At 61.4% G+C, this 55,579-nt stretch carries 57 protein-coding genes, 2 tRNA genes and 1 pseudogene (2 of these 60 only partly in view); 9 read left to right on the top strand and 51 right to left on the bottom strand.

Annotated features, from left to right (window positions below):
• The 7 genes from AIOL_RS13180 to AIOL_RS13150 all read right to left on the bottom strand — a co-directional run.
• Window positions 1–479 carry the 5' portion of an AEC family transporter gene (locus AIOL_RS13180; protein WP_049643406.1) on the bottom strand. Its footprint begins 451 nt before the window's first position, so the window shows 479 of its 930 coding nt (coding positions 1–479); it begins with the start codon at window positions 477–479; its stop codon lies beyond the left edge, outside the window.
• Window positions 480–486: 7 nt separating this feature from the next.
• Window positions 487–1,284, bottom strand: a complete 798-nt coding sequence (locus AIOL_RS13175; protein ID WP_049643405.1) for an MBL fold metallo-hydrolase — start codon at window positions 1,282–1,284, stop codon at window positions 487–489.
• Window positions 1,284–2,087 (bottom strand): TatD family hydrolase, encoded by an 804-nt coding sequence (locus tag AIOL_RS13170; protein WP_049643404.1) that lies wholly within the window; start codon window positions 2,085–2,087, stop codon window positions 1,284–1,286. Before AIOL_RS13170 ends, AIOL_RS13175 begins: the two co-directional genes overlap by 1 nt.
• A gap of 13 nt (window positions 2,088–2,100) precedes the next feature.
• Window positions 2,101–3,222 (bottom strand): DNA polymerase III subunit delta', encoded by a 1,122-nt coding sequence (locus AIOL_RS13165; RefSeq protein WP_049643403.1) that lies wholly within the window; start codon window positions 3,220–3,222, stop codon window positions 2,101–2,103.
• Entirely contained in the window at window positions 3,219–3,839 is a 621-nt protein-coding gene (tmk, locus tag AIOL_RS13160; RefSeq protein ID WP_049643402.1) for a dTMP kinase, read from the bottom strand. The genes AIOL_RS13165 and tmk overlap by 4 nt, the downstream gene beginning before the upstream one ends.
• Before the next feature lie 484 nt (window positions 3,840–4,323).
• On the bottom strand, window positions 4,324–5,481 hold the full coding sequence (locus tag AIOL_RS13155; RefSeq protein ID WP_049643401.1) for a D-alanyl-D-alanine carboxypeptidase family protein: 1,158 nt from the start codon (window positions 5,479–5,481) through the stop codon (window positions 4,324–4,326).
• A 75-nt stretch (window positions 5,482–5,556) separates the two neighbouring features.
• Complete coding sequence (locus AIOL_RS13150) at window positions 5,557–6,423, bottom strand: SPOR domain-containing protein (RefSeq protein WP_235439014.1); 867 nt, start codon at window positions 6,421–6,423, stop codon at window positions 5,557–5,559.
• A 403-nt stretch (window positions 6,424–6,826) separates the two neighbouring features.
• Here AIOL_RS13150 and AIOL_RS13145 point away from each other — a divergent pair.
• Both AIOL_RS13145 and AIOL_RS24460 read left to right on the top strand, forming a co-directional pair.
• Window positions 6,827–6,914 (top strand) — tRNA-Ser (locus AIOL_RS13145).
• A gap of 251 nt (window positions 6,915–7,165) precedes the next feature.
• Window positions 7,166–7,813, top strand: a complete 648-nt coding sequence (locus AIOL_RS24460) for a peroxiredoxin-like family protein (protein ID WP_082152577.1) — start codon at window positions 7,166–7,168, stop codon at window positions 7,811–7,813.
• 443 nt (window positions 7,814–8,256) lie between these two features.
• On the opposite strand, the gene AIOL_RS13140 is transcribed toward AIOL_RS24460, so the two are convergent.
• From AIOL_RS13140 to AIOL_RS24455, 3 genes are read right to left on the bottom strand one after another with little or no spacing between them, the layout of a single operon-like run.
• Window positions 8,257–9,408, bottom strand: a complete 1,152-nt coding sequence (locus AIOL_RS13140) for a DGQHR domain-containing protein (protein WP_049643399.1) — start codon at window positions 9,406–9,408, stop codon at window positions 8,257–8,259.
• On the bottom strand, window positions 9,408–9,941 hold the full coding sequence (locus AIOL_RS13135) for a hypothetical protein (RefSeq protein WP_049643398.1): 534 nt from the start codon (window positions 9,939–9,941) through the stop codon (window positions 9,408–9,410). The genes AIOL_RS13140 and AIOL_RS13135 overlap by 1 nt, the downstream gene beginning before the upstream one ends.
• Window positions 9,941–10,747: a DNA adenine methylase gene (locus AIOL_RS24455; RefSeq protein ID WP_082152575.1), complete on the bottom strand. Its 807-nt coding sequence runs from the start codon at window positions 10,745–10,747 to the stop codon at window positions 9,941–9,943. Before AIOL_RS24455 ends, AIOL_RS13135 begins: the two co-directional genes overlap by 1 nt.
• Window positions 10,748–10,947: 200 nt before the next feature.
• On the opposite strand from AIOL_RS24455, the gene AIOL_RS13125 reads away from it, so the two are divergent.
• Entirely contained in the window at window positions 10,948–11,385 is a 438-nt protein-coding gene (locus AIOL_RS13125) for a hypothetical protein (RefSeq protein ID WP_049643396.1), read from the top strand.
• 17 nt (window positions 11,386–11,402) lie between these two features.
• On the opposite strand, the gene AIOL_RS13120 is transcribed toward AIOL_RS13125, so the two are convergent.
• From AIOL_RS13120 to AIOL_RS13090, 6 genes are all read right to left on the bottom strand, one after another.
• Window positions 11,403–11,777: a hypothetical protein gene (locus AIOL_RS13120; protein WP_152912523.1), complete on the bottom strand. Its 375-nt coding sequence runs from the start codon at window positions 11,775–11,777 to the stop codon at window positions 11,403–11,405.
• A 17-nt stretch (window positions 11,778–11,794) separates the two neighbouring features.
• Window positions 11,795–12,847 (bottom strand): hypothetical protein, encoded by a 1,053-nt coding sequence (locus AIOL_RS13115; RefSeq protein ID WP_152912522.1) that lies wholly within the window; start codon window positions 12,845–12,847, stop codon window positions 11,795–11,797.
• 66 nt (window positions 12,848–12,913) lie between these two features.
• Window positions 12,914–13,717: a hypothetical protein gene (locus AIOL_RS13105; protein ID WP_152912521.1), complete on the bottom strand. Its 804-nt coding sequence runs from the start codon at window positions 13,715–13,717 to the stop codon at window positions 12,914–12,916.
• A 366-nt stretch (window positions 13,718–14,083) separates the two neighbouring features.
• Window positions 14,084–16,102, bottom strand: coding sequence for a site-specific integrase (locus AIOL_RS13100; RefSeq protein ID WP_160314482.1), 2,019 nt, complete (start codon window positions 16,100–16,102; stop codon window positions 14,084–14,086).
• Between the two features lie 119 nt (window positions 16,103–16,221).
• A tRNA-Asn gene (locus tag AIOL_RS13095) sits at window positions 16,222–16,296 on the bottom strand.
• A 62-nt stretch (window positions 16,297–16,358) separates the two neighbouring features.
• A complete protein-coding gene (locus AIOL_RS13090) occupies window positions 16,359–17,264 on the bottom strand; it encodes an MBL fold metallo-hydrolase (RefSeq protein ID WP_049643390.1) in 906 nt (301 codons plus the stop codon).
• A 40-nt stretch (window positions 17,265–17,304) separates the two neighbouring features.
• On the opposite strand from AIOL_RS13090, the gene AIOL_RS13085 reads away from it, so the two are divergent.
• Entirely contained in the window at window positions 17,305–18,624 is a 1,320-nt protein-coding gene (locus AIOL_RS13085) for an ATP-binding protein (RefSeq protein ID WP_049643389.1), read from the top strand.
• Between the two features lie 184 nt (window positions 18,625–18,808).
• On the opposite strand, the gene AIOL_RS13080 is transcribed toward AIOL_RS13085, so the two are convergent.
• From AIOL_RS13080 to AIOL_RS13055, 6 genes are all read right to left on the bottom strand, one after another.
• On the bottom strand, window positions 18,809–19,651 hold the full coding sequence (locus AIOL_RS13080; protein ID WP_049643388.1) for an ATP-binding cassette domain-containing protein: 843 nt from the start codon (window positions 19,649–19,651) through the stop codon (window positions 18,809–18,811).
• Window positions 19,648–20,640, bottom strand: coding sequence for an ABC transporter ATP-binding protein (locus AIOL_RS13075; protein WP_049643387.1), 993 nt, complete (start codon window positions 20,638–20,640; stop codon window positions 19,648–19,650). Before AIOL_RS13075 ends, AIOL_RS13080 begins: the two co-directional genes overlap by 4 nt.
• On the bottom strand, window positions 20,637–21,785 hold the full coding sequence (locus AIOL_RS13070) for an ABC transporter permease (RefSeq protein WP_049643386.1): 1,149 nt from the start codon (window positions 21,783–21,785) through the stop codon (window positions 20,637–20,639). Before AIOL_RS13070 ends, AIOL_RS13075 begins: the two co-directional genes overlap by 4 nt.
• Entirely contained in the window at window positions 21,782–22,795 is a 1,014-nt protein-coding gene (locus tag AIOL_RS13065) for an ABC transporter permease (protein WP_049643385.1), read from the bottom strand. Before AIOL_RS13065 ends, AIOL_RS13070 begins: the two co-directional genes overlap by 4 nt.
• Window positions 22,796–23,199: 404 nt before the next feature.
• Window positions 23,200–25,239, bottom strand: a complete 2,040-nt coding sequence (locus AIOL_RS13060; RefSeq protein WP_049643384.1) for an ABC transporter substrate-binding protein — start codon at window positions 25,237–25,239, stop codon at window positions 23,200–23,202.
• 198 nt (window positions 25,240–25,437) lie between these two features.
• The gene (locus tag AIOL_RS13055; RefSeq protein ID WP_152912520.1) at window positions 25,438–25,785 is read right to left on the bottom strand and encodes a hypothetical protein; all 348 of its coding nucleotides are present in this window, start codon (window positions 25,783–25,785) and stop codon (window positions 25,438–25,440) included.
• A gap of 344 nt (window positions 25,786–26,129) precedes the next feature.
• Here AIOL_RS13055 and AIOL_RS25930 point away from each other — a divergent pair.
• Window positions 26,130–26,240, top strand: a pseudogene (locus tag AIOL_RS25930) (IS6 family transposase); the annotation flags it as partial.
• A gap of 112 nt (window positions 26,241–26,352) precedes the next feature.
• Here AIOL_RS25930 and AIOL_RS13050 read toward each other — a convergent pair.
• The 7 genes from AIOL_RS13050 to AIOL_RS13020 are packed head-to-tail and all read right to left on the bottom strand — an operon-like array spanning window position 26,353 to window position 33,187.
• Window positions 26,353–27,039: an arylmalonate decarboxylase gene (locus tag AIOL_RS13050; RefSeq protein WP_200898754.1), complete on the bottom strand. Its 687-nt coding sequence runs from the start codon at window positions 27,037–27,039 to the stop codon at window positions 26,353–26,355.
• A gap of 38 nt (window positions 27,040–27,077) precedes the next feature.
• Window positions 27,078–27,776, bottom strand: coding sequence for a GntR family transcriptional regulator (locus AIOL_RS13045; protein ID WP_049643381.1), 699 nt, complete (start codon window positions 27,774–27,776; stop codon window positions 27,078–27,080).
• Between the two features lie 5 nt (window positions 27,777–27,781).
• The gene (locus AIOL_RS13040) at window positions 27,782–28,663 is read right to left on the bottom strand and encodes an NAD(P)-dependent oxidoreductase (RefSeq protein ID WP_053101267.1); all 882 of its coding nucleotides are present in this window, start codon (window positions 28,661–28,663) and stop codon (window positions 27,782–27,784) included.
• Entirely contained in the window at window positions 28,656–30,386 is a 1,731-nt protein-coding gene (gene ilvD / locus AIOL_RS13035; RefSeq protein WP_049643379.1) for a dihydroxy-acid dehydratase, read from the bottom strand. The genes AIOL_RS13040 and ilvD overlap by 8 nt, the downstream gene beginning before the upstream one ends.
• 57 nt (window positions 30,387–30,443) lie before the next feature.
• Window positions 30,444–31,736, bottom strand: coding sequence for a TRAP transporter large permease (locus tag AIOL_RS13030; RefSeq protein ID WP_049643378.1), 1,293 nt, complete (start codon window positions 31,734–31,736; stop codon window positions 30,444–30,446).
• On the bottom strand, window positions 31,733–32,275 hold the full coding sequence (locus AIOL_RS13025; protein ID WP_082152574.1) for a TRAP transporter small permease: 543 nt from the start codon (window positions 32,273–32,275) through the stop codon (window positions 31,733–31,735). The genes AIOL_RS13030 and AIOL_RS13025 overlap by 4 nt, the downstream gene beginning before the upstream one ends.
• 6 nt (window positions 32,276–32,281) lie before the next feature.
• Entirely contained in the window at window positions 32,282–33,187 is a 906-nt protein-coding gene (locus tag AIOL_RS13020; RefSeq protein ID WP_049643376.1) for a TRAP transporter substrate-binding protein, read from the bottom strand.
• 415 nt (window positions 33,188–33,602) lie between these two features.
• Here AIOL_RS13020 and AIOL_RS13015 point away from each other — a divergent pair, with 415 nt between their 5' ends.
• Window positions 33,603–34,349: a hydroxypyruvate isomerase family protein gene (locus AIOL_RS13015; protein WP_160314481.1), complete on the top strand. Its 747-nt coding sequence runs from the start codon at window positions 33,603–33,605 to the stop codon at window positions 34,347–34,349.
• An 85-nt stretch (window positions 34,350–34,434) separates the two neighbouring features.
• Window positions 34,435–35,064, top strand: coding sequence for an aspartate/glutamate racemase family protein (locus AIOL_RS13010; RefSeq protein ID WP_235439012.1), 630 nt, complete (start codon window positions 34,435–34,437; stop codon window positions 35,062–35,064).
• 7 nt (window positions 35,065–35,071) lie between these two features.
• On the opposite strand, the gene hydA is transcribed toward AIOL_RS13010, so the two are convergent.
• From hydA to AIOL_RS12970, 8 genes are read right to left on the bottom strand one after another with little or no spacing between them, the layout of a single operon-like run.
• Window positions 35,072–36,469, bottom strand: a complete 1,398-nt coding sequence (hydA, locus tag AIOL_RS13005) for a dihydropyrimidinase (RefSeq protein WP_049643374.1) — start codon at window positions 36,467–36,469, stop codon at window positions 35,072–35,074.
• Window positions 36,466–37,209, bottom strand: a complete 744-nt coding sequence (locus AIOL_RS13000) for an aspartate/glutamate racemase family protein (protein ID WP_049643373.1) — start codon at window positions 37,207–37,209, stop codon at window positions 36,466–36,468. The genes hydA and AIOL_RS13000 overlap by 4 nt, the downstream gene beginning before the upstream one ends.
• A gap of 1 nt (window position 37,210) precedes the next feature.
• Complete coding sequence (locus AIOL_RS12995; protein ID WP_049643372.1) at window positions 37,211–38,548, bottom strand: amidase; 1,338 nt, start codon at window positions 38,546–38,548, stop codon at window positions 37,211–37,213.
• Entirely contained in the window at window positions 38,545–39,426 is an 882-nt protein-coding gene (locus AIOL_RS12990) for a polysaccharide deacetylase family protein (protein WP_049643371.1), read from the bottom strand. The genes AIOL_RS12995 and AIOL_RS12990 overlap by 4 nt, the downstream gene beginning before the upstream one ends.
• Window positions 39,423–40,223, bottom strand: coding sequence for an ABC transporter permease (locus AIOL_RS12985; RefSeq protein WP_049643370.1), 801 nt, complete (start codon window positions 40,221–40,223; stop codon window positions 39,423–39,425). The genes AIOL_RS12990 and AIOL_RS12985 overlap by 4 nt, the downstream gene beginning before the upstream one ends.
• Entirely contained in the window at window positions 40,220–41,050 is an 831-nt protein-coding gene (locus AIOL_RS12980) for an ABC transporter permease (protein WP_049643369.1), read from the bottom strand. Before AIOL_RS12980 ends, AIOL_RS12985 begins: the two co-directional genes overlap by 4 nt.
• Window positions 41,047–42,132, bottom strand: coding sequence for an ABC transporter ATP-binding protein (locus tag AIOL_RS12975; protein WP_200898753.1), 1,086 nt, complete (start codon window positions 42,130–42,132; stop codon window positions 41,047–41,049). Before AIOL_RS12975 ends, AIOL_RS12980 begins: the two co-directional genes overlap by 4 nt.
• A 3-nt stretch (window positions 42,133–42,135) precedes the next feature.
• A complete protein-coding gene (locus AIOL_RS12970; protein WP_235439010.1) occupies window positions 42,136–43,116 on the bottom strand; it encodes an extracellular solute-binding protein in 981 nt (326 codons plus the stop codon).
• On the opposite strand from AIOL_RS12970, the gene AIOL_RS25925 reads away from it, so the two are divergent.
• Window positions 43,100–43,342 (top strand): hypothetical protein, encoded by a 243-nt coding sequence (locus AIOL_RS25925; protein ID WP_235439008.1) that lies wholly within the window; start codon window positions 43,100–43,102, stop codon window positions 43,340–43,342. The genes AIOL_RS12970 and AIOL_RS25925 overlap by 17 nt on opposite strands.
• Here AIOL_RS25925 and AIOL_RS12965 read toward each other — a convergent pair.
• From AIOL_RS12965 to AIOL_RS12955, 3 genes are all read right to left on the bottom strand, one after another.
• On the bottom strand, window positions 43,339–44,019 hold the full coding sequence (locus tag AIOL_RS12965; protein ID WP_049643367.1) for a GntR family transcriptional regulator: 681 nt from the start codon (window positions 44,017–44,019) through the stop codon (window positions 43,339–43,341). The genes AIOL_RS25925 and AIOL_RS12965 overlap by 4 nt on opposite strands.
• A 308-nt stretch (window positions 44,020–44,327) precedes the next feature.
• Complete coding sequence (locus tag AIOL_RS12960) at window positions 44,328–45,476, bottom strand: Gfo/Idh/MocA family protein (RefSeq protein WP_049643366.1); 1,149 nt, start codon at window positions 45,474–45,476, stop codon at window positions 44,328–44,330.
• 89 nt (window positions 45,477–45,565) lie between these two features.
• Window positions 45,566–46,621, bottom strand: a complete 1,056-nt coding sequence (locus AIOL_RS12955) for a sugar phosphate isomerase/epimerase family protein (RefSeq protein ID WP_049643365.1) — start codon at window positions 46,619–46,621, stop codon at window positions 45,566–45,568.
• Window positions 46,622–46,872: 251 nt separating this feature from the next.
• Between AIOL_RS12955 and AIOL_RS12950 the strand changes: the two genes are divergently transcribed.
• Window positions 46,873–47,295, top strand: a complete 423-nt coding sequence (locus AIOL_RS12950) for a hypothetical protein (protein WP_049643364.1) — start codon at window positions 46,873–46,875, stop codon at window positions 47,293–47,295.
• Between the two features lie 253 nt (window positions 47,296–47,548).
• Here AIOL_RS12950 and AIOL_RS12945 read toward each other — a convergent pair whose 3' ends face one another.
• From AIOL_RS12945 to AIOL_RS12895, 11 genes are all read right to left on the bottom strand, one after another.
• On the bottom strand, window positions 47,549–48,310 hold the full coding sequence (locus AIOL_RS12945; RefSeq protein ID WP_049643363.1) for a LamB/YcsF family protein: 762 nt from the start codon (window positions 48,308–48,310) through the stop codon (window positions 47,549–47,551).
• Window positions 48,307–49,314 (bottom strand): 5-oxoprolinase subunit C family protein, encoded by a 1,008-nt coding sequence (locus tag AIOL_RS12940; RefSeq protein ID WP_049643362.1) that lies wholly within the window; start codon window positions 49,312–49,314, stop codon window positions 48,307–48,309. Before AIOL_RS12940 ends, AIOL_RS12945 begins: the two co-directional genes overlap by 4 nt.
• Window positions 49,311–50,057, bottom strand: coding sequence for a 5-oxoprolinase subunit B family protein (locus AIOL_RS12935; RefSeq protein ID WP_049643361.1), 747 nt, complete (start codon window positions 50,055–50,057; stop codon window positions 49,311–49,313). The genes AIOL_RS12940 and AIOL_RS12935 overlap by 4 nt, the downstream gene beginning before the upstream one ends.
• Window positions 50,044–50,955, bottom strand: a complete 912-nt coding sequence (locus AIOL_RS12930) for a hypothetical protein (RefSeq protein ID WP_326973112.1) — start codon at window positions 50,953–50,955, stop codon at window positions 50,044–50,046. The genes AIOL_RS12935 and AIOL_RS12930 overlap by 14 nt, the downstream gene beginning before the upstream one ends.
• Before the next feature lie 25 nt (window positions 50,956–50,980).
• Window positions 50,981–51,358, bottom strand: a complete 378-nt coding sequence (locus AIOL_RS12925; RefSeq protein WP_049643359.1) for a cupin domain-containing protein — start codon at window positions 51,356–51,358, stop codon at window positions 50,981–50,983.
• 76 nt (window positions 51,359–51,434) lie between these two features.
• Window positions 51,435–52,466, bottom strand: a complete 1,032-nt coding sequence (locus AIOL_RS12920) for an endonuclease/exonuclease/phosphatase family protein (RefSeq protein ID WP_049643358.1) — start codon at window positions 52,464–52,466, stop codon at window positions 51,435–51,437.
• A gap of 67 nt (window positions 52,467–52,533) precedes the next feature.
• Window positions 52,534–53,211 (bottom strand): molecular chaperone DjiA, encoded by a 678-nt coding sequence (locus AIOL_RS12915; protein WP_049643357.1) that lies wholly within the window; start codon window positions 53,209–53,211, stop codon window positions 52,534–52,536.
• A gap of 211 nt (window positions 53,212–53,422) precedes the next feature.
• Window positions 53,423–54,121 (bottom strand): 50S ribosomal protein L1, encoded by a 699-nt coding sequence (rplA, locus tag AIOL_RS12910; RefSeq protein ID WP_049643356.1) that lies wholly within the window; start codon window positions 54,119–54,121, stop codon window positions 53,423–53,425.
• Window position 54,122: 1 nt separating this feature from the next.
• Window positions 54,123–54,548: a 50S ribosomal protein L11 gene (rplK, locus tag AIOL_RS12905; RefSeq protein ID WP_049643355.1), complete on the bottom strand. Its 426-nt coding sequence runs from the start codon at window positions 54,546–54,548 to the stop codon at window positions 54,123–54,125.
• Window positions 54,549–54,725: 177 nt separating this feature from the next.
• Window positions 54,726–55,277 carry a sulfotransferase family protein gene (locus AIOL_RS12900; protein WP_049643354.1) on the bottom strand — a complete coding sequence of 184 codons (552 nt, stop codon included), beginning with the start codon at window positions 55,275–55,277 and terminating at the stop codon, window positions 54,726–54,728.
• Window positions 55,274–55,579, bottom strand: partial view of a sulfotransferase gene (locus AIOL_RS12895; RefSeq protein ID WP_049643353.1) — the final stretch only. Its footprint extends 579 nt past the window's final position; 306 of the gene's 885 nt are visible here — the last part of the coding sequence; the start codon falls outside the window, past its right edge; it ends in the stop codon at window positions 55,274–55,276. Before AIOL_RS12895 ends, AIOL_RS12900 begins: the two co-directional genes overlap by 4 nt.

The following is a 55,579-nucleotide window of genomic DNA, read 5'->3' as shown; positions in this document are numbered from 1 at the left end:
GCCGCCTGCCGCGCGCCCGCGCCGCGCGCGCGCACCAGCTCCATCACCACGAAGCCCAGGATGTAGCAATAGGGCGCGTGGATCGCCACGATGGCATAGTTCGGCCCCAGCGCGTCCGCCCCATAGGCGCGCTCTGTGATCGCCAGGCCCATCAGCACTGAATTCGAGAAAAGCGTCGCGAACCCAATGGCTACGCAATCCTCCCATGGGCGCCCAAAGAGGAAGCGCGCGCCCAGAAGGCCCGCCAAGAACCCCGTGGTGGAACCTGCGTAGAAGCTAAAGATAAGCCCCGTGCTGAAGGTCTGCCCAAGGTCAAGCCGCGCGATGGCCACAAACAGAAGGCAGGGAATGGCGAAGTTTTGCGCGAACTTCATCAGGCCGCTGATGTGCTCGTCGCTCAGCCAGCTGCGCCAGACCGAAACGTAGCCAAAGCCCACCACCAGGAAGACGGGAAGGATGACGCTCAGGAGTGCGGCCATGGGCGCCCTAGACCGTGTAGCGGATCACCATGCCGTCATAGGCGGGGGTGATGTGCTCGGGTGTCTCGGCGGCCAGGGTCGCGTAGTCCAGATCGATATGCATATTCGTCAGCACGGCGCGGCGCGGGGCCGCGCGCTCGATCCAGGCCAGGGTGTTCTCCAGATGCGAATGCGTCGGGTGCGGGGTGCGGCGCAGCGCGTCCACCACCCAGCAATCCAGGTCCCTCAGGGCGTCCCAGGCGGGGGCGTACATCTCGGCCGCATCCGGCAGATAGGCCAGATCGCCGACCCGGAACCCTAGGCTGTCGATGGCGCCGTGCCCGACCTCGAAGGGCGTCAAGGTGATGGGCCCGCCGGGCCCGTCGATGGTCACGTCCCCGTCGATGGTCTTCAGATCGAGAATGGGCGGGTAGGGCGAGCCCTCGGGCTGCACAAACGCATAGCCGAACCGGCTGAGCAGCGCGTCCTGCGTTGGCCCATCGGCCCAGACCCGCACCCTCTGGCGCATGTTGAAGACGATCATGCGCAGGTCGTCGATCCCATGCACGTGGTCGGCGTGGGAATGCGTATAGACCACCCCGTCGAGCCGCCCGACCTCTGCATCCAGCAGCTGCGCGCGCAGGTCCGGAGAGGTGTCGATCAGCACCGCGGTCACGCCGTCCTCAGTCTCGCGCTCCACCAGCATCGAGCAGCGCCGCCGCGTGTTCTTGGGGTTGCTGGGATCGCAGTCGCCCCAATGCCCGCCCAGACGCGGCACGCCCCCAGAGGAGCCGCAGCCCAGGATGGTAAAGCGCAGCTCCGCCATCAGGCGGCCTGCCTATGCGCGGCGGCCTTGGTAAAGAGCGCGTCGAAATTGGCCTGGGTCTGGGCGGCAAACGCGGGATACTCCATCCCGAAGAGCTCGGCGCCGACCTTGGCGGTGTGCACGGTGTAGGACGGCTCGTTGCGCTTGCCGCGATAGGGCGGTGGCGCCAGATAGGGCGAGTCGGTCTCCACCAGGATGCGGTCCACCGGCGCGTCGGCGAAGATGCTGCGCAGCTCGGTGGATTTCGGGAAGGCGGCGATTCCTGGCATCGAGAGATAAAAGCCCAAGCCCAGCATCGCCTCGGCCAGGGCGCGGCCGGAAGAGAAGCAATGCATCACGCAACCATAGGCGCCGGCGCGGTGCTCCTCGGTCAGGATGCGGGTCATGTCCTCATCCGCATCGCGGGAGTGGATGATCAGCGGCAGCCCGGTCTGGCGTGCGGCCTCGATATGGATGCGTAGGCTCTCTTGCTGGATGGCCTTGCTGTCGGCGGTGTAGTGATAGTCCAGCCCGGTCTCGCCGATGCCCACGAATTTCGGATGCGCGGCCAGGGCGGTCAGGTCGTCCAGCGTGGCCAGGGGCTCCTCGGCGGCGCTCATCGGGTGGGTGCCCGCGGCGTAGAAGACCGGCGCGTATTGCTCGGCCAGGGCGCGGACCTGCGGCTCCAGCCGCAGCTTGGTGCAGATCGTCACCATCCGCGTCACCCCGGCCTCTAGGGCGCGGGCCACCACGGCGTCGCGGTCCTCGTCGAAGGAGTCGAAGTCCAAATGGCAATGGCTGTCAGTGATCTCGGGTTCGGGCATCCGCAGGGCTCGCTTAGGCGGCCATGTCTGCCGCGGTCTCGTGGAACTTAATGACGATATCAAGGATCAGCGCGGCGGGGTCAAGATTGACCGCAACAGCGTGGCGGGCGCGGGCGCTAATCTCTTGCTGTAGGCTGGCCCAGCGGCGGGCATGGGCGGGGCTTGGGCAGAGCTGTGCAAAAAGGGCAGCCTCGCCGGGCGCGGCCTCTGGGGCAGGGGGCCCGGTGACGCCCGCGCAGGCCAGGCGGGCCATGAAGTGGTCGAGCAATTCCAAGAGCAGGGCGAGTTTCTCGGCGTTCTGCCGCCCAACCATCGCGTTGGACAGCGTCAGCGCCGCCTGGCGGTCGCGGGGCTGCGAGAAGACCTCGACCAAGCTCTTATAAAGCGCCAGCCCGTCCTGGTTCAAAAGCCGCAGCGCCGCGCCGGGTGAGCCGCCCGAAAGCGCGGCGAGCGCCTCTGGGTCGTCGGTCTCCGGGGCGTCGGAATTCGTCAGGACCGTGGCGATGTCTTGCGGTGACAGGGGTTCGCAGCGCAGAACCCGGCAGCGGCTGCGGATCGTGGGCAAGAGCCGCGCGGGCTGGTGGCAGACCAGCAGCAGCACGGTGTCAGCGGGCGGCTCCTCCAGCAACTTCAGAAGCGCGTTTGCCGCGTTCACGTTCATCTCGTCGGCGGCGTCCACGATCACAACGCGGCGCCCGCCATCGGTGGCCGAGAGCGAGAAGAACGCCTTGAGCTTGCGCACCTCGTCCACGGTGATCTCGGCGCGCAGGCGCTCGGTCTTGTCGTCCCAGGGGCGGCGCAGAAGGGCCTGCCGCGGTTCTGACAGGGCCAGGACGCGGGCATTGACCGGATGATCCGGGGCGATATCAAGCGTCTCGGGGGGCTCGGGCGCTCCAAAGAGCCCGCCATCGTCAATCGGTGTCGCCAGCAGGAACCGCGCCAGGCGCCAGGCCAGCGTTGCCTTGCCCGCGCCGCGGGGGCCGGTGATCAGCCAGGCGTGGTGCAGGCGCTGCCCGTTATAGGCGGCAAGAAAGTCGCGCTCGGCGGCCTCCTGACCGATCAGGTGCTGCGCCTCGCGCGGATGCGGCGCGCCGGGGGCGCAGTCGGGCTGGGGGATATCCTCGGGGTCGATCATGCCAAGGCCTCGCGCAGGCAGGCCATCACGTCCCGCGCCACGCTCTCCATATCGCGCGCGCCGTCGATCAAGCGGAACCGCGGGGCGAATTCCTCGGCAAGCGCAAGGAAGCCCGCGCGCATCTGCGCCTGCAGCTCGACGCCGAAATCCTCAAAGCGTTCTTCGTGGCCGTTGCGCCCTTTGGCGCGGGTCAGGCCGGTTGCGGGGTCCATGTCGATCAGCACGGTCAGGTCCGGCTCGCGCCCGATCATAAGCGCGTGCAGCGCGTCCACCTTGGCGCGCAGGTTCCCGCGCGAGAGCCCCTGATACATGCGGGTGCTGTCGGCGAAGCGGTCACAGATGACGATCTTGCCCGCGGCCAAGGCCGGCTCGATGAGGCGCTCCAGATGGTCGCGCCGCGCGGCGGTGAAGAGCAGGATCTCGGTCTCGGCGGACCAGCGGTCGGGGTCGCCCTCAAGCAACAGACGCCGGATCTCGTCGGCGCCCTTGGAGCCACCCGGCTCGCGGGTAAGCACGACATCACGGCCCTCGGCCCGCAACGCGTCGGCCAAAAGACGCGCCTGCGTCGACTTGCCCGAGCCGTCAATGCCCTCGAAGGTGATGAAATGTCCGGCCATCTGTGTTGCAGTCGCTCCAATGGGACATGGAATTGGCTTAGTAGGAAATCATGCGTGGGGTGTCGAGCATTTACAGTATGTCGGTATCTCTGCGTGATCAGCGCGCCGGCCAGGTCTCACAGTTGAATTCGAAGCCCCGTGCGTTTGGTCAGTTTTGGTCTGGAGCGGACGCTGAGCACAGCATACAACGCTCTAGCGGCGCTTGCCGACACCAGACGCATGGCTACTCAAGCAGTGCAACCGCCCGAGCTTGCCTCGGGCAGCGGCCGACCTCCCCCAGGAGGCCGCTTTTGCCACGTCGCATACCAAAGAAGCGATTGCGTTTATCAGAACCGGGCGACCTTCGGAGATGATGCGCAGGCGACCTCCAGGTCGGCCGCTGCCCATGTTGCGCTCGGTTCAAGGTGGAGGCCCTGGATCAAGTCCGGGGCGGCAGATCTTCAACGCCAGCTCCAGGCCCTTTTCGGCCAAGTGCCGAAGCATGTCACAGCAGCTCGGCTGCCGTTCCAGCGATGCGCGCAAAAAGCAGCCGTGCGGCGGTGCGCACCCGCGGCATGAAACCGCCACGGGCCACGTCCCGGTCGGCGATCAGATCAACCCGCGCCTCAGGCATATCCGGCACGCGCACGATCAGCTCTCCGATGACCTGCCCCTTGGTGATTGGCGCCTCAAGCGGGGTGCGATAGGTCATCTCGCCGGGGATCTCGCCCTGCACCAGCGCGGGGATCAGCATCCGCACCTCGTCAGAGATCAGCACGCCGACCTTCTCTGCCTCGCCCAGCCAAACAGGGATCTCGGCCACGCGTTCGTCCTTTTCCACGATGGTGCGCTCGACGAATTGGCGGAAGGCCCAGTTGACCACGCGCTCGGATTCCTGCGCGCGGGCCTGCTGGCTGTCGAGCCCGCTCAGCACAAAGATCACCCGGCGGTTGGCCTGCAGGGCCGAGCCTACCAGGCCATAGCCCGCCTCGGACGTGTGGCCGGTTTTAAGCCCGTCCGCGCCGATCCCAAGCTTCAACAGAGGGTTGCGATTAAAGCGGTTCTGCGGCGCCCGCCCGTCCCATTCGAACTCGGTCATGGCGAAGTAGCCGTAATATTCCGGGAACTCCTGGATTAACCGGGTCGCGAGCGTGCCGAGGTCGCGCATCGACATGCGCTGGTTTGGGTGCGGCCAGCCGCTTGAATTTGCGAAGGTGGAGTTGTTCATGCCAAGCGCTTTGGCGCGTTGGTTCATGAGCTGGGCAAAGGCCTCTTCCGTGCCGGCAAGCCCCTCGGCCACGGCGACGCAGGCGTCGTTGCCCGACAGCACGATGATGCCCTTGATCAGCTCTTCCACGGTGGGCCGGTCCTGCTCGGTCAGGAACATGGTCGAGCCGCCCATGTTCCGGGCCTTGGTCGACACCGTGAAGCGCGTGTCCAGCGAGACGCGCCCGTCGCGCAGCGCCTCAAAGAGCATGTTCAGCGTCATCAGCTTGGACATCGAGGCCGGGGGCAGGGGCTGGTCGATGTCCTTGGCCATCAGCACGGTTTCGGTGTTCACGTCATAGACATAGGCCGCGCGCGCGGATGTGTCGAAGGCCCAGCCGGGCAGCGTGGTCAGAAACGATAGGACAAGTGCGGCGAGCAGAGGGGCAGAGCGCATGGCGTGACAGCGGGTCCTTTTGTGTTTTGGTTGGCGCGCACCGGCGGGGGCCGTTGATGCGCGCCCAGGCTAGACCTAATTAGTCACAAAATAGGCGTCGGAATAGCCCAAGTCCTTCACTTTTTTCAGCATTGCCGCGCGTTCGGCAGAATTCGGCGCAGGGCCGATCGTCACGCGGTAGTAGGTCTTGCCCTTGCTTTTATGGGTCTTGATCGTGGGCAGGATCCCGGCGTTGCGCAGGGCGGCGCCGGTGTTTGTCGCGTTCTGCTCTTCGCTGAAGAGGCCGATCTGGATGATGGGCTCTCTGAGCTTGGAGGCCGCGGGTGCAGGCTTTGGCGTGGGCGTTGGGGCCAGCGATGCCGTTTGCACGGGCTTCACGGCGGGCTTCGCGGCGGCGACTGAGGCCTCAACCTCGTCGAGCGCGGCGCTGGCCGCGGCGATAGGATCAAGCGATGCGGTCTGGATCGCCTCCGGCGGCGGTAGGGCCTCGGGCCCGGTTGCCACGGGCGCGGCAGGACCGTCGTTCACAGGCACCTCTTGGCGCCGCAACGCGGTGACGTTTAGGGCGTCGGGCGCGCCCGCCAGCATGCCCAGCGCCGAAGCGGCGTCAGAGCTGACCTGGATGCGTGGGCCGGGATTGTCGCGCTCGCGCTTGAACAGCGCACCGATCACGAACTTGCCGTTCTCTTCATTGCGGATGATCACCCGCTCGGGTGCCTTCACGTCCGGGTGTGCGACCCAAACGCCGCCCAGCGACGGGCGCCCGTCCCACAGGCCCTGATCGCTGGCCTGGAAGGCCTCGGGGGCTTCGACGTCGCGTTCGATCAGCTTCACCGAGGACGCGTTTGGCGTCTCTAGGCTGTTGACCTCCGCTCCGGCGGAGCCTTTGTCTTTGGTGAAAGCGAAGCCGCCGCCCTTTTCGCAGGCTGCTAAGATGCTCACACTACACAGTATAAGGGCTATGCGCCCTGTCCGCGTTCTTGCCATGCCGTGCCCCCTAATGCCCGATCATTGCCAGGCTTTTATTGCTCGATGCCGCGCGCGGGCTGCACGCGACCACTGCCAAGATAGCCCAGATGTTCGATTTTGGAAAGAGTCCAATGGGCGGTGGGCGCTTTTCAGCGCTTGTTGTGACATTGCCGCGCGTGCCGGCCCGCAAGCAGCGCGCGCGGATCCCGGCGCGGGCATGGCCGCGCTAGCCCTGCTGGATGGCTCGCTGTGTGAGGCCCGCGCGATCGGTGATCTTATGCACCGCCGCGCCGCAAAAATGCGGCATCGTGGCCGCCTGTCTTAGTGCGAGCGCGTCTTGCGCTCAGTCGGCAATCGGGCCTATGTGTCCCGCAACGGAGAAGTGGCAGAGTGGTCGAATGCGGCGGTCTTGAAAACCGTTGAGGTGAAAGCCTCCGGGGGTTCGAATCCCTCCTTCTCCGCCACCCAAACCTCTGAGGAAGTATGAGATTTCCCAATTTGGGACATATTTTTCAGTACTTTACTCGCATTGAAAACAAACTGTCCTCCGGTTGGGTTCTAATTAATCCGGTTCGCCTATTTGGCAATAGAGGAAGAAGCGGACAGAGCCGTCATCGCGACGCCCTCAAACCTCACACTTTCTTCTTTCTCAAGCCCTGTTAGAGTGTTGCGAAACACCAAAGCCACAATATTTCATGAAAGGCTTGACTTGGAAATGGCTGAAAACACATCAATTAATCAAGAACTGGCCGAAGTAGAGAAAGAAATTATTGGCCGACGTGGCGAGGAAATTCGTGTGCTGTTCGATGCTCAGATTTCGAAGGCTATATCGCATTTGGCAACGGTGACTCCTCTTCAAGCGGGCGATATGGCTCCTGATTTTTCGCTCCTAGCTTCTACAGATCAGACGATTTCTCTGAAAGAGACCCTACTTCATGGCCCGGTCATCTTGACGTTTTATCGTGGTAGTTGGTGCAACTTTTGCGATGTAACCCTCAAAGTTTGGCAGAGCTACGTGCCTGAAATCACTGCCAAAGGAGCGACGCTTTACGCGATTTCGCCCGAGTCATCCGAAAACGGTCGCAAATTTAGGAAGGCCACGGGGCTAAGCTATGAGCTTCTTTGCGATGCTGACAATTCTGTTGGTGATGCATATGGCCTCACTTTTTCGTTGCCAAAAAATGTTCGCGAAAAACTTGTCGAATTAAGAACAGACGTCGGTAGCCGAAATAGCAATGGGAAATGGGACGTGCCAGTCACGGCGACCTTTTTGATTGGGCAAGATCAGCGCATCTTGCTCGCTGATTGCGGGCCTGACTACCGTCAAAGGCAAGACCCCAAGCTTGTGCTGGCATTATTGTAAAACATGGCGCCCAAATAACCGCTGACGGAAGCGGCGCAATGCCCGATCTGGGCTCACTTTAGGCATTCGCTGCATTTCTTATCTATGTCGGCCTGCGCCACTTTGCGTTGGTTTAGCTGTCACGCAACTTGTCGCCTGATCATCGCTGAACATAGAAGTCCTCCTCAAAATATCGTGATTTCTGAGCCTATTCTGAGACTAAAAACGATCAAGGCCTTAGCGATTTCCCGCTAAGGCCTTGTTTTTGTTGGCTCCGGCGGTAGGGCGCGCAATGCACGATCAACACCACTGAAAAAAACGATTTTTCGCTCCGAGTATCTCCACCGACTCCGGATGTGTAAGAGTCTGTGCCATGGGATGTGGCTTAAGGTCAAGCATGACACACAGCCTCATTGTCACCATTGATAGGCTGAAACTGCGTCGGTGGAGCAGGAACTGTGCGATCAGGAAATCAAGGGATCCTGAACTTCGCTGTTCTCCTCCAATGACTGTCTAAGAACTTTAAGCAAAGTCGCTTCGCCGGAGGTCCCTGGCTTAAACGTATCGGTGTTAAAGTCGGCATCTTTAAGCGCAACTTTTTCAAAGTATGCTGAAAACGCCGATTTCGTGGGAACGGCTGAATAGTCGCCTCCGCTGGTGAGCGGATACACGATTTTTAGAAACCGCATGAGCGCCTTTAAGCCGTTAGTCTTCGGAAGAACATTACCTTTTCGGTCAAGATCTTCCCACGAGTCGGGCCATTTTACTTTCACTGCCGTAAAATAGTTGAGAAGGATTTGTGTAATTTTATCATCCTGCTTCTCAAGGAACATCTGACGGAAAGGGAACCTTTCAAGTTCGTCCTCGGTAGGTGGCGAAATTCGCAGACGATGAAAAAAGGAATTACGATCAGTCATTGGATCCTTTGATGTGAGGTCCAAGATTGATTCAACCATAGCGGCCTGAGTAATGGTCTCGTTCTTTCGGCCGGGAGTGGCACTCCCGAGGCGTTTAACTCGGTGGAAAAACGGGCTGTATTCCAAACCATCAAGAGCTACGGCGATATGATGAGCTACTTTCTGAGGGCTACGCAAGTTCTCATATGCAAGCAAGTCATATGCAAGGCTTCTGTTGACCTTTGTCTGGGCCAAATTAACGGTGGCGAAAATGTTTGCCTGTGTGGCAATATCGACGCCGACAAAAATAGACACATTGACCTCAAAGGTCTCGCCTTTGAAGGCCGACAATCCGTCTACTCTATGCTGTCCGTCGATTATTTTTGCTACGTCATCAATTGGTGTATCGTCAGTTCCAACTAACGTAAGCTCTCTTTTCTCCTCGTCATAGACGGCGTTTTCTTCTTTTACTGAGAGGATCACCGCTGTTGGGAATGTGGCATCAAAAGAGTTCACGTATTCCTTCAGCTCTTTAGAACGCTGGAGTGTTAGCCTTCTCTGGATCCCGATGTAGTCGTCCATTTCGTTTTCGTGCAAACGACGGACGTCTGCATATGAAACCTTGACGAGATCATTAGCTTGCATCGCGCCAACAAGAAACTCGCCAATAGGCTGCTTCATTTTTATGGCTGGAAACGAGATTGTATTTTTCTGGGTCATCATTTCGGCCTATGCACTCTCTTCATGAGGTCGTCTGCGCCGGAATCTCCGGATATCCTCGAGATGGCTTTCTGCTGATACAAAGAGAAGAGCCATATCGCAGCTGCAAAAGCCAATAGCCCAATAATGTAGTTATTCGTGAACGTTCCTGTTGAGATATTGCCATCCAAGTCCCGAAAAAACACGGGGGCTGCAAAGAAAATCAAAATGACTGGGGAAAAAGCGACAACGGCCATTGTGTAGGGTTTGTATCGTGCGTATCGGAAGCGGACGAAAAAGTAGGCAGTTGATGAAGCCAACAAGCCAGCAACGTATCCAAGCACATCACCAACCTGATAGCTTTCAAATACTGTTTCAACAATGGACGTTCCTTCGGAGCCAATCTTCTTGTAAATCAGGCTCAAAACCAGAGGGACGTGCACAATTAGAAGAACGATTATTGCTTCCACTAAGACCATAAAGCAGTCGGTTATGAACTGTAGAGTTCGGGCAGGGATAATTTCCGGTATATAGGTGGAAAGTTTTTTGATCATTAGAACACCACCAAAATCTCTTCAACGCAGCCTCGTTTTGCAGAGCTTGCAGCCAAGACGCTGGAACGCCGAACCGTTTTAACTGATCGGGCATCTTGATAAAGTTCTCGTAGGCTTGAATGTGCTGCATTCGAAATGATCACGGTCGCCCCCCGAGAGGCAGCCGCCGCGGCACAGTCTTTCAAACGGACTTGATCATCCCAGCTGAAGATTTTTTCGTTATATTTCAAAAATCCATTGTAATTATGTTTTACGGTATAAGGGGGGTCCAAGTAAACCAAATCCCCAGCTCCGGCTTTGGATATGGTTTCCTCGAAGTCGCAAGTATTCAATTGGATGTTCTTCAATACGTCTGAAATCTTGGCGAATTTATCTGTCGGAAGGACTACGGAGGTTTTCGTTCCAATCGGAACGTTAAATTGTCCCTTTAGGTTAACCCGATAGAGGCCATTGAAACATGTTCTGTTCAGGTAGATAAATTGTGCTGCTCGTTCTGTAGGGTCGCCAAAGCTGGCAGAACGAACTTCGTAATAGTATTCGTTTGAATGGTTCTTGTGGTGGTCTCGCAATAGCTCTTCAATTCTTGCGTAATTTTTTTGAATGCTCTTGTAGCACTCGATCAATCGTGCATTTGCATCTGATAAAATCGCATTTGACGGTTGAATCGAAAAGAAAACCGAGCCGCTCCCCAGAAATGGCTCAATGTATCGTTCGAAAGATATGTCGAACAGGGTGTCTTGTTGCTCAACAAGCCACCGCTTGCCGCCCGCCCATTTCAAGAATGGAACAACGTTCTTCTTGCCCATAGTATGCTCGTCCCGCCGGAAAATTCGACTCAATCAAAGATCGTTGCAGTATGCATGGGCATGAAGGAGAAGTTCAAGGGGTTTGGTCAGCAAAGTATCGGCGGGAATAGTTGCGCCGCCGCTATCAGATTGGCTTTGAAAATAATGGTTTACCCCCATGTTCCGTTAGTCAAACCCGTTAGACTAACGGAGAACCCCATATGACCGCGCAAATCGTCAATATCGACCCAGAAATCCAAGCCGCAATCCACTCAGGCGAACTGGCCAAAATTGAAATCACCGAAGCCCGCATGAAGCTGAAAGACGGTGTTTTCACGCTCAACGCCAAGGACCTACTGGCCCCAAAGCCAGAACCCGCAGAGGGCAAAAACAAGCCCAAATCAGGCGCAGAACGGCAGCGCGCACTGGCAGTGCGTCGGAAGGAGGCCGGACTTGTCAAGGATTGGGTTCACAAAAGCGTTCTTTCGATGGCGAAAGAATTCGGCGAACCCGAAGAGTTTGCGGCGGAAATTGCAAGGCTGCGTGCCCGCGTGGAAGAGGCTGAGGCAATGGCCACTTCGGAAAAACAACGTGCCGATGCCGCCATGGCCGAGGTGCAACGGCTAAAATCCCGGCGCTGGTGGCGGTTTTGGCGCTGACACACCCGCGCCTTGGGCTATTCGCCCAGGGCGTAGCCTCCGGCCTTCCTAGTCCGTTGCGGCATCGAGCCGAGGGTGTCTTCCTTATCTACCTTCGGACGCTTGCGCAGCCTGATCCCGCGCCGCGAGGCAGCTTCGATCAGCGCGACTTCAATATCGGTGAGAAGGTCAAAGAACTCGACGGATGACATCCCCGTTCCTTGCAATGTAACTAGATCCGCGGGGGTGTATCTGCGACCATCGACGATCACCGGCAGGTCCCACGGATCTTGATAAAAGAACGGCCTCAGCTGAAGCGAATAGTACGCGAGTTTATCGCGCATTTTGATGAAATGCAAAAACTGCGGAGGCACCGCCAATTTGCTGTAGTCGCGCTCTTCCAGATCTTTCATGAATTTTTGTTGTGGTGTCATCTCACATCCTGCGTTTCGAAACTTTCATCCAGAATTCTATTCAGCTTACGGGAAACGCCCTGGCCACTCGTGATCCTGACATTGCGCACGGTTTTGGCATCTCGCTTGACCCGTATCTCTTGCTTGTCAAGCGTAGCCGCACGGCGCGCAGAGGACTGTTCAAAGGCTAATTTCTGTTCTGACAATGTTTTCTTCTCCGCAAGCAGTTCCGCCTCTCTATGCTCCAAGGACCGTGCCTGCGCCTTATTCTGAGCCGCCTGTTGCTTGTTTCGCTCCCGGGCAGTGCGATCTGCTTCCGAAAGCTGCCGGGCATTGTCGTGTAGGCGTTCGCGGTCTTTTCTCAGGCCGTATTCTTCAGGTTCCACCCTGTCTTTCGCAGTGAACTTCTTGCGTTCCGGCGGCATTACGTCGGATAGCTGCATTTCATCACGCAGATATTCAAAGAAGGCGTCTTGTAGAGCTGATCCCTGCGCTCGTGTATCGTCGCGAGGAATGCGCTTTCCTGTCTTGCGGTCGATGATCGCCTTGCCCGTTTTCTTGTCCGTCTTAACATATCTTGCGCGGGCCTGTTCTTTGGAGAACTTCGAAACGCTGGCTTTCTTGAAGACCCGTCCGTCTTTGTAGCGGTAGTCGTATTTCGGAAGCAGGAAGACGTCGACGGTATGCCGCCCCGTTTCATCACGGTCGAGGCGTGCAGCGAAAACTGCGTCGCCCCCGTGGAAATCATCAAGAAAGCGCACCGCATGGTTGAGCATTTGCAGCTGCTGTTCTTTGTCTGTGCCGTCTATCAAGTTGGACGGAAACTGGACAAACGTGTGAATGCAGGCCGTTCTGCCTGACTGCTTGACGCCCTCCATATGCTGGGCGCGTGCTGCTGCCAGATCAAGTGTGCCATAGACAAGAGCCTCTTCATCCCTGACGCGGCGTTTCTGACTACTCTCATCTTCGCGCTTGCCGTGTTTTTCGGCGCGGGCCAGATCGGAGGGTTTCAACGCCTCCTGCCTGACGGCGCCGACTTTACCAGCATTATCATTTTGAACGTATCGCATAACGAGAAAGTAGGGCCGCATTTATCCAAAATGAAATTTCGGATAACCCGCTAACCCTTTTTCTTTTCAGAAAAAGGCGGGCCCTCCGGGGGTTATCGCTGCGCTATCATCAACCGGGGCTTTCCGTGTGGGTGTCACGGTCCAGATCCGGGTAGCAACTGAACGCTTCGTGAAGCGCCCTTCAGGCCAATGCGTTTCTTTGTGCCGCATCCGGATCACGACATCGGTGTAGCCGGGCAGTGCGCCTTCCTGAACAAACAAGACAGCGAAGGAAAGCCCGGTTGCGTCAGCCCAACTTTGTAAAAGAGGGCGCAACTGCCGTTCAATTTGGCTGGGGGCCAGATTTGGCAGCACGCAACCCGGTTGAGCTTTATATCCCTTACTGGGACCGATCAAACGAAACTCCGACATTCGCTTTTTGCGATGCAGCGGAATCTGCGCAAGCAGGGAGCCACCAAATTTGCCCTGACACAGAGCGATCTCGCTTGCGTCGATCAGCCCGTAGACCTCCATGTCTGCCATTACGTCAAAGAAATTCGCCGAAAACCGCCAAGTAAGATAACGACCATTTGGCGCAATTTCGAGATGGTCGAAGATCCCGGGAATGGTGACCAGCTCGGCAACGGGTTTTCGAAGAAAGCGGCTTGATCGTGTTTTGGATGGGAAACCCAGCTCGCGGAGTTCTGCAACTAAGACAAAGTGGTCCTGTGATCCTTCGTCTCCCTCGAACATAGGCCAGCCTTCTTCGGTTTGATCTTGCAGGAAGATCAATGCGAGGAAGAGCTTTGCTGTGACGGCAGAGAACCCGGCCATTTTGATGAACTCAGCCACATAGGCAGAGATGCGAAATTTGGTGTGATTGTAGTGCATTTTCATGTTCCTTTCTTGGTAGGCGGAACATGGGAACGTGGCCTTTGGGGCAAAAAGATTCCGGTTAAGATTTTCTGCGCGTATGCAGGTGTGGTCGCCGTCCCTGCGAAAACACCTGCAAAAGTGATGTCGAAAGTCGCCAGATCCCATGCAAAACCTGCATGCGTGACAATTTTGAACCCTTAAGAGACTGATTGCGCGCATAAATACCCACGCGGAAATAGCGAAACATAGAAATCCAGAAATCACGAAATGACAGTGCCTTGATGTGATTAAGGGCAAACAGGTTGCCCCGTCTGCCCAAACTCACCACCTGTTTCCAAGTGGCTACCGCTCAAATTTCCTGTGCAAAGGAAGGTTCGCAGATCACACCACACGCAAGCGTTTTCTCGTTGCCTCCAAGTCAGACACTTTCGCCTTCTTGCCATCGGCAAAGGGGCTTTGGATCATCGAAACGTCGATGTCTACGCGCTGCACAATCTCGTGCAGATATTCAAGATCATGGCCATCGCCTCCGTAGTGCTTGAGGTTCACCGTCTCCATCTCGTGACCCATGAGAATATGGCGCAACTCACTGTCGGTGCGGGCCTTGATCTGTTCGACATTGAACTGTGTGCGGAAGCTGTGGAAGTCGATGCGCTTTTCATAGACATCGTTGGCCTTGCGGAAGCGTGTGAAATCCTTGGTGAAGTTCTCAGACAGGGTTTTACGATTTTTCCCACGCGTCAGGTGCGGAAATAGTCGATCCTCACCTTCGCGCCGCCGCATAGCCACCAGATCAAGGAAACCAAGGGCAATCAGACTGTTATGGAGAGGCACACGACGCGTTGCGGCTTTGGATTTCAAACGCTGCCATGGTGCGCCTACCTTGATATCGAAATAGACAACACCGTTTTCAGTCCGGATATCATCAAGGCTCAGCTGTAGCACCTCTTCTTCACGTAGACCGTGGAGAACCGCAATGATCACCGCCCAGAACATGGGATCGCCAATGTCGGCAATCTGACCTTGGAATAGCGGGGTTCGGAACAGCTTTGGCAACTCATCTCCCCAGATCTTGCGGCTGTTGTCTTCTTGCAGAATTTCGAGACGTTCCAACTCGCTCTTGGACCACATCACATTTTCCATGAAGCTCTCTGAGAGGTAGCCAAGGGCCTCCATATATCGCACCACACGCTGGGCGTCTTGCATATGGCGATAGACCGTGTTCACACGAAGTCGCGCAATACTTTCCTGATGCTCAGCGGCTTCGATATTGGCCTGACTTGCACCAGCTTTTTTCAATTGCGCATGAACGCGTGCCTTGTTTTTCTGCTCGTCAAGATCTGTCGCCTCAACGATTTCACGGATCGTTCGCATCTCCTTGGAGGATTTGCCGTGGTTCGCTGGAACCCTCTGGATAATCGAAAACGCCTCAATGAAATCCGCTTTCGTCAAATCACATAGCTGTTTGTCGCCAATGACGTCGATCATCAGCTTGGCGTTGGCTTTCAGATTGGAAAACGAGTTCCGCTCCCAAGACTCGCCTTTGGCTTTGACTGCAAGCTCTTCTGGTCGCTTGCCCTCTTTGCCCGCCAAACGCGCCTCACTGTATTTTTCATATGCTTCCGACAGCTTGATAGACGCCTTCTTCGTCGGCTTCGGGGGCGAAGGTTGGATCGGTTCAGACGTAGCCAGTGGCGCGCTGGCAGGTGCAGAAGTGGTTACGGTCGCAGGCTCTGCTACCACTTGAGTAACCGGTGCTGCGTGCATCGCGGTGGTCGCAGGTTCCACACAATAAACAGGCATTGAGGGGGCAGTGTCCTCTTTAATAGCCGCCTCAAAGAAGTGACTGGACGCAGTGAATACACCCTGATCGCGCTTTGACCGCTCAACACTGAGATCCAGCAAAACGCGGATCGCCTCATAAGCAATAACCATCCAATTTTCCTCATTGCCATTGATGTTTACACCGAGACGCGCTGCGGCAGCTTGAACAGGCGCACGCGCCACTTCACGGTTGCGCAACAGCAGCGCTTCACGCAGGGTGTCTTGCAAGGCCAGCTCTCGTTGAGCGGCCATCTGCGCCTCTTCACGGGTGCGTTCAGGTGCAATGGCGCGTGCGTAATCCGAGGCTGCGATTTCAAATCGCACCAGCTCGGTCAAAACCCGCTCCATCAGACCTGTTTCCATGTTCGCAACGCCTCTCGAGTAGTCGAAAGCAAGGGAGCTGAGCCACGTCAAACGGCGGGCCAGCACCTCGGCCTCACGAACCACATCGGTCTTCAAGGAAAATACGAAAAACCGGTTTGAGGCGTTTTTTGAAAAAAACTCTGGGACGCGCCGCCGCCAGTAAAATGACGACGGCCTGCGTTCCAGATGCAGGCATGGTGTTGGTCTTCTCAATGCTCCGACTCCCGCATGGGGTTTGTGTCATCGGATGTGTCAGAGAATGTGCCCAGAACGCGAAAAGCGCCCCGAGTTGGAGCGCTTTTTCGTTTATTTCCAAAACCTTATGTGGATTTTGGCTCCGGCGGTAGGGATCGAACCTACGACCAATTGATTAACAGTCAACTGCTCTACCGCTGAGCTACGCCGGATCACCGGCGCCGTCTATAGCCCCCGTTAATTTGCGCGTCCAGAGCGAAATTGCGGTCTGGCATCAGTTTCTTACAAATTCTGCGTCCGCGGAGAGGGTCGGGCGCGCGGAGACCAGATCTCGCTGGCATAAGTCTATCACATGCGCGAAGACGTTGCGTTCGGCGGCGCTCAGGAGGGCGGGGGGAGCATCGGTGTAGATCTCTCGGGTCATCGCGGGCACCCGGGCGGGGGCGCGCGAAAGTGCCTCCAGAATCGCCGCCTCGCGGGCCAGCCGGTGGTCGATGAGCCAGCGCACCCGCGCCTGCGGGTCTGGGATCGGCGCGCCGTGGCCGGGGTAGAACACGCGGTCCGTACGCGCCTCGAGCAGGCGGGCGGACCGCATGAAATCCGTAAGGTCACCATCCGGCGGCGAGATCATTGTGCTGGCCCAGCCCATGACGTGATCGCCCGAGAAAACAACGTCTTGTGTGGCAAAGCACATGTGATTCCCGAGGTGCCCAGGCGTCCAGATGGCCTGAAGGGTCAGGCCGGAGACCGTGATCTCTGCCCCATCAACGAGGGTCTCATGCGGCCGGAACGCGTGGTCCACGCCCTCGCCGCCACCGGCCAGGCCGCGCGCGGCCAGGCGGGTCATCACCTCTGAGCGCCCTGCCAGGCTGTCGCCAAACGCGTATATGGGGGCGCCGGTGGCCGCTGAGAGCTCTGAGGCGAGGGGGGAATGGTCGAGATGGCTATGGGTCACCAGGATATGGCTGACCCGCTCGCCGGGCTCTAGCGCTGCCTGGATCGCCGCTAAGTGCTTGGCATCCTTGGGGCCCGGGTCGATGACCGCGACCTCGCCTTCGCCCAATATATAGGTGTTGGTGCCATGGAAGGTCATCGGCGAGGGGTTCGGCGCCAGGACGCGGCGCAGGCCTGGCTCAAGATGCGCGACAAGGCCGGGGGTCGGATCATATGCCGCGTCCATGGAATCGCCTTTCCTGAGCTTCCGCGCTATGGCTTAGACCATGACGCGTCACGGAATAAAGGCCTACCTGCCACGCACGCTTTATGGGCGCGCCGCGCTGATCCTGCTGCTGCCGGTGGTGCTCTTGCAGCTGGTGGTCTCGATCGTTTTTATCCAGCGGCATTACTCGGGCGTGACCGAGCAGATGAGCCGCAACGTGGCGCTGGAGCTGCGCTATTTGGTTGAAATCATTGAGAGCGCGCCGCGATCGGATATTGTCTTGGATTGGGTGCACCCGGTGGCGGAGCCGCTGGCCTTTGAGGTTGCACGCATGCCGATGCCACCGGGCGAAGACGTGATCACGTTCTACGATCTCTCGGGGCTTTCCATGGCCGAGACGCTGCGGGCCGAGTTGCCGCAGGTGCTGCGTTTTGACCTCAGCAAAAACCGGCAGGTCTGGGTCTGGCTTGAGACGTCACATGGCACCCTGTCGGCGATGTTCGACCGGCGCCGGGTCTCTGCGAGCAACCCGCACCAACTGCTTGTTCTTATGGTGTTTGCCGGCGTGTTCCTTACCGTGATCGCCTTTGTGTTCCTACGCAACCAGCTGCGGCCGATCCGGCGGCTGTCGCGCGCGGCGGAGGCCTTTGGCAAGGGGCAGACGCGCCACTACCGCCCGTCTGGCGCCACCGAGGTGCGCGCGGCGGGCCAGGCCTTTCTGAACATGCGCGCGCGCATCGAGCGGCAGATCGAGCAGCGCAACCTGATGTTCTCGGGCATTAGCCACGACCTGCGCACGCCGCTGACGCGGCTGAAGCTTGCGCTGTCGATGCAGGAGGAGAGCGACGAGACGCGCGCCATGCTGCGCGACGTGCGCGACATGGAGCGGCTGGTGGAGGAGTTCCTGGCCTTCGCGCGGGGCGATTCCCTGGGCGATCCCGAGAGCGTCGATGCCGCCGCGCTTATGGTTGATATCGTTGATAAATTCCTGATGTCTGGCGGGCAGGTAGAGATCGGGGCCATGCCGGACCGCCCGGTGCAGGCGATGCTGCGCCGGCTGGCGGTAGCCCGCGCGGTGGAGAACTTGATCGGCAACGCGCTGAAATACGGCGCCCGCGCGCGGGTGTCATTGCAGGCGAGTGATACCGAGCTTCGGATCTGTGTCGAAGATGATGGGCCGGGGATCCCCGAGGCGCAGCGGGAAGAGGCGCTCAAGCCTTTTGTGCGCCTGGATGCGGCGCGCAACCAGGACCGCGGCGGCGGGGTCGGGCTGGGGCTGGCGATTGCGCATGACATCGCGCATCGGCATGGCGGATCGGTGGAGCTGGCAGAGAGCGAGACCCTGGGCGGATTGCGCGCGGAGCTGGTGCTGGCGCGGTAAGTCTTACCGAAATCTAAACGCGCAGGGCGCGTGGGCGCGCGAATCGGCCCGTGAGGCCTTGATTAATTGGAGAATCCGGCGTCGGACATTTGTCGGCAAAACGTCGGACTTCTGTCGGGCATCTGCGTCCCGCGCGCCATGGTTAACAGAGCGCGCGGTGCTTTCGCGGCGCGCCGCGCGTCCGCTAGGCGGTTGGGTCGTAGACCACCGCCCGATGCCGGTCATCGGGGTCCAGCGACGGGATCGCCGAGAGCAAGGACCTGGTATAGGCGTGCTGCGGGTTGGCAAAGAGCGCCCGGGTCTCGTTCTGCTCCATGATCACCCCGTGATACATCACCGCGACGTGGTCGCAGACATGGGCCACCACCGACAGGTCGTGGCTGATGAACAGGAAGGTTAGATCAAGTTCGTTCTGCAGGCTTTTGAGAAGGTTCAAGATATCGGCCTGGATGGAGACATCCAGAGCCGCCACCGCCTCGTCCGCCACCACGAATTTCGGCCCCGTCACCAGGGCGCGGGCGATGGAGATCCGCTGGCGCTGCCCGCCGGAGAAGGCATGCGGGAAACGACGCAGATGCTCGAGGTTCAACCGGCATTTCGCCGCGATCTCGCGCACCCGCTCGTCGGTCTCCTCGCGGGACTTGGTCAGCTTCATCACCTCCAGCGGCTCGGCGATGATATCGCGCACCGTCATGCGGGGGCTCAAGGCGGCGTAGGGGTCCTGAAAGATCAGCTGCGCACGGGTGCGGTAATCCTTCAGCTGCGCCTTATCCAAGGCGCCCACGTCGTAATCCACCTCGCCATCATTGTAGCGCACGGTGCCCGAGCTGATCGGCGCGGCGCGCAGGATCGCGCGGCCCAGCGTAGTCTTGCCCGAGCCGCTCTCGCCCACGAGCCCGACAAAGCTGCCCTTGGGGATATCTAGGCTGACTTGGTCCACGGCCTTCAGCACCGGCGCCTCGCCAAAGAAGCGCTGGCCCAGCGGGTAGTGGGTCGACAGGTTCGTGACGGTGACCAGGTTACTCATGCCACATCCTCTGGGAAAAGCGCTGCGAAGTGATCCGGTGAGACCTGGCTCATCGGCGGCACCTCGCGCTCGTAACGCGAGCCCGGCACGTGGTCGGGGTTGCGGGTGTGAAACACGCATCCCGGCGGCCGTTCGAGCGGCGAGGGGATGTCGCCGGGGATCGGCGTCAGCGGCGCGTCGAGGTCGTCGAGCTTAGGCAGCGCGTTGATCAGCCCCTTGGTATAGGGATGCGCCGGGTTGCGGATCACGTCGCGCACCGGGCCGGTCTCCATGATGCGCCCCAGATACATCACCGAGACCCGGTCGGCGGTCTGCGCGATCACGCCCAGGTCGTGGGTGATGAAGAGGATGCCCATGCCGAACTCGGCCACCAGGTCCTTCATCAGGTCGATCACCTGCGCCTGGATGGTCACATCAAGCGCCGTGGTCGGCTCGTCCGCAATCAGAAGCTTGGGCGAGGTGGAAAGCGCCATGGCGATCATCGCGCGCTGGCGCATGCCGCCCGACAGCTCGAACGCGTATTGGTCGATGCGCTTGTCGGGGTCCTTGATGCCCACGCGGTCCAGCATGTCGATGGAGTGCTTGCGGGCCCGGTCCTTGCTCATGTCGGTGTGCAGCATCAGCTGCTCGACCATCTGCTTGCCGATGGTGATCGCGGGGGCGAAGCTGGCCATCGGTTCCTGGAAGATCATCGAAATCGCACCGCCGCGGATCACGCCCATATCGCGCTCGCGCTTGAAGCTGAGGATGTCCAACGGCTGCGTGTCGGGCAGGTTGAGCACCACCTTGCTGGCCGGGTCATAGACCGTGTTGCCGCCGTTGAGCTGCATCAGCGCCTTGGCGGTCACGGACTTGCCCGAGCCGCTTTCGCCCACCAGCCCCAGCACCTCGCCAGGGGCGATGTCGAAGGAGACGTTCTCGACCGCGGTGATCAGCCCCTCGTCGGTGCGGAACCGGATCGTGAGGTCTTTGACGGAAAGCAGGCTCATTTCTTCTGCCCCCCGTAAGGATCGGCGGCGTCGCGCAGCCCGTCGCCCACAAACACAAAGGCCATCACCAGCGCGATGAAGAAGAAGACCGGGATGAAGTACCACTGGTAGTTCAGCAGCACGTCGGCGCTTGTGGTGTTCTGGAGCAGCACGCCCAGCGAGTTCACCGGGTCCTTCAGCCCCAGCCCGATGAAGCTAAGCGCCGTCTCGGACAGAACGATGTAGGGGAACGAGATCACCAGGTCCACGATGATGTAGCTGGTGAAGCTGGGCAGCAGGTGGCGGCGAATGATATGCCCCGGCCCGGCGCCGCAAAGCTGCGCCGCCAGCACGTATTCCTGCGTGCGCTCGACCAGCAGATGCGTCCTGACCCGCCGCGCCAGCGTCGGCCAGTTGATGAAGCCAATGATGATCGAGATGAAGAAGAACCGCGTCTCCGATGACCACGTATCCGGGATGAAGGCGGCGATCGCCATAAAGAGCGGGATGATCGGGATCGTTCGGAACGCGTCGGTGATCATCTGGATCACCCCGTCGATCCAGCCACCGTAATAGCCGGCGACCCCTCCTATGATCAGCGCCAGCACGAAGGATATCAGCACGCCCAGCGTGCCCACCGCCAGCGAGGTATAGATCGCGTGCAGCGTGCGGCTGAAGATGTCCTTGCCTGTGTCATCGGTGCCGAAGAGGTGGATAAAGCCCTTGTCCACGCCAAACAGGTGGATGTTCCCCTTGATCCCGAACAGCCGGTAATCGTCGCCGCGCACGAACCACTGCACATAGCGGCGGTCCTCGGTGTCGATGCTGGTCACCCAGCGGAAGTTCGTCTGGATCGAGCGCTCGCGTTTGACGCCGTAGATGAAGGGCCGCATGCTGCAGCCGTTGTGGTCGCAGAATTGCGGGATCTGCGGCGCGCCGTTGGTATAGTCCTTGTCGCGGCCCTTGATCGTGGGGTCGTAGGGCGACAGGAAGGGCGCGAAGACGCCCATCAGGACCAGCGCCATCAAGATCGTGGCGGCGACCATGGCGGCGCGCTGTTTCTTGAAGCGCGCCCAGATAAGCTGGCGCTGGGAGGCGGTGAAGTAGGCCTCTTTGCGGCGCTGGTCGATGCTGGCTTGGCTGGCTTGGTCGGTCATGTCGCTCATGCGTTGGCCCCCAGGACGGATCTGCGCACGCGCGGGTCGACCAGCGCCAGCAGGATGTCCGTGAAGAAGTTCACTGCGACGATGGTCGCCGTCAGCAGAAAGATGATTGCGCCGGCAAGCTGCTGGTCGTTGGACTGCGCCAGCGCTCCCAGCAGGAGCGCGCCCGCCTCGGTCAGCGTCAGGATCAGCGCCACGATGGGCAGCTCGTTGAAGATGCGGTTGAGGTCAAAGCCCAGCGAATTCACGATCGGCCCCAGGGCATGCCGGGCCGGGTAGCGCCACAAAAGCCGGCGACCATAGAGCCCGCGCGCCCGGGCGGCGGTCACATAGAGCTTGGACTGCTCGTCCAGCATCAGCGCCCGCACCGTCTGCAGCGCAAAGGCCGTGGCCGACCAGCCCAGCACGAAGACCGGCAGCCAGGCGCGGCCCAGGAAGTCCATCACCTTGTCCCAAGACCACGGCGCGTCGCGGAATTCATTCGAGAAGAGCCCCGTGAGGCTGTCCCCCCAGACCACCGTCGACACCAGCATGATCATCAGCGCCAAAAGGAAGTTCGGCATCGCCAACCCAAGATAGCTGATGAACCGCAAGCTGTTGTTCAGGGTCGCGTTCTCGGAGCTGGCCGCGATAATGCCCACAGGTATCGCTATGAGATAGGCCAAAAACAGCGCCGTCAGGCAGATCCCCAGCGATATCCAGAACTTATCGGCCAGAAGCGAGTTGATGTTGAGCCGCAGGATGCAGCTATCGCCGAACTGCCCACGGAAGGCGTTGCCGACCCAGGTCCCCCAGCGCACCAGGAATGGCCGGTCCAGCCCCAAGCGGCGCTCTTCAGCCTGGATATCCTCGACCGAGATGCCGGAGCCCTGGGTGTTTTTGAACGCCAGATAGCGCTCGGCGCAGGTGCCCGGCACCAGCTCCATCAGCGTGAAGACGATCAGCGAGACCAGCAGCAGCGTGAACACAGCCATGGCCGCACGTACCGCAGCGAATTGAGCAAATTGTAACATCGTCCCCCGTGCCCCTCGGCTGCGATACCTGCCTGAGCTTGTTTTGGATTTTAACCTTGGTTCTTCATGACCGCAAAAGAAGATTTTGGCCAGAGCGCGTGAACCGAACGGTGGTGTGGATTTGCTGCACAGTTCTTGGGCATGGCGATGAGCGTGGGGTCGGGCCGCGCACGAATAGCCGGTCTATGCGGGGCAGCGGGGTGTAAACATCTGCCAAAAAAGCTCGCCCAGATTCAGCAAATCTTCACCGAATCACCAAACCATAAAGGGCGGTAGGGAGGGGGAACACTGGGCGGTTAATTTTTGGTAAACCCTGCGGACAAGGCGTTAACCGAAGACCGAGTACCGCAAGAAAAAAGCCCCCGATCTCTCGGGGGCTTCCGTTTTAATTCAGCGCGTTACGCTTAGTTCTTCAAGAACCACTGCGGAGCCACATAGGGGTAGGTCCGGTAGTACTCGTAGCTCTGCGTTTTGAACTCGGCCACGTTCACCAGGCTGTTGCGGTGGTAGACCAGGTTCGGCGCCTGAACCGTGCCGATGAAGAGCAGGTTCTCGGCCATGGCCGCGGCCATGCGTGCACCGATCTCGCCAGCTTCTGCCGAGCCCGGAACTGCCGATTGGAACGCCTCCACATCCGCCATCAGGTCTTTAACAAACTGCGGAGGCTCAATGCCCTCTGCGCCGTTGCTGTCCAACCAGGTCGCCCAGAGCATGCCGGTGCGGTGGCCGAAGTAGTTCTCGAACGGCGGCACCCACAGCTCGTTATTGCCAAGGACGATGCCAACCGGCTGGCCCTTTTTCCACATGCCAACGTCAAGCTGGTTGGAGGATTGCGCCGAGCGGTACTCGTCCGGGGTGACCTCTTTGACGGCGGTTTGCACGCCGACATCGGCCCAGTTCTGCGCCACAAGCTCGACAACCTCGCCGGCGATGCCCTGCGTGGCGAACTGCATGTTCAGCACGATCTTTTCGCCATTGGGCAGCTCGCGGAAGCCGTCAGAATCGGTGTCAACCATGCCGATCCCGTCGAGCAGGGCCTTCGCACCCGCCGGATCGAACTCGGTGTTGGACGACAGAAGCGCCGGATCAACAAAGGCAGGCGTCGGCGAGAAGCCGATATACTGCTTGGCTTCGCCCTGACCGAAGAAGGCCACTTCGTTCAGCTCGTCGCGGTTGATGGCAATCGACATCGCCTTGCGGAAGTCCAGGTTGCCGAAGACTTCGCGCTTGCCCTCATCTTCGGAGGTGAGGTTGAACGAGAACACATCCATGGCGATGGTCGGCGCCATTTGCACCGTGTAGTCGCCATTCTCCATGCCATCCATCAGCTGGGGGGCACCGGCCAGTGTCAGCGACTGCGACTTATAGTCGGCCTCGGCGTTCACCAGCTTGAGCAGGCGCACCTCGTTGTCGTTGGCATAAAGCTCGTCCTGACGCGAGATGTAAGGCAGCTGCTGACCGGTCGTGTCCACCATGTGGAAATACGGGTTGGCAACCAGCTTACGACCCTCGGTGGTGTCCGAGACATAGACGTGGCTTTCCAGCGTCGGATGGGTGTCCGCGGGCAGGCAGGCCACCTGGTCGGGCGTGCGCAGCATCGGCGATGGCGTGTCCGTCCAGTCGCTGTTGCCAAAATATGCCGACAGAACCGCCAAGCCGTTCTCGAACCCACACTCGGCCGCAAGCTTGTCGGCGTCGGGGTTAATGTCGGGGTGGTATTGACCCAGGAAGTGCTTGGGCTGGAAGCCCTGCGCAAACGAGGTCGCGAAGTGCGCCAGAAGGCCGGGCTTGGGCGCGGGCAGGTTGAAGACCACGGTCAGCGCGTCCGGCGTGTCGACAGTCATCGGCTCGCCGCCCACAAGCACATAGTCCTTGGGCTTCTCGATGACCTTGCTGTCCAGCGCCAGGTTGTCATACCAGAACTTCACGTCGGCCGAGGTGAACGGCGCACCGTCCGACCACTTGTGGCCCGCGCGCAGGTTAAATGTCAGCTGGGTGAAGTCATCATTCCACGACCAGGATTTGGCGATGTTAGGCACGATGGTGTTAAGATCGTCAGCGTAGCGCACCAGGTTCACGTGGCGGATGGACAGGAAGTCCGACGTGCCGGCCTCGGTGGCGTTCGACAGGGCGTGCATGGTGCCGCCATAGGCGCCGACTTCTTCGTAAGGGACCACGACCAGCGGCTCGGCCGGGATGCGGTCGGCCAGGGCGGGCAAGGCGGGGTTGCCGCGCAGCTCACCGTTGAGGGTGTCCATCTCCGGGTTGGCGGAGAATTCCATCGTGCAGCCCGCAGCGGCCTCGAACTCGGCCAGTTCGTACTGGCCCGGGAAAGCGCCGGCTCCGACGCCGCCCATATCTGAATGCGTAACCGCCGGGCAAGCGGCATAGCTTGCCGTTGTCAGCAGAAGCGTGGCCCCTGCGGTAAGTGTCATATTTCTCATGGAGTCCCCCAAGAAAGTTAAAGTTCGAACCGTACAAAGCCTATGTAGATGAAAGGAATATGACAACATGTGATTTATCTATAGGCTTTGTCCACGGCGTCGTTCACAAAGCAGTGAAAGCTTGTGAGGTTTGGCCGGTAATCCATTGAAAATAAGTGAATAAAAATCTTCCCCGCTCAGGGAGAACCTAGGATCCGCTCATAAGGCGTCTATTTTTTCTTCCATTCTGGGCAGGCTGATCTCCAGCCATTCCGCGGCCTCTTGTCGGTTGCGCACAACGTTTAGGCAATGCGCGCTTTTGAAGGAGGCATGGGTGGCGAAGACACGCATAAGCGCAAAGACCCCGTCATCGGGTGCGACGAATACAACGCGCATCTCCAGCCCAAATTTTTTGCACAAGGTGCATAATTCCTCGGCATCATAGGCCATATCCGCGGGGGTTATGCCGGTGATCTCGGTGGCGGTCATATCGGCGATCTCGGTCGCCGCTCCCCAGTCGGCTATCTGCGCAAAGATTGTACCATAGGTCTCGCGGACATCCGTCATGCTCGCCAAGCTTTCGTGGCGTGTGAAAACAAGCTTGTCGTCTTTTGATATAGAGAATTTGAGCGGCATCTCGTCTCTCACCGTTCGCCTCACCGGGGTGAGGCATGTCAATTTTGCGACGCTCTGGTAAGAGACAAGGTAGTACGTCAGGCGTATCTGGGAACCTTAGAACGAGTTACGGAACGGTAATCGTCGCGTTGGGGTTGTGTTGACAGTAACGCATACTCACGCGAATGCAAGAATTTTTCTTGCTAAAAGAATAGATTAGGAATTGGTGGGCCCGGTTAAGGCGCAATTAAAAAAACCGGCCTGAGCCGGGCGGGGCGGCTTCGCGACCTGCTGTGATGACAAAACGCTTTCCATTTAGGTTTTTCAGAACCAGTCCTGAGATTATCCGCTTGGCGGTCGTGATGTGCGTTCGATTCCCTCTGCCCCTGAGACGTGTCGAAGATCTCCAAGCTACGTCACGAAGCGCCGTTCTTGCCGAGCGGCGTCGGCTTTGTTCCGGCGATCTGCGGTAAACTGAGACTGGTTGGAATTCCTGTGACAGCAGCTTTCGGTCGGGCCCTAAGTCTCGAAAAGCTGGCCGTATCCCGCAACCCTGGTGTCCAGTTCTGCGAGCCGCACAACGCCCCAGGTGCCGGCCATGGCGCTGGAGATAAGCGGCAGGCCGGTTAAGTCCTCTAATGGTTGCGTGATCGCTGCGGTGTGCAAGCCGCCGCAAGACAGAAAAATGGCATCGGCCTGGGGGCTTGCGGCTGCGGTCTTCAAGCAAAGCTCATTCAGCTGTGCGTCGGTGACGTTTAAGACGTCTTCTACTTCCGAGAGATTAAGGGACTCCAGGTTTTCGACGCAGTACCCGCTGGCCTCCAGGTATCGGACCAATGGGATGTTGAGCGCATCCGTGTAGGCCGTTGCAATCGCAATGCGCGCGCCGCCAACATGTCTTAGCGCATCAAGCACGGCATTGGTCATCGTCGTGCAAGGCAAGCCCGTTGCATCCTTCATGACCTCAACCAGCTGCGCATTATACGCCGGACCGCGGTAGAAGCTTAATGAGGTGCCCATGAGAGAGATCACGTCAGCACCTTGCACGGCCAGTGTTTTGGCACAGGTGGCGATGCGATCGAGAACCTCTTCAAAACTTGCGGGCGAGACGTCCTTTATCGCCAGACCCGTGGCCAGGAAATTGACGTCCGGATAGAGCTCCAGGGGTTCCGGGGGCACCTCTCCGGCGGCCGGGGGGACGATCATTCCAATGGTGGCTGGGGAGGGAGGCATCGCGAGGTCTGCTATTTCACTCCGGCACTGGTGTCGCATCTGTTCGCGGTGAGGAAGAAATCGAACAGCCGGTCGCTGTCGATCATCTCATGTTCCCGCGTGAGGCGACGAACAAGGACTGAATCGCGTGCTCGAAGCGCCGCGATGATCTTGTCATGCTCCTCGATGGATCGCGGCATGCGGTCCAGTTTTTCGAACAGCCACGACCGGTAGGGCGAGACGCGCAGGCGCACGGTCTTAAGCGTCTGCAACAAGGTCGTGTTCGCGGAGGCCTGTGCGATAACGAAGTGGAATTTGACGTTCAGATCCTGAAACTCTCGCGAATCTTCGTTCTTCATGGCGTTTCTCAATTGGCCCTGAAGCACTTCTAAGGTCGCGATCTCTGCGTCGGATATGCGGCGCCCGGCGAGTTCTGCCACCAGGGTTTCCAGGCCGATCAAGGCTTCGAAGAGCTCGGCCAGTTCCGCGCCTTCAACCTTGCGGACATATGCTTGCTGACGGGGGGGCGCATCCACCATTCCTTGCGACGACAATTCCCGGATGGCCTCCCTTACCGGTGTGCGGGAGATACCGAGCCGTTCGGCCCAAAGACGCTCGTCCAGCCGTGTGCCCGGCAATAGACGACCGCTGAGGATTTCATCCTCGATCGCGCGGCGCGCTTTGGACGCGAGCTTTTCGTCTTCAGGAATTGACGGGGCCGTGTAGTCCATCCTGTTTATCTATCCCTTTTGTAGGTCAGGATAACGGTCGAGATGTCGGCATCTGCATGCCCATCTTTTGCGGTGTCATTTAACAGCCGCAAGGCGTTTTCAGTCATCGGCATGCTTGCGCCGACCGTTTCTCCGACGTCGCAGACAGTCACAAGATCCTTTTGCATCGTGGCCACCGCCCCCAGAGGGTCCTCAAAATCGCGGGCGGACATGCGCGGGGCCAACAGCTGGAAGGGCTTGGAATCCGCAAAACCACCACCAAGCGCCTGCGCAAGCCGTGTTGCGTCAACGCCGGCCTCTTCCGCAAGATTGACCGCCTCCGCCACCAGAACCATCGTGCAGCCCGAAATCACCTGATTGACCAGTTTGGTCATCTGGCCGGTGCCTGTCGGACCCATATGGGTGACGTTCTGCGCCAGATGCTTCAGCACCGGTTGCACCTGATCGAAATCCGCAAGCCGCCCGCCCACCATGATGGTCAACGTGCCTGCCTTGGCCGCGGGCGTGCCGCCGGATACAGGCGCGTCAAGCCATGCCGTGCCCGTCTCGGAGGCGAGGCGTTCCGCCAGAGCTTTGGTTGTCTCTGGGTGGATGGATGAAAAGTCGATCAGTACTTCTGGCACATGTTCCGCCGAGGCAACCCCGGAGGGGCCGAACAAAACGGCCTCGACGGCCTTGGCGTTTGTCAGACACATCAGCAGGAGATCGCTTTGTGCCGCGACCTCTGCTGGGTTGGTCGCAAGGCGTGCGCCCGCATCGACCGCCGGGCCGCATTTTTCGGTTGAGCGGTTCCAGACGATCACCTCGTATCCGGCGGCCAATAACCGCAAAGCCATGGGCAAGCCCATAAGGCCCATGCCGAGATATCCGATGCGTGGCTTAGTCATTGGGCACCTCATCATATGGCCATTCCACCGCGCCGGAATGGGTCACCGCCCCGGCATAAGCGCTGCCCACAAGGGCCGCGTATTTCTCGTGCGCCCCGGCCAATTTACGCGGCTTTGCTTGTTCGAACCTGGCGCGGCGGGATGCGAGTTCGTCCTCGTCCACCAGCAGCGTCATGGTCCGCGCCTCATTCGTGTCAATGCGTATCCGGTCACCGTTTTGCACGAGCGCCAGCAACCCGCCGGCGGCGGCTTCGGGCGACAGGTACCCGATGCACATGCCGCGCGTTGCGCCGGAGAACCGACCATCCGTCACCAGCGCCACCTTCTCGCCCATACCTTGCCCGTAAAGAACAGCCGTCGGCCCGAGCATCTCACGCATGCCCGGCCCGCCTTTGGGGCCTTCGTTGCGGATGATAATAACGTCTCCCGGTTCATAGTCCTGCTTGCGGATCGCCTTCATACAGTCTTCTTCGCTTTCAAAGACGCGGGCAGGCCCCTCGTGAACCCGCTTTTTCAAGCCTGCGACTTTGATAAAAGCGCCCTCGGTGGCGAGGTTACCCTTAAGCACAATCACGCCGCCCGAACTGTCGATGGCATCTGACAGCGGGCGGATCACCTCGCCATCTGGGGCAGGGGCATCCGCCACGGCCTGTTCCAGCGTTTCCCCGGTCAGACACAAGGTGTCGCCATGCATGAAACCACCCGAGATCAGCTCTTTGATGATCACAGCAACGCCGCCAAGCCGGTGCACGTCTATGGCGTAGTATGCACCACCGGGACGGAGGTTGCCGATAAGGGGCGTGCGTTCAAAGACCGCGCCAACGTCGTCCATGGTGAACGTAATGCCCGCCTCGTGCGCGATGGCCGAGATATGCATTCCGGCGTTGGTCGAGCCACCGGTTGCCGCAACGATGGCACATGCATTCTCCAGCGATTTTCGCGTGATAAGATCACGCGGCAGCGGTCCGCCGCGTTCGAGAATATCCATGACCATACCGCCGGCCTTGCGTGCGACGGAATCTCTTTCGGCATAAACAGCCGGGATCATTGAGCTGCCCAGGGGCGCGATTCCCAGCACTTCTGACACCATCCCCATCGTGTTCGCGGTGAACTGTCCGGGGCAGGCGCCGATTGTTGGCATTGCCGCGCGCTCAAGATCCTCAAGATCTTCACGGCTCATCGCTCCGGTCATCACGGCGCCAGCGCCCTCGTAGGTATCCAGCACCGACACGGGCTTTCCGCGCCATTGCCCAACCAATGTGCTGCCACCAAACACGAAAACCGACGGCGCATTGCAGCGCACCATGGCCATGATGATGGCGGGCAGGTTCTTGTCGCAGCCGCCAAAGCCGACCAGCCCGTCATATGCGTGACCGCGCATAACAAGCTCGATGGAATCGGCAATGAGCTCACGGGACATGAGCGAACATTTCATCCCCTGATGGTTCATGCTGATCCCATCAGAGACCGAGATCGTGGTGAAGGCGCGCGGCGTGCCTCCGGCCTCTTTGACGCCCGCATGCGCATGCGCCGCCTGATCGCCAAGATTGGCATTGCAAGGCGAGGTTTCGCCGTGGGTCGAGACGACGCCAATCATCGGCTTGGCGATGTCTTCTTCGCTTAGCCCCGAGCCACGCATGAACGCGCGATGCGGCGCGCGGTCCAGACCATCTGTGGTAACGCGCGACCTTAAGGGCGTGGTGTTGCGACGCTCATTTCCCATTTTCGGCTCCTGAGTTATATGCCTTGATTGCCGTTCGGTATGCCTTTTGCCCGCCTGTCATTTCACGAATGCCGGTAGCCAAAGCGACAGGAGCGGAACCAGAGCGATCAGGGCCAATCGAAACAGGTCGGCGACCCAAAAGGCGGTGACCCCTCGAAAGATCGTCGACGTTTTGACATCGGGCAGAACGCCGCGCAGAACAAAGACGTTTAGCCCAACCGGAGGGGTGATCAGACTGATCTCGGTTATCACCACGACCACGATGCCGAACCAAATCGGATCATATCCAAGCTGCTCAACCAGCGGGAAAAAGATCGGCACGGTCAGCAGGATCATCGACAGGCTTTCGAACACGCAGCCCAGGATCAGGTAGATCAGCAGGATCGCCAGGATGACGAGCCAGGGCGTGTCAGAGAACTGCGCCGCCAGCGCCAGCAGCGCCTGCGGGAAGTCCGTCAAGTTGATGAAGTTCGCAAACAGCAGGGCCCCGATCAAGATCGTGAACAGCATCGCCGTGGTCAGGGCGCTTTCCTCAAGGATCTCAAACAGCAAACGCCAGGTCAGAGTTCCACGGAAAAGCGCAAAGAAAAACGCGCCTATTGCTCCGATACCAGCGGCCTCGGTCGGGCTGAAGACGCCGCCGTATATGCCGCCCATCACGACGCCAAACAGGATCACCACGCCCCAAACCGATGACAGGGCCCGCATCCGCTCTGGCCAGCTTTGCCGCTCGGCGGATGGCCCCGCCGCGGGGTTGCGCCAGATTGTGAAGCGCACGGCCAATAGATAGAACAGCACGCCAATTAGACCGGGCAGAACGCCCGCGGCAAACAGCTTGCCAATGCTCGTTTGGGTGAGAATTCCGTAGATCACCAAGAGAACGCTGGGCGGAATAAGGATCCCCAATGTGCCGCCTGCCGCAATGGACCCCGAGGCCAAGGCATCGCTGTAGCCGTAGCGGCGCATGGATGGCATGGCCACCTTGGACATGGTGGCCGCCGTGGCCAGCGAAGATCCGCAGATCGCGCTAAATCCGCCGCAGGCTACGACCGTCGCCATGGCAAGCCCGCCCTTGCGGTGTCCCAGAAAGGCATTGGAGGCGTTGTAAAGCTCTTCCGCCAGGCGTGACCGCGCGACGAAATTGCCCATCAGCACAAACAGCGGAACCACCGAAAGCTCATAGTTTATGGCGGCGTCATAGGCGGTTTGGCCTACGTTATAGAGCGCGCCTGTGGGGGTTCCCACGTAAGCCATGCCCAAAAACCCAACAATAATCATGACAAAGGCGACGGGTATTCTGAGAAAGGCCAGAAACAGCAACAAGGCCATGCCGGCGAGGGCTTCGATCATTTAGTGTTATCCTGAATTGGTCTCAGACCGTGGATCTGGTGGGCAAACTTGACCAGAAAAACGACAGCGGTCATCGCACAGAGGGCTGCCATGGCGGCGCTAAACGGCCAGAGCTCAAGAATGAGCTCGTCCGAGACCTCTTCATAGCGATGTTGATCTCGTGATCGGATCGCCAGCCGCCATGCCAGCAACGCCATCGTGGCGGAGCAAATCAAGCTGATGACGATTGCACGGTACTCTGCGAAGCGCTTTGGCGTGAAGCTGTCAAGAAGATCGACGGTCACGTGGCTGTTCCGAATGACCGACAAGGGAAGCGCCAGAAAGATGATCGCGGGCATCATCAGAGAGACTATCTCATAGCCCGCGGGCAACGGCTTTAGGAACACATACCGCCCTACGACATCAACGAACGTGACGACCATCATCGCGAATAGGAAAACGCAGGACAGCACGGACAGCCATTTGAGCGGCCACGCCGCCGGAGGGTCTTCAGGGCCGGTTAGGGGCCCTGAAGTGTTGCGAGGTGCATCGCTGGACATGTCTGATCAGTTCGACAGCTTTGTCATTTCAGCCTTGAAGAAATCGAACATTTCCTTGCCGTCGACGCCCGCATCTGCGGCACCGGCGTAGTAGTCCTGCAGGAAAGACTCGTTGAGCTCTTCAAGGGCTTTGACGGTCTCGGCAGGCGCAACCTGGATCGAGTTCCCGGAGGCGGCGACGATCTCTCGACCCTGCTCGTTGATCTTGTCCCAGCCGAGCCCTGCGCGTTCTGCGAAGGCGACGCCGGAATGTTTGTCGATGATGGCTTTGTCCTCATCGCTGAGCGCGTTGTATTTTGCCTCGTTCATGATCAGGTAGTGGCTGCTTGAATACCAGCCGCCGGGCATCTCGGTGGAATATGTGACGATGTCGGTGATCTTGAAGCTTGGCAGGCTTTCATATGGGAAGAGAATTCCGTCCGCGATGCCGCTGGAGAGGATCTCATATGATTTCGGCGCGGGTTGGCGGATGGAAACGCCGCCCCAACCTTCGACGATGGCCAGCGGGATGGGGCCGCCCGTCCGCATCTTCTGACCATTCATATCGTCCGGTGTGACGATGTGCTTGCTGCTGTGATGGATCACGCCGGGGCCGTGGGTGTTCATCCCGATCAGCTTAACACCGTCGTAGTATCCTTTGTCCGCCAGGAACTTTTCATGCGTCTTCTGCAGCGCGATGGATGTCGCGACCGCGCTATCGCCGAGGAACGGCAGTTCGGCAAAGAGATACGCCGCAAAGCGCTTGCGGCTGTAGCCATGCACCGTAAAGCCGACATCCGCCTGACCGGTCCGGATCGCATCCAGATGCGCCGGCGGCGAGGCGACGGCTTTGGGAAGGCGTTTGAATTTGATCCGGCCTTCGCTTTCCTCCTCGATCGCTTCCATCCAGGGGATGTAGATCGCCTCGTTCACGGGGTGGGTCCAAGGTATCCAGGAGGAGTAATTGAAAACGGTATCCGCGTGCGCAACCCCTGCCGAAAAGACAATCGCTGTAAGCGCTGCGCCGACATTCTGTGCTGTGTTCCGAAGCATATGTTTCTCCCTGAAGATATGTTGCTTCACCGGCTTCCGTCCCTCGTGCGGTCGGTCCGGTTGATGTGATTTCCTGCGACGTGTTGAACGCGTCGTCTCGTTTGTGGTATGCAATGCTTGCATTCTGGCATACCTAAGTCAATGATTGTGAAGCCACCAAATTTCAACGTTTTAGCAAGCGGTTCCCGCGAATGACCAAGGCCTTAACCGGGCGGTCTGGCTGGACCGCATAGACCCTGTGGAGCACGCAATGCACTTATCGGCGAACATCTCGATGCTCTTTAAGGAATTGCCCATGCTGGATCGATTTGCGGCGGCGAGGGCAGCAGGCTTTGATTGGGTGGAAATTCAGTTCCCCTACCAGTTCGATCTGGCGGATCTTATCGCCGCCAAGACCGAGGCGCGGACAGAGGTTGTGATGATCAACCTGCCTCCCGGAGATCTGGCTGCGGGGGATGTCGGCCTTACAGCTGTCGCCGGTCGAGAGGCCGAGTACCGGGTTGCTGTGGAACTGGCCTGCGACTATGCGGCCGGGTTGGGGGTGTCCAAGATCAATTCCTTGTCGGGCAGAGCGTCCACCCCGTCTCGGCAAGAGGCATTGGACGTCGCAATCCACAACCTACGCCATGCGGCAGATACTTTCGCGAAGATGGAGATCGACGTGATGGTCGAACCTGTCAGCCCAGCCGTGGTACCCGGGTTTTTCCTGACGGATTTGCGATCCGCTTGCGAACTCGTGGCCGCGGTCGACCGGCCCAATATCGGTATCTTGTTTGACCTGTTCCACATGCAGCAAACCGAAGCCTCTCTGGTGGCGGCCGTAAAGCAAGCCGGGGCCGCGATAGGTCACGTTCAATTCGCGGACGTACCCGGGCGGCACGAGCCGGGGACGGGCGAAGTCGATTTCGATGCGGCGTTCGCAGCGCTGCGCGAGATCGGGTTCACCGGTGGCGTCGGTGCGGAATACAATGCGACCGGACCCACGGAAGAATCCCTTGCCTGGATGCAGCGCTTTCCCGGATGGGCCGAAGAGCCAGCATAAGGTCGCAACGCTGGGGCAGAACCCGAGCGGCGCAGCGTCGGGGAGACCGGCCAGATTGCGGCGGTCATGCGGGATAGCTCTGATTATGAAACCTGTTCTGCTGATCAATCCCAACAGTTCGGACGCGACGACTGAAGCGATGTTGACCATCGCAAGGCGCCATTTGCCTGATGATGTGCTGGGATGGACCAACCGCGCGGCGCCTGCGATGATCACCGAGCCCAAGGACTCGGCCGCGGCAGCGGATCAGGTGGCCCAAGCGGATTTGCCCAAGGCGCGCGCGGTGATTGTCGCAGCCTTTGGCGACCCCGGTGCCGTGCGCCTGGCCCAACGCCTGAGCTGCCCTGTGGTCGGCATCGGTGCCGCTGCGGCGCGCGCCGCCGCTGCAGGGCGCGCGCGTTTTGCGGTTGCTGCGACAACAATCGGCCTGCGCGCGTCGATTGATGCGTTGATGCGCGCTTACGGCACCGAAGGCAGCTATCTGGGCAGCTTCTTGACCGCGGGCGATCCCTATGATTTGCTGGCTGATCCCGCCGCATTGGACGCCGCTTTACTGGACGCTTGCATGGCTGCGCGGACCGCAGGGGCCGAGCGCATTATCATAGGAGGTGGACCACTGGCGGAGGCTGCAATCCGTTTGGCGGGCCAGGTTGACGTGCCGCTCGTTCAGCCCTTGCCCGAAGCCTGTAAGGCCATCGCGGCCCAGCTTGACTAGGCGCAGATCATAGCAAGAGATCGGGCGCCTCTCGTTCCAGGTAACTGCCGCTCGGGGCGCCCACGGGGTCGCCGTTCTGCATGACGGTTTGGCCGCGCAAGATTGTGCGCACGGGCCAGCCAGTGACCTCGAACCCTTCCCATGGCGTGTAATCCGATCCGTGATGCAAATCGGCCTGCCTGATGGGCTTGCTCAGCGTCGGATCCCACAGCGCAATGTCGGCATCGGCTCCGACCATGATCGCGCCCTTTCGAGGGAAAAGGCCATACAGCCGCGCATGGTTCGTCGCCGTGATTGCGGCAAAACGTTCAAGCGACAGGCGCCCCTTGACCACACCTTCTGAGAACAGGATCGGCAGGCGCGTTTCGACCCCCGGTATGCCGTTGGGTATGTTGCGGAACGACTGCCGCGCCCCGGGCGCATCCTTGCCTGCCGGATCATTGAAGCGGAACGGGCAGTGATCCGAGGAAAACAGGTCAAACGTGCCTTGCTCAATCCCGGCCCATATCTTTGGCCATTCTTCGGCGGTGCGGGGCGGCGGAGAGCAGACGTATTTGGCCCCATCAAACCCGTCCCGGTCCAGATCAGAGGCGGTCAGGGTGATGTATTGCGGGCAGGTCTCGGCAAACACCGTCAGGCCGCGCTGCCGGGCGCGGACAATCTCTTCGGTCGCCTCGCCATTCGAGACATGTACGATGGTCAGCGGAACGCCCGCGATCTCGGCCAGTGAAATGGCGCGATGCGTCGCCTCGCGCTCGACCGGAACAGGACGGGTGGTGGCGTGGTGGTAGGGGGCTGTCTCTCCATTGCGGTCGGCCCGGTCGCGCAGGAATTCGATGGCGTCTTCGTTCTCGGCATGGACCATGACCATGGCGCCCTGTTCTTTGGCCACCGCCATCACCTCAAGGATTTGCCGGTCGCTCAAGGCAAGACCGGCATAGGTCATGAAGACCTTGAAGCTGGTATAGCCGGCCTGAATGAGGGCAGGCAGATCCTGTCCCAGGGTGACCGGATCGGTGTCCTTGACGATCAGGTGAAAGGAGACATCCGTCATGCAGTTGCCGTCGGCCTTGGCGCGGTAGTCCGCGACGGCCTCGCGCAGGGTCCGGCCCTCTTCGGGCAGGCAGAAGGGCAGAACGGTCGTGTTGCCGCCGCAGGCCGCGCTGCGGGTGCCAGAGGTGAAGTCATCGGCCATCTCGATCCCCGGCCCGGAAGGCTGGGAGATGTGCACGTGGCTGTCGATCCCGCCTGGCAGCGCGATCAGGCCATGGCCGTCGATCACGTGTTCGCCTTGCAAATCCTTGCCCAGAGCGGCGATCCGGCCATCGGTGATGCCGATATCGCAATGCGTCGTGCCGCTTGCCGTGACGACGCGGGCGCCGGTGATTACGGTGTCATGGGTCATGTGGTTTCTCCTGCGATGACCGTGCTCAGGGCTTGCCCCAGTCCGGTGGAGGTCTTGGCCGCGGGGCGGGCTGTGCGATTGCGGTAGCTGGGGGACAGGCGCGCCAGCGCCATGGCCTGGGCGGTCGCCGCGGCAATCGGGTCGACCAGAATGCCGGGTGTCTCATGGGCGATCTGTGGCGCCAGCCCGGCCAAAGGCGCACCGCCCAGGATGACCACGTCGGCGCCATCTGACCTGGTCCCGTCATGCGCCAAAGCAATCAGCTCGGGGCGCAGGGCGGTCTGGACATCGCCCAGCTGCGCGGGCGGATCGGCGGGGCATCGCACGCCGGTAAAGCGCCCGCCTAGTCCGGTCTGGCGTACACAAGCGTCATACCATCGCGCCATATGCGGCGAGAACGTCACCACCGAGAACCGCTCGCCCAGCATGGCTGCGGACATCACGGCCGCCTCGGCCATGCCAACGATGGGCAGATCGAACAACTCGCGCGCGGCAACCAGACCGGGATCGCCAAAGGCGGCGATGATGACTGCGTCCACGTCGTGGCGATGCGAGGCGATTGTCTCAAGCACGCCGGCCCCTGCAATCTGCGCCTCTGCCCGCGAAGAGATATAGGGAAAGCCGGTCGTTGCGGTGAGCGGAACGATCTCGGCAGCAGGACCTGCGGTTACGCGCGCCACATCCGTCATGGAGCGGGTCATGCTTTCGGTCATATTGGGGTTGATCAGCAAAAGGCGCATATCAGGCGATCTCCTTCAGGATCGGTTCCAATCGCTGTGCCAGGGCGATCAGATCGGCATCACGACCCGCTTGAGCGATAAGTTGTAGTCCCAGGGGACGGCCCTGACTGTCTGTCCCACAGGGGATGGACAGGGCAGGGACCCCGGCGTGATTGATCTGCGGTGTAAAGGCCGCATGGTCGCGCGGGGCGGCCGGTTGGCCGCCAATCTCGGAAGGCGCGTTCTGTTCCGCCGGCCAAGCCGCGCAGGGCGTCGTGGGGGTTGCGATAAAGCCGTATAGGTCCAGCGCCGCGCGCAAGGTTTCACGCATCTGGTGCGAGATTTGATGCGCAGCGGCCACCTGCGTGCCGCTCAGCGACAGGCCGGTTTCGATTTGCTCGGCAATCGCGGGGTCGAAGACCCCGGGAGTTTCGCGCCAAACATCGCCATAGAGCTGCGCAAGCCCTGCATGTTGCAGCGGCTGGACGTCGTGGCCCTTAATGTCATGCGGCCAGGCGATCCGGGCCTGCGTGATGGTCACGTCTGCAGAGGTGAGCGCCGCAACCACTTTGTCGAAGTTTGCAGCGACATCCGGGTCGCGTCTTTGCCCGGTGCCAAAATCACCTGAAACGGCGATCTCAAGGCGTGGTGCGGGCGCGGAGGCCAGGCGGGCCAAAACCTGCATGGCAAGGGCGATGTCCTCCATCCGCCGGGCAATCGGGCAGATGACCGAGATGCCCCAGACCGGTTCGTCAAAGCCGGGGCCGTAGGGGATCAAATCCTGCGTCGGCTTCAAGCCGCATAGGCCCGTATGGGCGGGCGGGCGACGCGTGGATCCACCCGCATCCGTGCCAAGCGCAAGAGGCACGATCCCCGCCGCAACCGCAGACACAGGCCCACCGGAGGACCCGCCAGATGTCAGGCTTGGATCAATTGGGTTGCGTGTCACCCCGTGGAAAGGCGAATTCGTTGCCCCCTTGCAGCCGAACTCCGAGCAGGTCGCAATGCCGATGATCACCGCCCCAGCATTGCGCAGTCGCTTTACGGCCTCGGAGTCCTCTGGCGCGATATGATCGGCAAAAAGCGCCGAGCCTTGGGCAATGCGCAGGCCCTTTACCCAGATGTTGTCCTTTATCAGCACCGGAACGCCGGCCAGGGGCAGGGTTTCCCCGCCCTGAAGGCGCGCTGCCACGGCGTCGGCTTCGGCCTGTGCCTGCGGGTTTATCAGGCAGATTGCATTGATGGCCGGGTTGCGCGCCGCAGCACGCTCCAGCGCTTCGGTGGTCATCGCCGACGGTGTGGTTTCACCACTCTGCACGGCCGCGACCAGGGCCGAGAGGGGTCCATCCAGCAGGCTCATGCGCGGGCTCCGTGATGCTGAGCCCAACAGGCGGCGATCTCGCGGCGGGGGGCAATCCAGACGTCCTGGTGGGATGTGATATGGGCTAGAATGGCCTCAAGCGCGCCGATGCGGGCTGGCCTGCCGATGAGGCGGGTATGCAGACCGATGGATAGCATCCGCGCGGCCTGCGCGCCCTCGGCATAGAGCCGGTCAAACCCGGCAATCACGTAGTCCGAAAAATCCCGCGGCTGAACAAAGCCGCCCCCGGGCGAAAACCGCATGTCATTGGTATCAAAGGCATAAGGCAGCACCACGAAATCGCCATCCATGTAGGGCATGTCGTCGTCATAGGCATTGCTGTCATAGCAGAAACCGCCATGTGCTTTCAGCAAGTCGCGGGTTTGCGGCGAGGTGGCGGAGCGGGCGTGCCAGCCGACAGGCGCGGTGCCAGCGATCCGCGAGATTGCGGCGTGGGTGCGCGCGATGATTTCGCGCTCTTGCTCTGCCGTCATGCCGGCATGGGTTTCCCATCGCCAGCCGTGACACGACACTTCATGGCCACGCGCAACAGCGTCCCTAATCAGCCACGGCGTTGCTTCGGCGGCGCGTCCGCAGGTCGAAAAGCTGGCACGGGCATCATGCGCGGCCAGCGCCTCGACGACCCTGTGATAGCCCCGCCGGGGACCATAGCCGAAATGGCTGACCATGCAGGGATCGGGCGCGCCTTTGACCTCGTCGTCGGCCTCATAGCGGCCTTCGTTGCGCTCATCCCCGGAGGCAATCGACAACTCCGCGCCCTCTTCGACGTTCACGACGAAGGACACGGCCAGACGCGTCCCATTCGGCCAGCAGGGCGCAGGCTCGGCGTCCCAATATCCGCGCAAGTCGCGGCTCATCCCTGGATCATCCGGTTCAGGCCGACGGTCCGCGACGCGATGATAAGAACGACGCAGGCCAGCAGGATCAATCCCGAAGACATGGCGGCCAGCGAGGGGTCGGGTTGTTCCTCGAGATATTGCAACATCTTGATGGGCAATGTCTTATTGCGCGCATCTGTCAGAAAGATCGAAATCGGGTAGTTGTCCATCGACGCCAGAAAGGCGAAGAGGCCGCCGGTTAGATAGGCCGGGGCGAGGTTGGGCACGAGGACCTGCAAGATGGCCCGCGGATAGCTCAGCCCCAAGGTGCGGGCCGCATCAACCAGGCTGAAGTTGAACGCCGCCATCGAGGCCAGAAGCGTGCGCATCACGAAGGGCAGGGTAATCACGATATGGCCCAGCAGCAGCGATGTATAGGCGTCGCGCAGCCCGATCTCGCGAAAGAACTGAAGCAGGGCGACGCCCACCACCAGGCCCGGCATCATCAGCGGGGACACAGTGAAGGTCGCGATGGCCTCGCGCCCCCGGAAGGAGCCGCGCGTGACAGCGATGGCGGCCAGCGTACCCAGGATCAGCGACAGGAGCGTCGAGACGACCGCCAGGTTCAATGACAATTTAACCGCGTCCCAGAGGCCCGAGCGCTGCTGCAGCGATTGATACCAGCGCAGCGACAGTTCTGGCGGTGGCAACGTATAGACCGCAGAGGAGGTAAAGGACGCCGCCAGCGTGATCACGATCGGCAACATCAGGAAGATCACGCAAGCGATTGCGAAAAGCCAACAAAGGGCGAGTGAGATGCGGTCGGTGCCAGTCATTGCCGTGCCCCCAACCGGCTCGCCAGCCAGCTTGATCCCAGAACCACCGAAATGGCGATGATCAGCAGGATCGAGGATATCGTGGCCCCCAAAGCCTCATTGCGCAGGTAAAGGAATGACCGCGCCGTTAGCATCGACAGCGTCTGCTGGCGCTCGCCCACGATCAGCGAGGGGATGACATACATCGAAATCGCAAGGCTGAAGGTAAAGGCGCAGCCCGCGACAACACCAGGCAGGCTGAGGGGCAGGGTCACATTCATGAAGCGAAAAACCGGCGTCGCGCCCAGCGACACGGTGGCTTCGGGCAGGCGGCTGTCCATCTGGCGCAGCACGGTATAGATCGGCAGCACCATGAACGGCAAAAAGACGTTGGCCGCCCCAATGATCAGCGCGGTTTCCGTGAACAGCATGCGGATTGGCGCCTCGGTGAGACCCAGCGACATCAGCGTGTCGTTCAAGACCCCGCGTGTGCGAAACAGAATGCTCCAGGCAAAGGCCTTCACGATGACGCCCACGGACATCGGCAAAACCATTGCGACCAGAAAGACCGACAGCCAGATCCCCTTGGCGCGCGCCATAATGATCGCGGTGGGATAGGCGATGAGCAATGCCAGGCCCGTGGTCAGAAAAGCCACGCGCAGAGTCCGCCACAGGACGCTCATGCTATAGTTGTCGCTAAAGAAGGTGACGTATTCCAGAATGGAGAACTGGCCATCAATCTGGAAGGACTTCAGCAGCAGCATGAAGAGCGGCAGCGCATAGATAATGGCCAGAAAGCTGAGGCCGGGCAGGGCCAGAAACCCGATACGTTCCGCGCGCCTGATCATGTGCTGGCCTCGTAGACCAGCGTATCCGCGATGGACCAGCCGAAGTTCACCGTCTCTCCGGGAGTGAGGCTTGAGCGCATGCCCGGCAATTCGCAAAGCAGGCGGTTGGGGTCTTCGGCGCGCCCGTGCAGCTGGGTCTTCGACCCAAGAACCATGGCGTCCTCCAAGGTGACGCTGATGGTGTTCTCGCCCGGCTCTGTGCGGATCAGCTCGGGGCGCACTCCAATGGTGACCTTGGTGCCCGCCGCAAAGTCTCCTGGTGCCGTGACCGAACCATGCGCGGTGTGGACGGTGATGCGACCGGCGCCGGTTTCGACCACCTTGCCGGTCAGGCGCGTCGATAGCCCGACGAAATCCATGACGAATGCGCTCGCTGGGCGCGCATAAAGCTCGGAGGGTGAGGCGAATTGCTCGATCTTTCCGGCGCTCATCACCGCGATGCGATCCGAGACGCCCATTGCCTCGTCCTGATCATGGGTCACGAATATCGCCGTCATGTTCCGTGCGCGCAGCAGCGTCTTCAGCTCGACCTGCATGGTTTCGCGCAGCTTGCGATCGAGGGCGGAAAAGGGTTCGTCCAGCAGCAGCAGAACCGGATCAACGATCAAGGCGCGCGCCACGGCCACACGCTGCTGTTGCCCGCCCGACAGGGCCGCGACCGGGCGTTCGGCGAAGTCGCTCATGCGCACAAGGGCGAGGGCTTCGGCCACTTTGGGGCCGTGCGCGGCCTTATTGACGCCGCGCGCGCGCAAACCAAAGGCCACGTTCTCGGCGACCGTCAGATGCGGGAACAGCGCGTAGCTTTGAAACACGACCGATATATTGCGCCGATGTGGCGGCACGCTCGTGATTGCGCGGCCATCCAACATGACCTCTCCGGTGTCGGCCGCGGTGAGCCCCGCAATGATCCGCAGAAGAGTTGTCTTGCCGCATCCCGATGGGCCGAGGAGAGACACAAGCTCTCCTCGACCAACGCGGAAGTCCATATCGGACATGACAGGCGTGCCCTTGAACGCTTTGCCGACGGCAGTGACGTCCAGGTACTTGTTGCTGCCCATGTCCCGCGTTTCCGGGTCTTTCATGGATCAGATGGCCATCAATTTGTCGAAGCGTTCGATCCAGTCGCGCCGGTTGGCGGCGACAAAGGCCCAGTCCGGGGCGTAAATTGGCACACCTTCGGGGATCACAGCACCAGCCTTAACGGTGGTGTTGGCCGGCACTGACGTGGCAAAGTTAGCAATGGCCGACTGCATGTCCGGCCCAAGCATTTCGTTCACATAGGCCTCTGCCAGCTCGGGGTTCGGGCCGCCTTTGACAAGGCAGATGCCGGACGGCATTGCGAAAATGCCTTCGGACGGAGCCGCCAGATCAACAGGCACGCCGCTCGCCTTGCGGGGCAATGCGTAGGACGAGAAATTCCCGGAAAGCATGGTGATTTCGCCCTGTTCAAGCAGGTTGAACGCCTGACTCATCGTCGTGTAGACCGACAATAGGTTTGGCTTCAGCGCCCCCAGCTTGTCAAACGCCGCATCGATTTCATACTGCGCCTCAGAGAACGGTTTGCCCGAGCCCAGCATGGCCGACATGAACAGCGTCCACATGCCTTCGGTGTTTTGCAGCGACGGGATGATCAGTTGCCCTTTGGATTCTGGTGCCCAAAGCTCTTCCCAAGACGCAACGCCGCCGGATTTGAAGTCGGTGTTGTATGCCACGCCGGCCCAGGGCTGGACGTAGTTGCACCACATGCCGTCCATATGCACCGCGTCAGAACGCAGATCGGTCATGTTGGGCACGGGCCCGGAAGTGATCGGCGTGAGCAAATCCTCCTCAACCGCCTGAATCATCACCGGATCATCCATCTGGACGACTGACAGATAGGGATTGTCCTTGTTCGAGGACATCTTCTCGAGATTGACAGAGGACTTTGTGCCCTCAAACAGGATATCGGCGCCTATGGCGTCTTTCATGTGAGGAACAACGATCTGTTCCATCCATGCCGTGTGCGATCCTGCGCAACCGATGACCAGTTCTTTTGCTTGGGCGCGCAGGATGGCGGGTGTCGCCAAAGTCCCGATTGCGGCGAATGCCGATCCTTTCAACATGGATCGACGCGTCATTCCTGTGTTCGTTCGTCTTGGCATTTTCAGCCCCCCTTTTGGCTCATGCGAGATGCCTCAAAATGGCATGCCATTTCAGGAGGCGTTAGAAAACAAAGACAAAACCGCCCTTTTTTCTGGAGGTGACGAAAATTTGGGCGCAAATCTCGCCCGCTGCCGCATAAACGACGCTTAGGAAGCGTTTCCAGATTGCAAAACGGCCGCAACGGTTTGGCCGGTGTGTCGTAGGTGTGTTTCCCAGATCTCTGCCGCCTTGCTTGCCTGCCCGCTGCGAAACGCCCGCATGAGGTCTTCATGCTCGTCAACCGCCTGTGCCAGGCGCTCTGGTTCCATGATTGCAAGATAGCGCCCGCGGCGCGCCTGTATCATCAGGCGCTGATGCGTCGTGATCAAAACCGGATTGGCGGAGGTCTGAATGATGAAGTCGTGAATAGCCGTATTCAGATCGAAATAGCCATTCCGGCGCCCGGCCTTGTGGTGATCCAGCATCGCGCTATGCATGTCCTCGAGGCGCTGAAGGATGTCCGGTGTAATGATCTCACAAACCCGTTTGGCGGCGAGGCCTTCCAAAACAGCGATCACCTCAAACAGAGTGACTGCGTCCTCGGGGCGGAACTCGGAGACAACAGCCCCCCGGTGGAGCGAGATTTCGATGAGGCCATCGGCCTCCAGCAGCTTCAGCGCTTCGCGGACGGGCGTGCGCGACACACCAAGCTCTGCGGACAATTGCCGTTCCACGATGCGCGCGCGGGGGGGCAACTCACCTTTGACGATACGGTCGCGCAAGATGGAGGCCACGTTTTCCACGCCAGCTTTGGGGTTTTCAGATGGTGGCGTCTGGGCTTTGGACATCAGAGCAATTCAACCGCGTTACATTTCGGCAATTGCCGGGAAGTTATGTCCGCGTCAAGGCATTGTCAGAACAAACCAGCCTGAGCCGGGCAGGGCGGTCTCGTGACCTGCTGTGATGACAAAACATTCTCCATTTAGGTACTTCACAACCATTTCAACCAGGCGCGACGCTTCTATTCACAGGGGCACTTCAAGCTCGACCAAAGCGCCGCTCTTACCAAGTGGCATCAGCTTTGTTCCGCCTAAGTTGCGGCGACCCGCGATAAACTGAGACTGGTTCGAATTCGTCTGACAGCACCTGCCCAGAACTACATCCGCAGCTTGGTCCAGCGCGCCCCCATCTGTGAGCTGCGCACGCAGGCATCCACAAACGCCACGCCCTCCACGCCGTCCGTCACGGTCGGGAAGGTCACCTCGCCGCTGGGCTTGCGCCCCTCGCGGGCGGCCAGGATGGCCTCCGCGGCCTCGGTGTAGATGTTGGCGAAGCCCTCCAGATAGCCTTCCGGGTGCCCGGGCGGCACGCGGGTCACGCGGCCCGCCGCGCCGCCAGAGCCCGCGCCGGCGCGGGTGATCAGCCGCTTGGGCTCGCCCAGGGGCGTGTGCCAGAGGTAGTTGGGGTCTTCCTGGGACCATTCCAGCCCGCCCTTGTCGCCATAGACCCGCAGCCGCAGGGCGTTCTCGTTGCCGGGTGCCACCTGGCTGCACCACAGCATGCCCTTGGCGCCGCCCTTGAACCGCAGCATCACGTGGCCGTTGTCGTCAACCTGGCGGCCCTCGACAAAGCTCGACAGGTCCGCCGCCAGCTCCTCCAGCGCCAGCCCGGTCACGAAGCGCGCTATGTTATAGGCGTGGGTGCCGATGTCGCCGGTGGAGCCGCCGGCGCCGGTCTGCTTGGGGTCGGTGCGCCAGGCGGCCTGCTTCTGCCCGCTGGCCTCCAGGTCGGTCGACAGCCAGTCCTGCGGGTACTCGACCTGCACCACGCGGATCGCGCCCAGATCGCCCGCGGCGACCATCTCGCGGGCCTGCCGGACCATCGGGTAGCCGGTGTAGTTATGTGTCAGCACGAATAAAGCATCCGAGCGCTCGCAGGCCCGCGCCAGGCGCTTGGCCTCCGTCAGCGTCGCGGCAAGGGGCTTGTCGCAGATCACGTGGATGCCGCGGCGCAGGAACTCCAGCGCGGCGGGCACGTGCATGTGGTTGGGGGTGACGATGGCGACGGCCTCGATGCCGGCCTTCAGCCGCCCCTCGCGGATCGCCATCTGGCGGAAGTCGTCATAGACCCGCGACGGATCGAGCCCCAGATCGGCCCCCGAGGCCTGTGACTTCTCGGGCGTGGAGGACAGCGCCCCCGCCACCAGCTCGTATTTGTCGTCGATGCGCGCGGCGATGCGATGCACCCCGCCGATGAAGGCGTCGCGCCCGCCGCCGACCATGCCCAATTTGATCCGATCCGCCATAATCACTCCCTTTCAATTGTGGCGCAGCTGCCCTGCTTCACCTTGTCCAAAATACGCAAATCCCGGACCCGCGGCCGGGTGCGGCGTGGCTAGGAGATCCCCAGCATCGCCCTATTGGCCGCCTCATCGGTGCCGCCGCCCGCGAAGTCGTCAAACGCGCGTTCGGTCACCCGGATGATGTGATCCGAGACGAATTGCGCGCCCTCGCGGGCGCCGTCCTCGGGGTGCTTCAGGCAGCACTCCCATTCCACCACGGCCCAGCCATCGAAATCGATGGCTGCCATCTTCGAGAAGATCGCGCCGAAATCCACCTGGCCGTCCCCCAGCGAGCGGAAGCGCCCGGCGCGGTCCACCCAGGGCTGGAAGCCGCTATAGACGCCCTGCCGCCCGGTCGGGTTGAACTCGGCATCCTTGACGTGGAACATCCGGATCACGTCCTTGTAGATGTCGATATTGTCCAGGTAGTCCAGGCATTGCAGCACGTAATGCGACGGGTCGTAGAGCATGCAGGCGCGGGCGTGGTTGCCGGTGCGCTCCAGGAACATCTCGTAGGTCACCCCGTCATGCAGATCCTCGCCGGGGTGGATCTCATAGCAGACATCGACGCCGTTCTCCTCGGCGTGATCCAGGATCGGCTTCCAGCGCGCGGCGAGCTCGTCAAAGGCGGTCTCCACCAGCCCCGCGGGGCGCTGCGGCCAGGGGTAGATGAAAGGCCAGGCCAGCGCGCCGGAAAACGTCGCCATCTGGTGGATGCCCATATTGTTGGAGGCCGAGATGCACTTCTTCACCTGATCCACCGCCCAGGCCTGCCGCGCGGCGGGGTTGCCCTGTACCTCGGGCGCGGCGAAGCCGTCAAAGGCCACGTCATAGGCGGGGTGCACCGCCACCAGCTGGCCCTGCAGGTGGGTTGAGAGGTCCGTGACCTCAACGCCATTCGCCGCGGCCACGCCCTTGAGCTCGTCGCAGTAATCCTTGCTCTCCGCCGCGCGGGCCAGGTCGATCAGCCGCCCGTCCCAGCTGGGCACCTGCACGCCCTTATAGCCGCAATCGGCGGCCCATTTGGTGATGCTGTCCCAGGAGTTGAACGGCGCCTCATCGCCCGCAAATTGCGCCAGAAACAGCGCCGGCCCCTTAATGGTCTTCATCTTAGTCCTCCCTAGAATGCATTGTTTTGTGAAAGCTTGCGCGGGAGATTGCGCGATTGCAACGCCTATCGCGCGCCCCGGCGCGGCGGCGCGGACGCGCTGAGGTGTTTTTGCTCAAAAATGCGAGATAAGCCGCGGGCGCGCCATTTGCCGCCTGTGCGGTGGCAGACACCGCGCCGGTGATGCATTATCGTATCACCGGCGCATCTAGGCGTCAGCAAGAGGCGCGTCATCCCAAAGGGCGATACCAGATGTACGATTCCGAGTTCAGAGAGTTACTAGACGACATCTCGTATTGCTTCATTACTGGCGACATTCAAAGCTGGCGCAACCGCATCATTGCGCCCTTCTCGCTGGTCACCAAGCACGGGGCCGAGATTCTGGAAACGGAAGACGCGCTGCGCGAGAATTTCGGACTTTATCGGCAGGCCTGTACGATTATGGGGCTGGACGAGGTATACCGCGAGCCTGTCTCGCTTGAGGCCTGCCCAGACGGGACCTGGCTTGGCACTTACACCACGCACCTCTTGGCCAAGGGCAAACGGGCGACGGCGCCCTACACGGCCACAGGGCTTCTACATCTGCGCGAGGGCCGCTTTTTGATGAGCGCGATCCTGAACGCACGCGGGCATCACGAATGGACTGGGAGCAACATAGACCACGAGACCTCTTAGAGATCCAAAAGGCGCGCGGCTGCGTTTTGGCCTGGCGCGGGCGTTGGCGCGCCGCAATTTTCTTGCAAGAAAATTGCGAAACTCTTGCAAGAGTTTCTTCAGCGCCCCCCGAAATGCTTCTTCTATCGCAACCTGTTACCGGCGCGCGGGGCCACTTTCCTTGGAAGGAAAGTGCAAATCTCTTGCAAGAGATTTGGCGCCCCCAAAACGCCCGCTCCAGGCCATTCACGCCGAACAGAGCAAGCATCAGCCGCTAAGTGAACATCTCCACCGTAACGCCCGCCGCCTCAAGCCCCGCGCGCACGGCTTTGGCCAGGGCGACGGCCTCGGCGTTGTCGCCATGCACGCAGATCGTGTCGATGCGGGTCTCGATATGCTTGCCGCTCTCGGTGATGATGGCGCCCGCCTGCACCATCTTGACCATGCGCTCGGCTGCGTAATCCGCGTCGTGGATCACCGCGCCGGGCTGGCGGCGGTCCACCAGGGTGGCGTCGTCATTATAGGCGCGGTCGGCGAAGATCTCGTTGGCGTATCTGGCGCCCAGCTCCTTGGCGGCCTGCTCTAGCTTGGTGGCGGCCAGCACCATCAGGATGATGTCGGGGTCCACCTCCAGCGCGGCCTGAAAGCAGGCGCGGGCCATGTCCAAGTCCTCGCAGGCCATGTTCGAGAGCGCGCCGTGCAGCTTGAGGTGCCGCACTTTGCCGCCCGCCGCGCCCGCCATGGCCCGGGCCGCGCCAAGCTGATATTTCACCCAGTTCGCCAGCGTGCCATGCGGCACCTGCATGCGCCGCCGCCCGAACCCCTGCAGGTCCAGGAACCCCGGATGCGCGCCGACCCCGACGTCATTCGCCACCGCAATGGCCATCGTCTCGGCCATGGTATCCGCGTCGCCGGCATGGAACCCGCAGGCCACATTCGCGCTGGTCACCACGCCCAGAAGGTCGCGGTCGCTGCCCATCGGCCAGGGGCCAAAGCTTTCGCCCATATCGGCGTTGAGGTCTACGCTGAGGGTCATGTCTCGTCTCCGGTAATCGCGCCGCTGATCAGTTGGTAGCTTAGTAGGTCGGGGATGTCATGCGGGTCGCGCACCAGCGGGCGGGGCAAGCCGGGCAGGGCGGCCAGATGCGCCTGGAAGGCGGCATGCGCCTTGAGCGCCTGCGCCCGCGTGATCATCTGGAACCGCAGCGGCACGCCGGCGCGCGCCTGGGCAACCTTGGGGATGTCCGCCGGGATCACCGTGCCGATCCGCGGGTAGCCGCCGGTGGTCTGGCACTCGCCCAGCAGCACGAAGGGCGTGCCGTCGCCGGTGACCTGGATGTCGCCGGGCACCACTGCCTCGGACAGCAGGCTGAGCCCGCCCTGGGTGTGGAACGGCGCGCCCTCGAAGGCCATGCGCGCGCCCATGCGGTTGCCGCGCAGGTCGCGGGTGAAGGCGGTGCGCTGTAGGCGGGCGATGTCTTGCGGCGCGAAACGGCCCGTTTGGGCGCTTGGTATGATGCGGATCGTGCCGCCGCTGAGCCGGTCCTCGGGGGGCAGGGTGAGGCCGGTCTGCGACCGGCGATCCTCGCCAATGGGCAGCGTTGCGTTGGTGACGGGCGCGCCGATGCGCGCCACCAGGTGGGTGGAGCGCGAGCCCATCACCGGGGCCGTCGCCAAACCGCCGCCAAGATGCAGGTAGCCGTAGTTCCCCTGCGCTGTGGGGCCCAGCGTCAGGACCTGCCCCGGCTGCAGAAGGTGGCTGGTGTTCCAGGCCGCTTGGCGTTCGCCGATCCGGGCCGGCATCGGCGCGCCGGTCAGCGCCACGCGCGTCGGTTGGGCCACGTCGAACGCCCCGCCGAGCCCGGCGAGCTCCAGCGCGGCGCAGTCCGCGGATTGCCCAAGCAGCGCCGCGCCCTCGTGCAGAGCCAGCAGGTCGGCGGCCCCGCCGGGCGAGCAGCCCTGCGCCAGATAGCCAAAGCGGCCTTTGTCCTGCACGGTGGTGCCGGGGCCGGCCTGTAGGATGATCAGCGCCCGGCTCATGGCAGCGCCTCCCGCGTCGCACCGCCATCGCCAGAGCGGTCCTCGGCCTGGATCTCGGCCAGCTCCTCGGCGCTGACCTCGCGCCAGGTCACCTCGTCGCCGGGTGCCAACGCGATCGGCGCGGCCGCGCCGGGGCGGAAGCACTGGAAGGCGGTCTGCCCGATATGGCGCCAGCCGGTGGGTGCGGGGCCCGCAAAGATGATCAGCTGCCGGATCGCGACCACCAGGGACGCGCCGGGCACCTGCGGGTTCAGCTCTGTCATGCGCGGGATGTCCCAATTGGGCGGCAGCTCGCCCATATAGGGCTGCCCAGGTGCGAAGCCCAGGGTAAGCACACGGGTGCGGCTGGACAGGATCTCTGCCCGCGCGGCCTCAGGATCGCGGCCCGCCAGGCTCGCCGCCTCCTCCCATTGCGGGCCGTGTGCGCCCCCAAGCGCCACCGGGATGCGCCACAGGGTGCGGCCGGTGGGCAGCGGGGCCGCGTACCAGTCTCGCCCGGCCAAGAGCGCCGCAAGGCGCGCCTCAAGCTCGGCATGGGGCAGGGCCAGCGGGTCGAACCGGATCACGGTGGAGGCCAGCGAGATAGAGGTCTCCTCTACACCCGTCCAGCCTTCCGCCTCGACCGCCGCGCGCAGGGCCAGCGCGGCGCGGTTGGCGGCCTCGCTGAGGCCGTCCGCGAAGGTCACAAGCTTGGCGCAAAGGCCCAGGTCATGGATCGCGGGAAATCTGTCAGGTTCGGGCATAGAGCGGCTTCATCACAAGGGGCGTGAGGTACATAGGGATCTGATAACAGCCAATAAAAAGCAAGAGCGGGGTGATGATTTCCGCGGGCAGGGCCACCAGAAACAGCGCCACGTTGCGGTTGCCGGCCACAACCGAGGTGGCCACGTCCGCGCCCAGGGCGCGCGCCAGCAGCTGCATGCCGAAATTGAGCGCGAAGACCAGCGCAAGCCAGGGCAGCAGGGCGGCGGGGTCGCTGCGCAGGGCCGGGCCGACCGCCGACATCAGGCCGATCACGATCACCGCGAGCGTCAGCGCGGCCAGCCCGTCCAGCGCCTGGGTGGTCTCGGCGCCGGGGCGCGGGAAGGCGCGGGCGCGCAGCCAGAAGGCCGCGCTTGCCGCGAGCAAAATGACCGCGGTCAGTTTCAGCGCCGCCCAAATGACCGCGGTCAACCCGCCGAAGGCGGGCATAAGCGCAAAGAGCGGGATCACGGTAAGCGGCAAGAGCGCGGTGCCCAGGATCAAAAGCCGCATCGCGGGCGCCGGGTCGTGCCCCATCAGCGCGGTGAAGGCCGGGCTGCCCGAGATCGAGGGCGCCGCCAGAGCCAGCAGTGCGCCCACCGCAAAGGGCGAGCTGAGCGCACCCAACGCCCAAAGCGTGGCGATCACCCCCAGCGGCAGGCCAAGCTGCAACGCCAGCACCCGCCCCAGATTCGCCCGCGCGTCACTCAGCTTGCCCAGGGCCTCCTGCGCGCCGATGCGCAGGGCGCTGACGAAAACCAGGAACGCGACCATATAGGGCAGCCAGGGCCGCATCGCCTCGGCCACAGCCGGCAAGGCAAAGCCGCCCAGCAGCCCCAGAACCAGCAGCATCCGGCCGTGGCGCCCGCAGACCCGCAGGAATTTCAGTATGACGGGCACTAGGCGGCGCGGTGCATGCGGGGCGTTACTCGACCGGCAGGTTCAAAGGCTTGCCGATCTCCACGATATGCGTGGTGATCGCAACCAGCGGGGCCTGGCCGACATTCGTCAGCCCGCCATGGGGCTGGCCCGCCGGGAAGCGCGCATTCGTGCCGGTGGGGAAGGGGATCTCGCTGCCGTCCGGCGCAGCCATGGTGCCGCCTTGGATCACCACCAGATACTCGTCGCCCGCATGCATGTGCCGCGGCACGGTGCCGCCGGGCTTAACCTCAAGGCGCGAGACGATGACCTCGTGGGTCTCAGAGCCCGGCGCGGGGTTGCGCGAGATTTCCTCGCGTAGGATCAGGTCCTGCGCGGCGGCAGGGAATGCGACCAGAACAAAAAATAAAATGGCACGGATCATTTGAGGCCTCCAATGTTGATATTGATGACGTAGCGCATTTGTTCACAACTGCGCGGCGAGGGGAAGCCCCGTCGCCTCAGCGCATCGCGGGCAGGTCAATCGTGACAGGGAAATGGTCCGACGCGGTCAGCAGCGCCTCGCGCAGCTCCGGGGCGCGATAGCAGGCGGGGTCGTCGAACGGGTGCCAGATCTTCCAGCGCGGGCCCTCGGCGCGGATATCCGGCGAGACCATGATGTAGTCCAGCAGCGCCTGCAGATAGCGGTCCTCGTGATGCAGATAGAACCGCGCCGTGGACAGCCGCCCGCCGATGCGCTGGGTCAGGGCCATCCGGGCATGCGGGTCAAAGAGGCACTGCGCGCCGGTCTCGCCCAGCACGATCTCGATCCCAGAGCGCCCGAATAGCTTCTCGTATTCATCCAGCCCCGGGCCGTCGTTGAAATCGCCCAGCACGATCAGGCTGTCACCGCCCGTAAGATGCGCCTCCACCCGCTGGCGCAGCCAGATGCACTGTGCCAGCTGCTTGCGCCGATTGGCGATGGAGATACGCATGACCTCCTCGGGCGAGCTGGCCCCATGCGGGGCCTTGGACTTTACATGCACCCCGATCAGGCGCAGCCGGCGGCCGTCCGTGCCGGTCACCTCAAGCTCCAGCGGCGGCTTAGAGAACCGCACCGCATCCGCGGCGGCGTCGGTGTCGAGGTCGATCTTGAACACCCCGTCAAAGCGCGGCGCGTCCCGGGCGCCCTTCTTGCCGGTGGGCGCGCCCTGCGGGTCATGCACGGCGCTGATCACATCGGGGTCGAAAAGCAGGGTGATCTCTTGCTGGGTGTCGCTTTGGAACCCGGTGACCGCCTTGCGCGTGCGCAGCTGAAACGCGGCGGCGAAATTCTCTAGCGCGCGAACGCTCCGGCGCACGCGGCCGGTGTCGGGGGCCTCCACGACCATGATCGCATCGGCCTCAAGGGCCGCAAAGACCCGGCCCAGGGCGGCGATCTGCTCGGCCTTGGTGACGTCCTGGCGCCCGGACCAATCGCCGTTTGCCAAAAGCTGGCCCGCGTCGTCAAAGAGCCCGTCGAACCATTCCACGTTGTAGGTGGCGATGCGCATCCCGGTTAGTGGCCGCATGGCCGCGCCGCAAAGCCGGGCCGCGTTTGTGCTGGCCATGCTCGGGCTGTCATGCGGCCTCTTGGATCTCTTCCCAGGCGCGGTTGACCACGATCAGGCGCTTCTCGGCCAGCTTCACCGCCTCTTCGGGCAGCCCGCGGGCGGTCATCGCGTCGGGGTGGGTCTCGCGCACCAGGGCGCGCCAGGCCTTGCGGGCCTCCTCCAGCGAGGCGTTGGGGTCCACGCCCAGCACCTCATAGGGGTCCTGCGCGGCATCCTCGACGAACCGCGCCCGCACGCGGCGAAACGCGGGCTCGGACATGCCGAAGATCTCGGCCACGCGGCGCAGGAACTCATCCTCGGCGGCGTGATAGTTCCCATCCGCCACGGCGATATGGAACAGCCCGTCCATCAGGTCGCAGAAGACCCCGCTTTCGGCAGAGAACATCGCGCCGATGCGGCGGGCGTAATCCTCGAACCCGGCCACGTCCTGGCGCGCCAGGTTGAAGACCCGCGCGGCCTCCTTTTCGTTCTCGGGCGGAATCTGGAACACCTCGCGGAAGGCGGCGACCTCGTTGCGGGTCACCTGGCCGTCCGCCTTGGCCATCTTCGCGCCCAGAGCGATCACCGCGATGGTGAAGGCGACAGAGCGCTCTGGCGGGGTGCGCAGCTTCTCGAATACCTCGCTGAGGCTCTCACCAGCGGCGAGAGAGGAAAGCGCGGCAGCGATGCGGGACCAGATCGACATGGGGGTAGATTAAACCACCGCGGCGGAACTGTCAGGCTGACAAATGCGCACTGCTGCTATGCGGCTGGGGAAGGGCCGGGGCCTGGTGCGGTCGGGCGGTCACGCCTTGCCGGGCCGGTCTGGGGCGCCTTCCGACGCCACCTCGGCGCCAAACGCAAAAGGGCGGGGAAACCCCCGCCCTCTGCTATTCGTAGTTAGGATACGGGAGCGGCTAGTTGCCGGTCGCGTTGTCCACAGAGACGTTCACGCCAGGGCCCATGGTGGAGCTGACCGAGATCTTCTGCATATAGGTGCCCTTGGCGCCCGATGGCTTGGCCTTCTGCACGGCCTCCACGAAGGCGCGCATGTTCTCGGCCAGCTTGTCGGCGTCGAAAGAGGCTTTGCCGATGCCGGCATGCACGACGCCGCCCTTCTCGGCCTTGAACTGGACCTCGCCGCCCTTGGCGGCCTCGACGGCGGCCTTGACGTCCATGGTCACCGTGCCGACCTTGGGGTTCGGCATCAGGTTGCGCGGGCCCAGCACCTTACCCAGGCGGCCCACGATGGGCATCATGTCCGGGGTGGCGATGCAGCGGTCGAACTCGATCGTGCCGCCCTGGATGGTCTCCATCAGGTCCTCGGCGCCGATGATGTCCGCGCCGGCTTCCTTGGCCTCGTCGGCCTTGGGGCCGCGGGCGAAGACGGCGACGCGCATGGTCTTGCCGGTGCCGTTGGGCAGGCTGATGACGCCGCGGACCATCTGGTCGGCGTGGCGGGTGTCCACGCCCAGGCTCATGGCGATTTCGACGGTCTCGTCGAACTTGGCGTTGGCGTTGGCCTTGATCAGGTCCACGGCCTCCTCGACGGTGACGTTGTCTTTCCCGGCAAAGGCCTCACGGGCGGCGCGGGTGCGTTTTCCAAGCTTAGCCATCTTACTTTACCTCAATGCCCATGGAGCGGGCGGAGCCCAGGATGATCAGCATCGCCGCTTCGATATCGTTGGCGTTGAGGTCCTTCATCTTGGCCTCTGCGATCTCGCGCACCTGCTTGGAGGTCACCGAGCCCACGGTCTCACGACCGGGAAGGTTGGCGCCGGATTTCAGCTTGGCGGCCTTCTTGAGGAAGTAGGACGCGGGCGGCGTCTTGATGTCCATGGTGAAGGACTTGTCGACGTAGTAGGTGATCACGGTCGGGCAGGGCGCGCCGGGATCCAGGTCCTGGGTCTTGGCGTTGAACGCCTTGCAGAATTCCATGATGTTAATGCCGCGCTGACCCAGCGCCGGTCCGACCGGCGGAGAGGGGTTCGCTTGTCCGGCGGGCACCTGCAATTTCATGGTGCCAGCAACTTTCTTGGCCATAAGACCAGCTCCTTTTGTCCGGCCCCCGGGCGCGTCCCAGGGGCGATTTTGGATGTGGTGCGGGTCGGGTCACGCGTGGCCCTTGCCTCCCACATGGGATGCCTCAATGAGACAGGGGTGCCCGATACATCGGAACGCGGCGCAGTGCAAGGGTCGAGATGGACTGGCGCGCGCGCCTCAGGACGCGGCGCGGTCGCTGATGCCCAGGACCTTGGCGTAAGGCTGCCAGGCGCTCAGCGCCGAGGCGTTGATCGGGCGCCGCACGGCGACATTGCTCAGCGTTTGCACGGCGTTCGTGTTATTCTCGGGATGCAGGCAGGCGGGGTCCCAGGGCAGCTCGATCGTCTCCAGCAGGGCGCGTATCTGGCGCTCCGGGTCGGTGATCAGGTCTTCGTAGTCCATAACATGGAAGCGATCCGGCAGGCGCTCCGCCCAGAAGCTCAGCAGATCGTCCTGGTCGCGCTGATACGCCCGGATGTCGTCCATGTCATAGCTGAAAAGCTGCCGGCCCGGGCGGAACACATGCTTATAGAGCGACAGCGCGGTGGCGTTGTGGTCTCGTCGGACCACCACGATATGCGCCTTTGGCAGGGCCGAGAGGACCGGCCCGGCATAAAGCAGGGTCTGGAGCGACTTGTCGGTGACGCGCTTGGCCGTGCCGAGCTTGGAGGACATCTCGGAATGATACTGCTCGGCAAGCTTCGACAGGCTGGCCGGTGAGATGTTCAATCCGTTGGGCGGGGGGCGCCCGGGTCGCCAATAACCGCGGCCACGGCGTCGCCGAAGGCCGCTGATTCACCGCCGGCGGACATGTCCGGATGCGCGGCAAGGATCTGCTCCACCAAAGTGGTGCCCGACCGCGCCAAGCCGGTGACGAAGATCGGCGCAAATTCCGAACCCGTCTCTGCCATGATGCGGCTCGGCGTGACCTCGGCGAAATGCGTGCGCACGGCCTGCGTAAGCTTCAGCCGCGTCTGGATGTCATAGGGCTGGTTAAGGCGCATGGCGCGGTTCGCCGCGTGCAGGGCCTC

It is taken from the genome of Candidatus Rhodobacter oscarellae, from assembly GCF_001078595.1.
Taxonomy (GTDB): domain Bacteria; phylum Pseudomonadota; class Alphaproteobacteria; order Rhodobacterales; family Rhodobacteraceae; genus Rhodobacter_B; species Rhodobacter_B oscarellae.
The sequence above is the reverse complement of the archived record's forward strand: the minus strand, read 5'-3'. Positions and strand labels throughout refer to the sequence as shown.

Coding starts and splice junctions, on each gene's coding strand:
- AIOL_RS13105 (WP_152912521.1), bottom strand. CDS start 13,717: ATGCACTACAATCACACCAAATTTCGCATCTCTGCCTATGTGGCTGAG.
- AIOL_RS13060 (WP_049643384.1), bottom strand. CDS start 25,239: ATGAGAAATATGACACTTACCGCAGGGGCCACGCTTCTGCTGACAACG.
- AIOL_RS13155 (WP_049643401.1), bottom strand. CDS start 5,481: ATGCGCTCTGCCCCTCTGCTCGCCGCACTTGTCCTATCGTTTCTGACC.
- AIOL_RS13080 (WP_049643388.1), bottom strand. CDS start 19,651: ATGAGTAACCTGGTCACCGTCACGAACCTGTCGACCCACTACCCGCTG.
- AIOL_RS12945 (WP_049643363.1), bottom strand. CDS start 48,310: ATGACCCTCAGCGTAGACCTCAACGCCGATATGGGCGAAAGCTTTGGC.
- tmk (WP_049643402.1), bottom strand. CDS start 3,839: ATGGCCGGACATTTCATCACCTTCGAGGGCATTGACGGCTCGGGCAAG.
- AIOL_RS13075 (WP_049643387.1), bottom strand. CDS start 20,640: ATGAGCCTGCTTTCCGTCAAAGACCTCACGATCCGGTTCCGCACCGAC.
- AIOL_RS12995 (WP_049643372.1), bottom strand. CDS start 38,548: ATGAGCCTGCTGGATGGACCCCTCTCGGCCCTGGTCGCGGCCGTGCAG.
- AIOL_RS12985 (WP_049643370.1), bottom strand. CDS start 40,223: ATGACTGGCACCGACCGCATCTCACTCGCCCTTTGTTGGCTTTTCGCA.
- AIOL_RS12920 (WP_049643358.1), bottom strand. CDS start 52,466: ATGCGCATCGCCACCTACAACGTGGAATGGTTCGACGGGCTCTTTGAC.
- AIOL_RS13115 (WP_152912522.1), bottom strand. CDS start 12,847: ATGCGATACGTTCAAAATGATAATGCTGGTAAAGTCGGCGCCGTCAGG.
- AIOL_RS13140 (WP_049643399.1), bottom strand. CDS start 9,408: ATGACCCAGAAAAATACAATCTCGTTTCCAGCCATAAAAATGAAGCAG.
- AIOL_RS13165 (WP_049643403.1), bottom strand. CDS start 3,222: ATGATCGACCCCGAGGATATCCCCCAGCCCGACTGCGCCCCCGGCGCG.
- AIOL_RS13085 (WP_049643389.1), top strand. CDS start 17,305: ATGACGCGTCACGGAATAAAGGCCTACCTGCCACGCACGCTTTATGGG.
- AIOL_RS24455 (WP_082152575.1), bottom strand. CDS start 10,747: ATGGGCAAGAAGAACGTTGTTCCATTCTTGAAATGGGCGGGCGGCAAG.
- AIOL_RS12975 (WP_200898753.1), bottom strand. CDS start 42,132: ATGAAAGACCCGGAAACGCGGGACATGGGCAGCAACAAGTACCTGGAC.
- AIOL_RS13045 (WP_049643381.1), bottom strand. CDS start 27,776: ATGGACTACACGGCCCCGTCAATTCCTGAAGACGAAAAGCTCGCGTCC.
- AIOL_RS13120 (WP_152912523.1), bottom strand. CDS start 11,777: ATGAAAGATCTGGAAGAGCGCGACTACAGCAAATTGGCGGTGCCTCCG.
- AIOL_RS13055 (WP_152912520.1), bottom strand. CDS start 25,785: ATGACGGATGTCCGCGAGACCTATGGTACAATCTTTGCGCAGATAGCC.
- rplK (WP_049643355.1), bottom strand. CDS start 54,548: ATGGCCAAGAAAGTTGCTGGCACCATGAAATTGCAGGTGCCCGCCGGA.
- AIOL_RS13000 (WP_049643373.1), bottom strand. CDS start 37,209: ATGCGCCTTTTGCTGATCAACCCCAATATGACCGAAAGCATGACCCGC.
- AIOL_RS13025 (WP_082152574.1), bottom strand. CDS start 32,275: ATGTCCAGCGATGCACCTCGCAACACTTCAGGGCCCCTAACCGGCCCT.
- AIOL_RS12950 (WP_049643364.1), top strand. CDS start 46,873: ATGTACGATTCCGAGTTCAGAGAGTTACTAGACGACATCTCGTATTGC.
- AIOL_RS12990 (WP_049643371.1), bottom strand. CDS start 39,426: ATGAGCCGCGACTTGCGCGGATATTGGGACGCCGAGCCTGCGCCCTGC.
- AIOL_RS13030 (WP_049643378.1), bottom strand. CDS start 31,736: ATGATCGAAGCCCTCGCCGGCATGGCCTTGTTGCTGTTTCTGGCCTTT.
- AIOL_RS13135 (WP_049643398.1), bottom strand. CDS start 9,941: ATGATCAAAAAACTTTCCACCTATATACCGGAAATTATCCCTGCCCGA.
- AIOL_RS13040 (WP_053101267.1), bottom strand. CDS start 28,663: ATGACTAAGCCACGCATCGGATATCTCGGCATGGGCCTTATGGGCTTG.
- AIOL_RS25925 (WP_235439008.1), top strand. CDS start 43,100: ATGGCGGGTGTCGCCAAAGTCCCGATTGCGGCGAATGCCGATCCTTTC.
- AIOL_RS13090 (WP_049643390.1), bottom strand. CDS start 17,264: ATGGACGCGGCATATGATCCGACCCCCGGCCTTGTCGCGCATCTTGAG.
- AIOL_RS13125 (WP_049643396.1), top strand. CDS start 10,948: ATGACCGCGCAAATCGTCAATATCGACCCAGAAATCCAAGCCGCAATC.
- AIOL_RS13015 (WP_160314481.1), top strand. CDS start 33,603: ATGCTGGATCGATTTGCGGCGGCGAGGGCAGCAGGCTTTGATTGGGTG.
- AIOL_RS13010 (WP_235439012.1), top strand. CDS start 34,435: ATGAAACCTGTTCTGCTGATCAATCCCAACAGTTCGGACGCGACGACT.
- AIOL_RS24460 (WP_082152577.1), top strand. CDS start 7,166: ATGGCTGAAAACACATCAATTAATCAAGAACTGGCCGAAGTAGAGAAA.
- AIOL_RS12925 (WP_049643359.1), bottom strand. CDS start 51,358: ATGATCCGTGCCATTTTATTTTTTGTTCTGGTCGCATTCCCTGCCGCC.
- AIOL_RS12965 (WP_049643367.1), bottom strand. CDS start 44,019: ATGTCCAAAGCCCAGACGCCACCATCTGAAAACCCCAAAGCTGGCGTG.
- AIOL_RS12960 (WP_049643366.1), bottom strand. CDS start 45,476: ATGGCGGATCGGATCAAATTGGGCATGGTCGGCGGCGGGCGCGACGCC.
- hydA (WP_049643374.1), bottom strand. CDS start 36,469: ATGACCCATGACACCGTAATCACCGGCGCCCGCGTCGTCACGGCAAGC.
- AIOL_RS12935 (WP_049643361.1), bottom strand. CDS start 50,057: ATGCCCGAACCTGACAGATTTCCCGCGATCCATGACCTGGGCCTTTGC.
- AIOL_RS12940 (WP_049643362.1), bottom strand. CDS start 49,314: ATGAGCCGGGCGCTGATCATCCTACAGGCCGGCCCCGGCACCACCGTG.
- AIOL_RS13070 (WP_049643386.1), bottom strand. CDS start 21,785: ATGAGCGACATGACCGACCAAGCCAGCCAAGCCAGCATCGACCAGCGC.
- rplA (WP_049643356.1), bottom strand. CDS start 54,121: ATGGCTAAGCTTGGAAAACGCACCCGCGCCGCCCGTGAGGCCTTTGCC.
- AIOL_RS12955 (WP_049643365.1), bottom strand. CDS start 46,621: ATGAAGACCATTAAGGGGCCGGCGCTGTTTCTGGCGCAATTTGCGGGC.
- AIOL_RS12980 (WP_049643369.1), bottom strand. CDS start 41,050: ATGATCAGGCGCGCGGAACGTATCGGGTTTCTGGCCCTGCCCGGCCTC.
- AIOL_RS13170 (WP_049643404.1), bottom strand. CDS start 2,087: ATGCCCGAACCCGAGATCACTGACAGCCATTGCCATTTGGACTTCGAC.
- AIOL_RS13065 (WP_049643385.1), bottom strand. CDS start 22,795: ATGTTACAATTTGCTCAATTCGCTGCGGTACGTGCGGCCATGGCTGTG.
- AIOL_RS12915 (WP_049643357.1), bottom strand. CDS start 53,211: ATGTCGATCTGGTCCCGCATCGCTGCCGCGCTTTCCTCTCTCGCCGCT.
- ilvD (WP_049643379.1), bottom strand. CDS start 30,386: ATGGGAAATGAGCGTCGCAACACCACGCCCTTAAGGTCGCGCGTTACC.
- AIOL_RS13175 (WP_049643405.1), bottom strand. CDS start 1,284: ATGGCGGAGCTGCGCTTTACCATCCTGGGCTGCGGCTCCTCTGGGGGC.
- AIOL_RS13050 (WP_200898754.1), bottom strand. CDS start 27,039: ATGATCGTCCCCCCGGCCGCCGGAGAGGTGCCCCCGGAACCCCTGGAG.